General features: G+C 60.5%; 56 protein-coding genes and 1 pseudogene (2 of these 57 only partly in view). 32 read left to right on the top strand and 25 right to left on the bottom strand.

Translation table 11 applies throughout. The annotated features are described in order from the left end of the window. On the bottom strand, positions 1-1,094 hold the 5' portion of the coding sequence (locus ACA065_RS29980) for an ABC transporter substrate-binding protein (RefSeq protein ID WP_497692680.1). 499 nt of this gene lie to the left of the window's left edge; the window shows 1,094 of its 1,593 coding nt (coding positions 1-1,094); its start codon is at positions 1,092-1,094; its stop codon lies off the left edge, out of view. A 458-nt stretch (positions 1,095-1,552) separates the two neighbouring features. Here ACA065_RS29980 and rpmB point away from each other — a divergent pair, with 458 nt between their 5' ends. After that, the gene (gene rpmB / locus ACA065_RS29975) at positions 1,553-1,786 is read left to right on the top strand and encodes a 50S ribosomal protein L28 (RefSeq protein ID WP_003176907.1); all 234 of its coding nucleotides are present in this window, start codon (positions 1,553-1,555) and stop codon (positions 1,784-1,786) included. A gap of 11 nt (positions 1,787-1,797) precedes the next feature. Further along, positions 1,798-1,953 (top strand): 50S ribosomal protein L33, encoded by a 156-nt coding sequence (rpmG, locus tag ACA065_RS29970; RefSeq protein ID WP_003176906.1) that lies wholly within the window; start codon positions 1,798-1,800, stop codon positions 1,951-1,953. Positions 1,954-2,059: 106 nt separating this feature from the next. On the opposite strand, the gene ACA065_RS29965 is transcribed toward rpmG, so the two are convergent. Beyond that, positions 2,060-2,422 carry a cupin domain-containing protein gene (locus tag ACA065_RS29965; RefSeq protein WP_497692679.1) on the bottom strand — a complete coding sequence of 121 codons (363 nt, stop codon included), beginning with the start codon at positions 2,420-2,422 and terminating at the stop codon, positions 2,060-2,062. Between the two features lie 230 nt (positions 2,423-2,652). Here ACA065_RS29965 and ACA065_RS29960 point away from each other — a divergent pair, with 230 nt between their 5' ends. Together ACA065_RS29960 and ACA065_RS29955 are read left to right on the top strand one after the other, a co-directional pair. Beyond that, a complete protein-coding gene (locus ACA065_RS29960) occupies positions 2,653-4,146 on the top strand; it encodes an aldehyde dehydrogenase (RefSeq protein WP_497692678.1) in 1,494 nt (497 codons plus the stop codon). 187 nt (positions 4,147-4,333) lie between these two features. Next, positions 4,334-5,476, top strand: a complete 1,143-nt coding sequence (locus tag ACA065_RS29955; protein ID WP_497692677.1) for an MFS transporter — start codon at positions 4,334-4,336, stop codon at positions 5,474-5,476. Positions 5,477-5,600: 124 nt separating this feature from the next. Here ACA065_RS29955 and ACA065_RS29950 read toward each other — a convergent pair whose 3' ends face one another. Together ACA065_RS29950 and ACA065_RS29945 are read right to left on the bottom strand one after the other, a co-directional pair. Beyond that, positions 5,601-7,169, bottom strand: coding sequence for a phospholipase D family protein (locus ACA065_RS29950; protein WP_497692676.1), 1,569 nt, complete (start codon positions 7,167-7,169; stop codon positions 5,601-5,603). 62 nt (positions 7,170-7,231) lie between these two features. After that, complete coding sequence (locus tag ACA065_RS29945; RefSeq protein WP_497692675.1) at positions 7,232-8,656, bottom strand: aminotransferase-like domain-containing protein; 1,425 nt, start codon at positions 8,654-8,656, stop codon at positions 7,232-7,234. Positions 8,657-8,822: 166 nt separating this feature from the next. Between ACA065_RS29945 and ACA065_RS29940 the strand changes: the two genes are divergently transcribed. Then, positions 8,823-9,047 carry a DUF1127 domain-containing protein gene (locus ACA065_RS29940; protein ID WP_497692674.1) on the top strand — a complete coding sequence of 75 codons (225 nt, stop codon included), beginning with the start codon at positions 8,823-8,825 and terminating at the stop codon, positions 9,045-9,047. On the opposite strand, the gene ACA065_RS29935 is transcribed toward ACA065_RS29940, so the two are convergent. Beyond that, positions 9,048-10,340: an NAD(P)/FAD-dependent oxidoreductase gene (locus ACA065_RS29935; protein WP_497692673.1), complete on the bottom strand. Its 1,293-nt coding sequence runs from the start codon at positions 10,338-10,340 to the stop codon at positions 9,048-9,050. A 115-nt stretch (positions 10,341-10,455) separates the two neighbouring features. On the opposite strand from ACA065_RS29935, the gene ACA065_RS29930 reads away from it, so the two are divergent. Next, complete coding sequence (locus tag ACA065_RS29930; RefSeq protein ID WP_497692672.1) at positions 10,456-10,809, top strand: YkgJ family cysteine cluster protein; 354 nt, start codon at positions 10,456-10,458, stop codon at positions 10,807-10,809. Between the two features lie 109 nt (positions 10,810-10,918). Here ACA065_RS29930 and ACA065_RS29925 read toward each other — a convergent pair whose 3' ends face one another. Further along, complete coding sequence (locus tag ACA065_RS29925) at positions 10,919-11,407, bottom strand: Lrp/AsnC ligand binding domain-containing protein (protein ID WP_003176896.1); 489 nt, start codon at positions 11,405-11,407, stop codon at positions 10,919-10,921. Positions 11,408-11,563: 156 nt separating this feature from the next. Here ACA065_RS29925 and dadA point away from each other — a divergent pair, with 156 nt between their 5' ends. The 5 genes from dadA to ACA065_RS29900 all read left to right on the top strand — a co-directional run bounded on the left by dadA (position 11,564) and on the right by ACA065_RS29900 (position 15,603). Further along, on the top strand, positions 11,564-12,865 hold the full coding sequence (gene dadA, locus ACA065_RS29920; RefSeq protein WP_497692671.1) for a D-amino acid dehydrogenase: 1,302 nt from the start codon (positions 11,564-11,566) through the stop codon (positions 12,863-12,865). Beyond that, the gene (locus ACA065_RS29915) at positions 12,837-13,190 is read left to right on the top strand and encodes a RidA family protein (protein WP_145158111.1); all 354 of its coding nucleotides are present in this window, start codon (positions 12,837-12,839) and stop codon (positions 13,188-13,190) included. The genes dadA and ACA065_RS29915 overlap by 29 nt, the downstream gene beginning before the upstream one ends. 77 nt (positions 13,191-13,267) lie before the next feature. Then, entirely contained in the window at positions 13,268-14,341 is a 1,074-nt protein-coding gene (gene alr, locus ACA065_RS29910; RefSeq protein ID WP_497692670.1) for an alanine racemase, read from the top strand. A gap of 115 nt (positions 14,342-14,456) precedes the next feature. Further along, entirely contained in the window at positions 14,457-15,005 is a 549-nt protein-coding gene (locus ACA065_RS29905; protein ID WP_497692669.1) for a cupin domain-containing protein, read from the top strand. Positions 15,006-15,186: 181 nt separating this feature from the next. Then, entirely contained in the window at positions 15,187-15,603 is a 417-nt protein-coding gene (locus ACA065_RS29900) for a c-type cytochrome (protein WP_497692668.1), read from the top strand. A 75-nt stretch (positions 15,604-15,678) separates the two neighbouring features. Here the strand turns inward: ACA065_RS29900 and ACA065_RS29895 are convergent, their stop codons facing one another. Beyond that, entirely contained in the window at positions 15,679-16,035 is a 357-nt protein-coding gene (locus tag ACA065_RS29895) for a hypothetical protein (RefSeq protein WP_497692667.1), read from the bottom strand. Beyond that, on the bottom strand, positions 15,965-16,288 hold the full coding sequence (locus tag ACA065_RS29890; protein ID WP_497692666.1) for a saccharopine dehydrogenase NADP-binding domain-containing protein: 324 nt from the start codon (positions 16,286-16,288) through the stop codon (positions 15,965-15,967). The genes ACA065_RS29895 and ACA065_RS29890 overlap by 71 nt, the downstream gene beginning before the upstream one ends. A 327-nt stretch (positions 16,289-16,615) precedes the next feature. Between ACA065_RS29890 and ACA065_RS29885 the strand changes: the two genes are divergently transcribed. Continuing rightward, positions 16,616-18,538, top strand: a complete 1,923-nt coding sequence (locus ACA065_RS29885) for an acetyl-CoA hydrolase/transferase C-terminal domain-containing protein (protein ID WP_497692665.1) — start codon at positions 16,616-16,618, stop codon at positions 18,536-18,538. A 149-nt stretch (positions 18,539-18,687) separates the two neighbouring features. Here ACA065_RS29885 and ACA065_RS29880 read toward each other — a convergent pair whose 3' ends face one another. After that, on the bottom strand, positions 18,688-19,260 hold the full coding sequence (locus tag ACA065_RS29880) for a xanthine phosphoribosyltransferase (RefSeq protein ID WP_053258645.1): 573 nt from the start codon (positions 19,258-19,260) through the stop codon (positions 18,688-18,690). 58 nt (positions 19,261-19,318) lie between these two features. After that, positions 19,319-21,328: a DNA helicase Rep gene (rep, locus tag ACA065_RS29875; RefSeq protein ID WP_497692664.1), complete on the bottom strand. Its 2,010-nt coding sequence runs from the start codon at positions 21,326-21,328 to the stop codon at positions 19,319-19,321. A gap of 268 nt (positions 21,329-21,596) precedes the next feature. Here rep and ACA065_RS29870 point away from each other — a divergent pair, with 268 nt between their 5' ends. Next, positions 21,597-23,261, top strand: coding sequence for a putative bifunctional diguanylate cyclase/phosphodiesterase (locus tag ACA065_RS29870; RefSeq protein WP_497692663.1), 1,665 nt, complete (start codon positions 21,597-21,599; stop codon positions 23,259-23,261). A gap of 139 nt (positions 23,262-23,400) precedes the next feature. Here the strand turns inward: ACA065_RS29870 and ACA065_RS29865 are convergent, their stop codons facing one another. Continuing rightward, positions 23,401-24,804, bottom strand: a complete 1,404-nt coding sequence (locus tag ACA065_RS29865) for a NorM family multidrug efflux MATE transporter (protein ID WP_497692662.1) — start codon at positions 24,802-24,804, stop codon at positions 23,401-23,403. Between the two features lie 135 nt (positions 24,805-24,939). Between ACA065_RS29865 and ACA065_RS29860 the strand changes: the two genes are divergently transcribed. Next, positions 24,940-25,860: a LysR substrate-binding domain-containing protein gene (locus ACA065_RS29860; protein ID WP_497692661.1), complete on the top strand. Its 921-nt coding sequence runs from the start codon at positions 24,940-24,942 to the stop codon at positions 25,858-25,860. 177 nt (positions 25,861-26,037) lie between these two features. Beyond that, positions 26,038-28,014, top strand: a complete 1,977-nt coding sequence (locus tag ACA065_RS29855) for a methyl-accepting chemotaxis protein (RefSeq protein WP_497692660.1) — start codon at positions 26,038-26,040, stop codon at positions 28,012-28,014. 3 nt (positions 28,015-28,017) lie between these two features. Here the strand turns inward: ACA065_RS29855 and ACA065_RS29850 are convergent, their stop codons facing one another. Beyond that, positions 28,018-28,932: an ABC transporter six-transmembrane domain-containing protein gene (locus ACA065_RS29850; RefSeq protein WP_497692659.1), complete on the bottom strand. Its 915-nt coding sequence runs from the start codon at positions 28,930-28,932 to the stop codon at positions 28,018-28,020. A 136-nt stretch (positions 28,933-29,068) separates the two neighbouring features. Between ACA065_RS29850 and ACA065_RS29845 the strand changes: the two genes are divergently transcribed. Continuing rightward, positions 29,069-29,647 carry a TetR/AcrR family transcriptional regulator gene (locus ACA065_RS29845; RefSeq protein ID WP_497692658.1) on the top strand — a complete coding sequence of 193 codons (579 nt, stop codon included), beginning with the start codon at positions 29,069-29,071 and terminating at the stop codon, positions 29,645-29,647. A gap of 84 nt (positions 29,648-29,731) precedes the next feature. Here ACA065_RS29845 and ACA065_RS29840 read toward each other — a convergent pair whose 3' ends face one another. After that, a complete protein-coding gene (locus ACA065_RS29840; protein WP_497692657.1) occupies positions 29,732-31,228 on the bottom strand; it encodes a YifB family Mg chelatase-like AAA ATPase in 1,497 nt (498 codons plus the stop codon). A 225-nt stretch (positions 31,229-31,453) separates the two neighbouring features. Next, on the bottom strand, positions 31,454-31,714 hold the full coding sequence (locus tag ACA065_RS29835) for an accessory factor UbiK family protein (RefSeq protein WP_497692656.1): 261 nt from the start codon (positions 31,712-31,714) through the stop codon (positions 31,454-31,456). Positions 31,715-32,136: 422 nt separating this feature from the next. Between ACA065_RS29835 and glnK the strand changes: the two genes are divergently transcribed. From glnK to sutA, 4 genes are all read left to right on the top strand, one after another. Then, positions 32,137-32,475: a P-II family nitrogen regulator gene (gene glnK / locus ACA065_RS29830; protein ID WP_002555808.1), complete on the top strand. Its 339-nt coding sequence runs from the start codon at positions 32,137-32,139 to the stop codon at positions 32,473-32,475. A 35-nt stretch (positions 32,476-32,510) separates the two neighbouring features. Further along, positions 32,511-33,851: an ammonium transporter gene (locus ACA065_RS29825; protein WP_083356139.1), complete on the top strand. Its 1,341-nt coding sequence runs from the start codon at positions 32,511-32,513 to the stop codon at positions 33,849-33,851. Positions 33,852-34,062: 211 nt separating this feature from the next. Continuing rightward, the gene (locus tag ACA065_RS29820; protein WP_497692655.1) at positions 34,063-34,488 is read left to right on the top strand and encodes a secondary thiamine-phosphate synthase enzyme YjbQ; all 426 of its coding nucleotides are present in this window, start codon (positions 34,063-34,065) and stop codon (positions 34,486-34,488) included. Positions 34,489-34,589: 101 nt separating this feature from the next. Next, positions 34,590-34,922: a dormancy-specific transcriptional regulator SutA gene (gene sutA, locus ACA065_RS29815; RefSeq protein WP_448653723.1), complete on the top strand. Its 333-nt coding sequence runs from the start codon at positions 34,590-34,592 to the stop codon at positions 34,920-34,922. 205 nt (positions 34,923-35,127) lie between these two features. Here sutA and ACA065_RS29810 read toward each other — a convergent pair whose 3' ends face one another. From ACA065_RS29810 to lptM, 6 genes are read right to left on the bottom strand one after another with little or no spacing between them, the layout of a single operon-like run. Continuing rightward, complete coding sequence (locus ACA065_RS29810) at positions 35,128-35,823, bottom strand: HAD family hydrolase (RefSeq protein ID WP_497692654.1); 696 nt, start codon at positions 35,821-35,823, stop codon at positions 35,128-35,130. Next, positions 35,820-36,719, bottom strand: a complete 900-nt coding sequence (xerC, locus tag ACA065_RS29805; protein WP_497692653.1) for a tyrosine recombinase XerC — start codon at positions 36,717-36,719, stop codon at positions 35,820-35,822. Before xerC ends, ACA065_RS29810 begins: the two co-directional genes overlap by 4 nt. A gap of 2 nt (positions 36,720-36,721) precedes the next feature. Then, on the bottom strand, positions 36,722-37,438 hold the full coding sequence (locus ACA065_RS29800) for a DUF484 family protein (protein ID WP_497692652.1): 717 nt from the start codon (positions 37,436-37,438) through the stop codon (positions 36,722-36,724). A 13-nt stretch (positions 37,439-37,451) separates the two neighbouring features. Next, complete coding sequence (gene dapF / locus ACA065_RS29795; protein ID WP_497692651.1) at positions 37,452-38,282, bottom strand: diaminopimelate epimerase; 831 nt, start codon at positions 38,280-38,282, stop codon at positions 37,452-37,454. Between the two features lie 3 nt (positions 38,283-38,285). After that, entirely contained in the window at positions 38,286-39,533 is a 1,248-nt protein-coding gene (gene lysA / locus ACA065_RS29790) for a diaminopimelate decarboxylase (RefSeq protein ID WP_497692650.1), read from the bottom strand. A gap of 9 nt (positions 39,534-39,542) precedes the next feature. Continuing rightward, positions 39,543-39,704 (bottom strand): LPS translocon maturation chaperone LptM, encoded by a 162-nt coding sequence (gene lptM, locus ACA065_RS29785; protein ID WP_074851643.1) that lies wholly within the window; start codon positions 39,702-39,704, stop codon positions 39,543-39,545. 238 nt (positions 39,705-39,942) lie between these two features. Between lptM and cyaY the strand changes: the two genes are divergently transcribed. The 3 genes from cyaY to rnk all read left to right on the top strand — a co-directional run bounded on the left by cyaY (position 39,943) and on the right by rnk (position 41,041). Next, positions 39,943-40,275 (top strand): iron donor protein CyaY, encoded by a 333-nt coding sequence (cyaY, locus tag ACA065_RS29780; RefSeq protein ID WP_497692649.1) that lies wholly within the window; start codon positions 39,943-39,945, stop codon positions 40,273-40,275. 2 nt (positions 40,276-40,277) lie between these two features. After that, positions 40,278-40,496, top strand: coding sequence for a DUF1289 domain-containing protein (locus ACA065_RS29775; RefSeq protein ID WP_177016671.1), 219 nt, complete (start codon positions 40,278-40,280; stop codon positions 40,494-40,496). 131 nt (positions 40,497-40,627) lie between these two features. Further along, positions 40,628-41,041 (top strand): nucleoside diphosphate kinase regulator, encoded by a 414-nt coding sequence (gene rnk, locus ACA065_RS29770; RefSeq protein ID WP_497692648.1) that lies wholly within the window; start codon positions 40,628-40,630, stop codon positions 41,039-41,041. Between the two features lie 11 nt (positions 41,042-41,052). On the opposite strand, the gene ACA065_RS29765 is transcribed toward rnk, so the two are convergent. The 3 genes from ACA065_RS29765 to ACA065_RS29755 all read right to left on the bottom strand — a co-directional run bounded on the left by ACA065_RS29765 (position 41,053) and on the right by ACA065_RS29755 (position 44,755). Beyond that, a complete protein-coding gene (locus tag ACA065_RS29765) occupies positions 41,053-43,893 on the bottom strand; it encodes a class I adenylate cyclase (RefSeq protein WP_497692647.1) in 2,841 nt (946 codons plus the stop codon). Positions 43,894-44,062: 169 nt separating this feature from the next. Beyond that, a complete protein-coding gene (locus ACA065_RS29760; RefSeq protein ID WP_497692646.1) occupies positions 44,063-44,317 on the bottom strand; it encodes a TIGR02647 family protein in 255 nt (84 codons plus the stop codon). A 153-nt stretch (positions 44,318-44,470) separates the two neighbouring features. Beyond that, positions 44,471-44,755: a hypothetical protein gene (locus tag ACA065_RS29755; RefSeq protein ID WP_497692645.1), complete on the bottom strand. Its 285-nt coding sequence runs from the start codon at positions 44,753-44,755 to the stop codon at positions 44,471-44,473. 126 nt (positions 44,756-44,881) lie between these two features. Between ACA065_RS29755 and ACA065_RS29750 the strand changes: the two genes are divergently transcribed. After that, positions 44,882-45,541, top strand: coding sequence for a glutathione S-transferase family protein (locus ACA065_RS29750; RefSeq protein ID WP_497692644.1), 660 nt, complete (start codon positions 44,882-44,884; stop codon positions 45,539-45,541). A gap of 109 nt (positions 45,542-45,650) precedes the next feature. Here ACA065_RS29750 and argH read toward each other — a convergent pair whose 3' ends face one another. Continuing rightward, entirely contained in the window at positions 45,651-47,045 is a 1,395-nt protein-coding gene (gene argH, locus ACA065_RS29745) for an argininosuccinate lyase (protein WP_497692643.1), read from the bottom strand. A gap of 389 nt (positions 47,046-47,434) precedes the next feature. On the opposite strand from argH, the pseudogene ACA065_RS29740 reads away from it, so the two are divergent. From ACA065_RS29740 to rsd, 8 genes and pseudogenes are all read left to right on the top strand, one after another. Beyond that, positions 47,435-47,551: pseudogene (locus ACA065_RS29740) on the top strand (sensor histidine kinase); the annotation flags it as partial. Then, on the top strand, positions 47,548-48,294 hold the full coding sequence (locus ACA065_RS29735; protein ID WP_497692642.1) for a LytR/AlgR family response regulator transcription factor: 747 nt from the start codon (positions 47,548-47,550) through the stop codon (positions 48,292-48,294). The pseudogene ACA065_RS29740 and the gene ACA065_RS29735, both read left to right, overlap by 4 nt. A gap of 138 nt (positions 48,295-48,432) precedes the next feature. Continuing rightward, positions 48,433-49,374: a hydroxymethylbilane synthase gene (hemC, locus tag ACA065_RS29730; protein WP_497692641.1), complete on the top strand. Its 942-nt coding sequence runs from the start codon at positions 48,433-48,435 to the stop codon at positions 49,372-49,374. Continuing rightward, the gene (locus tag ACA065_RS29725; protein ID WP_497692640.1) at positions 49,371-50,120 is read left to right on the top strand and encodes a uroporphyrinogen-III synthase; all 750 of its coding nucleotides are present in this window, start codon (positions 49,371-49,373) and stop codon (positions 50,118-50,120) included. Before hemC ends, ACA065_RS29725 begins: the two co-directional genes overlap by 4 nt. Before the next feature lie 41 nt (positions 50,121-50,161). Beyond that, a complete protein-coding gene (locus ACA065_RS29720) occupies positions 50,162-51,277 on the top strand; it encodes a uroporphyrinogen-III C-methyltransferase (RefSeq protein ID WP_497692639.1) in 1,116 nt (371 codons plus the stop codon). A 5-nt stretch (positions 51,278-51,282) separates the two neighbouring features. Next, the gene (locus ACA065_RS29715) at positions 51,283-52,524 is read left to right on the top strand and encodes a heme biosynthesis protein HemY (RefSeq protein ID WP_497692638.1); all 1,242 of its coding nucleotides are present in this window, start codon (positions 51,283-51,285) and stop codon (positions 52,522-52,524) included. 236 nt (positions 52,525-52,760) lie between these two features. Next, on the top strand, positions 52,761-53,282 hold the full coding sequence (locus tag ACA065_RS29710) for a disulfide bond formation protein B (protein ID WP_497695440.1): 522 nt from the start codon (positions 52,761-52,763) through the stop codon (positions 53,280-53,282). Between the two features lie 210 nt (positions 53,283-53,492). Next, entirely contained in the window at positions 53,493-53,951 is a 459-nt protein-coding gene (rsd, locus tag ACA065_RS29705) for a sigma D regulator (protein ID WP_497692637.1), read from the top strand. A 52-nt stretch (positions 53,952-54,003) separates the two neighbouring features. On the opposite strand, the gene ACA065_RS29700 is transcribed toward rsd, so the two are convergent. After that, positions 54,004-54,668: the 3' portion of an FKBP-type peptidyl-prolyl cis-trans isomerase gene (locus ACA065_RS29700; RefSeq protein WP_497692636.1), read on the bottom strand. It continues 13 nt past the right edge of the window; 665 of the gene's 678 nt are visible here — the last part of the coding sequence; its start codon lies beyond the right edge, outside the window — the gene reads right to left on this strand; the stop codon is at positions 54,004-54,006.

Genomic DNA, 54,668 nt, shown 5'->3' with positions numbered 1-54,668 from the left:
CCGTCCTTTAGCCCGGCGCGGTCGAGCAGCGTCTTGGCCTTGGCGATGTCCTGTGGATAACCTGGCAAGTCCTTGGCATAGCTCCAGGTATTCGGTGGGTAAATACCATTGGCCGCTTCGGCAGTGCCTTCAAACACGGCCTTGAGGTAGCTGTTTTTGTCGAACGCCAGGTTGATCGCCTGGCGCACTTCCGGTTTGTCCAACGGCGGATGCTGGCTGTTGATGGCCACGAATGCGGTCATGAATGCGGCGGTTTTTTCCACTTTCAATGCCGGGTCTTTTTCGGCTTCGCCCACATCCAGCGGCTTGGGCGACAGGGCGATCTGGCATTCGTCGCGGTGCAGCTTCTGCAGGCGCACATTGGCGTCCGGGGTAATGGCGAAGAGCAAGTTATCCACAGCCGGTTTGCCGGCAAAGTAATCCGGGTTGGCTTTGTAGCGAACCACGGCATCCTTCTGGAAGCGCACAAAAACGAACGGCCCCGTGCCGATCGGTTGGCTGTTGAGTTTCTCTGGCGTGCCGGCCTTCAACAGCTTGTCGGCGTATTCGGCCGGGTAGATCGAGGCAAAACCCATGCTCAGTGCGGCGAGGAAGGTTGAGTCGGCGTGGTCCAGGGTAAAGCGCACGGTCAGCGGGTCGAGCGCATCGATCTTCTTGACCAGTGTCGGCAATTGCAGCGACTGCGCATGCGGGAAGCCGCTCTGGGCGATCTTGTGCCACGGGTTGGCCGGGTCGAGCATGCGTTCGAAGCTGAAGCGCACGTCTTCTGCGGTCAGGGTCCGGCTCGGGGTGAAGTATTCGGTACGGTGGAACTTCACACCGGGGTGCAGCTTGAAGGTGTATGTCAGGCCGTCCGGCGAAACGTCCCAGCTGTCTGCGAGGCTCGGTACCAATTTGCCGCTGTTCGCGTCGTAGTCCACCAGGCGGTTCATCAGCACGTCGGCCGAGGCATTGGTGGTGGTCAGCGAGTTGTATTGCACCACGTCGAACCCCTCGGGGCTGGCTTCGGTGCAAACGCTCAGGCTGGTGGCAGCGAGGGCCGCCGGCGCGATAAATAAAGGGGCTAGCAATAGCGGTAGGGCAGCGAGGCGCATATTCGGTTTCCTTTGCAGATCGAAGGCCCATCTGCGAGTGCAGTCTGGAAAAAGCCTACCGTAGAGGTCTGATTGATAAATGACTAGCCCATTTTTGCCTGTGCATTTGGGCAAAATGCTGTTTTGATGGCGCCTCAGCGCGTTTCGCCGTGCACTTCATCGTGCGTGCGGGCGCTGTAAATCATTCTGTGCGACGAGCGGTCGGCTGTTACAGCGGCCCCTCCTGGCAACGGTTCAGGCGTCTGTCGCCGAGATTTACGCCGGTAAAAACACACGGGCTGTTGTTGCACTGGGGTCTTTCTGGTATAAAGCAGCGCTCTTTTCTAGGGGCCCGGTTCCTTCACTGTAGGTGTAGCCGGTAAGACCCTTAAAGAAACGCGGCGCCTGGCGCCAAATGACTGAGAGATTAAGCGGCCAACCCATGCCGGGTTGGGCATGTGGTTTTAGAGGGCTGAGGCATGTCGAGAGTCTGTCAAGTTACCGGTAAGGGTCCGGTGACTGGGAATAACATTTCCCACGCAAATAACAAAACCCGTCGTCGTTTCCTGCCGAACCTGCAGCATCACCGCTTCTGGGTTGAAGAAGAGAAACGTTTTGTTCGCCTGCGTGTATCTGCCAAAGGCATGCGTATCATCGACAAGCGTGGCATCACTGTCGTGCTGGCCGAAATCCGCGCCGCTGGCAAGATTTAAGGAGCTTTATCATGCGTGAATTGATTCGAATGATCTCTAGCGCCGGTACTGGTCACTTCTACACTACCGACAAGAACAAGCGTACTACCCCGGACAAGCTCGAAAAGAAAATGTTCGACCCGCGCGTTCGCAAGCACGTGATCTACAAAGAAGGCAAAATCAAGTAATTGATTTTCTTCCTTGTGAAAAAAAGCCCGTCTCTCACGAGTCGGGCTTTTTTTTGCCTGCTCGTTCCCACGCTCTGCGTGGGAACGCCGCCTGTGACGCTGCGCGTCAGGCTTTTTGTTCGAACACCACGTAGATCTTGCGGCACGGTTCGAGCACTTCCCAGGTGCCGCTGAAGCCGGCGGGGATCACGAAGCGATCGCCGGCACGCAAGGTTTTGGCGTTGCCGTCAACATCGCGTAGCACCGAAACGCCCTGCACAATCTCGCAATACTCATGCTCGCTGTAGTTGACCTTCCACTGCCCGACTTCACCTTCCCAGACCCCGGCGCTCATCTGGCCGCACGGGCTGTTGTAGTGGTTGTAGAGGGTTTGTTCGGGGTCGCCCTTGAGGACTTTTTCGGCGGCAGGCCGGTAGCGTTCGGGGGCGGTGTTGGCTTGGCTGAAGTCGACGATGTCCTGGATGCTCATGTGCGTTTCCCGTCTGGCCTGCGGTTGGAGAGCCCAAAGTCTATGTTTATTAAAATGAACATCGCAAGGGCGTTTACTGCCGTTGTGTCAAATATATTGAAACACCCCCAGCCGCTGGTTTAGGGTGGCAGCTGCCTTGAGCCGAACAGCAGGCTGGCCGGGCAAGAATTCTTTGAGGCTGCCGGGGGACATCACCTGGCCCTTGTATTCAATAAGAGGAGGACGCTCGCATGACCACCCTGACCCGTGCCGACTGGGAACAACGCGCCAAGGATCTGAAGATCGAAGGCCGCGCCTATATCAATGGCGAATACACCGCTGCTGTTTCCGGTGACACGTTCGAATGCATCAGCCCGGTCGATGGCCGCCTGCTGGCAACCGTTGCCAGCTGTGACGCAGCCGATGCTCAGCGCGCCGTAGAAAATGCCCGCGCCACGTTCAATTCTGGTGTTTGGTCGCGCCTGGCGCCGGCCAAACGCAAATCTGCCATGATCCGTTTCGCAGCCTTGCTCAAGGCCAATGCCGAAGAGCTGGCGCTGCTCGAAACCCTGGACATGGGCAAGCCAATCAGTGATTCGCTTGGCATCGACGTCCCAGGCGCGGCCAATGCCCTGAGCTGGAGCGGCGAGGCGATCGACAAAATTTACGACGAAGTTGCCGCCACTCCACACGATCAATTGGGTCTGGTGACCCGCGAGCCGGTTGGCGTGGTCGGCGCAATCGTGCCGTGGAACTTCCCGTTGATGATGGCTTGCTGGAAACTCGGCCCGGCGCTGTCCACCGGTAACTCGGTGATCCTCAAGCCGTCCGAAAAATCCCCACTGACCGCCATCCGCATCGCGGCCCTGGCCGTTGAAGCCGGTATCCCAAAAGGCGTGTTCAACGTGCTGCCGGGCTACGGCCACACCGTGGGCAACGCGCTGGCGCTGCACATGGATGTCGACACGCTGGTGTTCACCGGCTCCACCAAGATTGCCAAGCAACTGTTGATTCGCTCCGGCGAGTCGAACATGAAGCGCGTGTGGCTGGAAGCCGGCGGCAAGAGCCCGAACATCGTGTTCGCCGATGCGCCGGACCTGCAAGCCGCCGCCGAGTCCGCCGCGGGTGCCATCGCCTTCAACCAGGGCGAAGTCTGCACCGCTGGTTCGCGCCTGCTGGTGGAGCGTTCCATCAAGGACAAATTCCTGCCGCTGGTGATCGAGGCCCTCAAGGGCTGGAAGCCAGGCAACCCGCTGGACCCGGCAACTACCGTCGGCGCGCTGGTGGACACCCAGCAGATGAACACCGTGCTGTCGTACATCGAAGCTGGCCATGCCGACGGCGCCAAGCTGGTCGCGGGCGGCAAGCGCACGCTGGAAGAAACCGGTGGTACTTACGTTGAGCCGACGATTTTTGACGGCGTGACTAACGCCATGAAAATCGCCCAGGAAGAGATCTTCGGCCCCGTTTTGTCGGTGATCACCTTCGACAGCGCCGAAGAGGCCATCGCCATCGCCAACGACACCCAATACGGCCTGGCCGCAGCGGTGTGGACGGCGGATATCTCCAAGGCGCACCTGACTGCCAAGGCCTTGCGCGCGGGTAGCGTGTGGGTCAACCAATACGATGGCGGTGACATGACTGCCCCGTTTGGTGGCTTCAAACAGTCGGGTAACGGTCGCGACAAGTCGCTGCACGCGTTCGACAAGTACACCGAGCTGAAGGCGACCTGGATCAAGCTGTAACCCTGTAGGAAACACCGCAGGCCAAATGTGGGAGCGGGCTTTTGTGGGAGCTGGCTTGCCTGCGATAGCATCACCGAAGTGTGGCTGACACACCGAGGTGCTTGCATCGCGGGCAAGCCCTGCTCCCACCTAAGCCCGCTCCCACACTGTTTTGTGTGTTCTCAAAATTATCCACAGGAGCGTGGAAATGCGTTGGGCGACTTATTTTGCCGTGCTGGCCTCGGTACTTAGCGTCGGCCTGGCGCTGGGCGTCAGCATGCCGCTGGTGTCCCTGCGCCTGGAAGGCTGGGGCTACGGCAGTTTCGCCATTGGCGTGATGGCAGCGATGCCTGCCTTCGGCGTCCTGCTGGGCGCCAAGGTTTCCAGCCGCATGGCCTCATGGCTGGGCACCGCCAACCTGATGCGTCTGTGCCTGTGGGCCGGTGCGGTGTCCATCGGTCTGCTGGCAATCTTGCCTAGCTACCCGGTCTGGCTGGTGCTGCGGCTGATGATCGGGGTGATCCTGACCATCGTGTTCATCCTTGGCGAAAGCTGGATCAACCAGTTGGTCATCGAGCAATGGCGCGGCCGCTTGGTGGCGCTGTATGGCTGCACGTATGCCTTGAGCCAATTGTCGGGGCCCTTGCTGCTGGGCGTGCTGGGCACCGACCATGATTACGGCTTCTGGGTGGGCGTGGGCCTGTTGATGGTCGCGCCGCTGCTGTTGCTGGGGCGTTCCGGTGCGCCGACCGCCGAATCCTTCAGCGTCACCTTCGGTGATTTGTGGCGCTTCTGCTTAAGCCTGCCGGCGATTGCCTGGGCGGTGGCGTTGTTCGCTGCGTTCGAAGCGATGATTCTGACGTTGCTGCCGGTGTATTGCCTGCAGCAAGGGTTCACGGCTGAGGTCGCCTTGGCCATGGTCAGCACGGTGGTGGTCGGCGACGCGTTGTTGCAGCTGCCCATCGGCGCATTGGCCGATTACCTGCCGCGCCGCACGCTGTTCTTGAGCTGTGCGGTGTTGCTGCTGGCCTCGAGCCTGGCAATTCCGCTGCTGCTGCTCACGCCGCTGATCTGGCCGGTGTGGGTGATCTTTGGCGCCAGTGCCGGTGGGTTGTTCACCTTGTCGCTGATCCTGATCGGCGAGCGTTACCGCGACGATGCGCTGGTACGCGCGAATGCCCACGTGGCGCAGCTGTGGGGCATTGGCTGCCTGATAGGGCCGCTGGTGGCGGGTGCGGGCAGCCAGTGGATCAGCGGGCATGCATTGCCGTTGCTGATGGCGGCCGGGGCGTTGGGGCTGGTGGTGCTGTTGCTGCGCCAAGGGGCGTTCGGCGCTGCACAGCCTGCCTGACTTGAAATGCAATCAAATGTGGGAGCGGGCTTGCTCGCGAATACGGTGTGTCAGTTGACGGACGTATTGACTGATCCACCGCCTTCGCGAGCAAGCCCGCTCCCACAGTTGATCTTCATTGTTCTTAGAGCATCCGTTCCAGGCCGACTGAGGTGGCGAACCAGGCATTAAAGCGGCGCCACCAGCTGCCAGGTTCGCGGGTCAGCGTGTGCAATTGGCCGTTGTCCTCGGTCACCCACACCACTTGGCCATCCTGCAATTTCGCCTCATAGCTCAACGCCGGCGCCATACCTTGCAACGCCAGGTTGCGCACGTGTTCCGCCAGCTCGGGGCTGTCTACCAGCACGCCGACTTCGGTGTTCCACAACACCGAACGCGGGTCGAAGTTGAACGAGCCGATAAACGACTTCTCCCGATCAAAAATCATCGCCTTGCTGTGCAGGCTGGAGTCCGAGCCACGGAACGAGCCCCGACGAAACAGGTGCGGGCCGCTGCCTGCGCTGGGGTCGCCGGGTTGGCGGCGCAGTTCGTAGAGTTTTACGCCGTGCTCCAGCAGCGCCTTGCGATACGGCGCATAGCCGCCGTGCACGGCCGGAACGTCGGTGGCCTCCAATGAGTTGGTCAGCAAGCTCACCGACACCCCCGCGTCGGCGCGGCCGGTCAGGTACACCAGCCCAGGCTGGCCGGGCACGAAGTACGCCGAAATCATGATCAGCTCATGGTTGACGCCTTCCAGCTCCGGCGCCAGTTGCGTGGTGAGCAGCAACCGCGGGTCCGGGTCGGCCTTGGCCAGCACCTTGCTCGGCGCATCCCACAACGCCTGGTTCCAGGCCCAGATCAGCTCGCGGCGCCAGATGTCCATGCGTGGCTGGGTCTGGTAGGTGCGCAAGCGGTTATACAGGGCATGGTTCTGTTGGCGAGATTCGGCCAGCGAGTCTTGCAGGCGCACGCGCGCGGCGGCCAGGTCGGCCTTGGACGGGGCGGTGGAGACGAAATCATCAATCGGCTTGCTCAGCGCGCTGTTCCAGTACTGGTCAAAGCTGTGCCCGAGCTGTTCGGCCACCGGGCCGACGCTGAGCATGTCGATGTCGGTGAAGTTCAGGTTGGGCTCGGCGTCAAAGTACTCGTCACCCAGGTTGCGCCCGCCGACGATGGCCGCGCTGTTGTCCGCCAGCCACAGTTTGTTGTGCATGCGCCGGTGTTGCAGCGACAGGTTGAACAATCGGCCCATGGCCCGCGTTGCGCCGGTGCTGCGGCCCAAGTGCAGCGGGTTGAACAGGCGGATTTCGATCTGCGGGTGGGCGGCGAGGGTGGCAATGACTTGGTCGAGGCCATCGCTGGTGGTGTCGTCCAGCAAGATGCGCACGCGCACACCACGGTCGGCGGCTTTGAGCAGTTCATCCACCAGCATGCGCGTGCTGATGCCATCGTGGACGATGTAGTACTGCAGGTCGAGGCTGCTTTGGGCGTTGCGGATCAGTTCGGCGCGGGCCATGAAGGCTTCGCTGCTGTTGGGCAGCAGGCGAAAGCCTGAGCGGCCCTGATACGGCGCGGCCTGGGCCTGGATCGAGCGGCCGAACGAGGATTGCGCGGCGGGCAGGGCGTCGCTGGGGACGCGCGCAGTATTGACCGTAGCGCAGCCGCCGAGGGCCAGGGTGCCCAACAGGAAAAACGGTAAAAGCCGTCGAATCATCAAGGGCGCTGCTTCCAGGTCAGGGCGGTTGTGGGTATATGACGGCTAATTTCGGCGAAAGGTCAGTCAGCCGCCTCGGCGAGCATCTTGATCGCTGCGGCTCCGACCTTGCGCACCGCTTCTTCGATCTGTGGGGTTGGCTTGGCAGCGTAGTTCATGCGCAGGCAATTACGGTATTTGCCGGAAGCGGAAAAGATGCTGCCCACCGCCACCTGTACGCCTTGTTCCACCAGCACGCGGTTGAGCTTGAGGGTGTCGAAGCCTTCCGGCAGTTCGACCCACAGCATAAAGCTGCCTTGAGGTCGGCTGGCGCGCGTGCCGGTCGGGAAGTAGCGGCTGACCCAGTCGAGCATCAAGTCGCGATTACGCTGGTATTGGGTGCGCATCCGCCGCAAATGCGGTTCGAAGTGGCCGTTCTTGAGAAATTCGGCGATGGCGATCTGCGGTTGGGTCGCGGTGGAGCCGGTGCTGATGTATTTCATGTGCAGCACCCGCTCCAGGTAGCGCCCCGGTGCCACCCAGCCAATACGCAGCCCTGGCGCCAGGGTTTTCGAGAACGAGCTGCACAGCACCACGCGGCCGTCTTCGTCGAAGGACTTGATGGTGCGCGGGCGTGGGTAGCTATAGGCCAATTCGCCGTACACATCGTCTTCGATGATCGCCACGTCAAAGCGCTGGGCCAGGGTCAGCAACGCGCGTTTGCGCGCTTCCGGCATGATGTAGCCCAAGGGGTTATTGCAGTTGGGGGTCAGCTGGATGACCTTGATCGGCCACTGCTCCAAGGCCAACTCAAGCGCTTCGAGGCTGATGCCGGTGAGCGGGTCTGTTGGGATTTCCAAGGCTTTCATGCCCAGGCCCTTGAGGGTCTGCATGGCGCCATGAAAGCTCGGCGAGTCCACGGCGACGATATCGCCCGGCTCGCAAATCGCGTGGATGCTGGCGGACAGCGCCTCATGGCAACCGGTGGTGATCACGATGTCTTCGGCCGTCAGCTGGCAGCCGGAATCCAATGACAGTCGTGCGATCTGCTCGCGCAGTTCCATACAGCCGAGAATGTTGTCGTAATACAGCCCCGGCAGATCCTGGCGGCGACTCACCCGTGCAAGGCTGCGTAGCAGGGGTTTCAAGGTGGGCGACAATACATCCGGCATGCCTCGGCCCATCTGTATGACGTCTTTGCGCGGCACCGCACGAATCAGTTCCAGTACCTGGTCCCACTGCGAAATTTCCACGGGTCGCTGGGCCGGGCGGCCCACCTCGGGCAGCGCCGGCAGCTCGCGCCCCACCGGCACAAAGTAGCCGGACTTGGGCTTGGGCATTGCCAGGCCGTTGTCTTCCAGCAACCGATAGGCTTGTTGCACGGTGCTCAGGCTGACCCCGTGTTCCACACTCAAGGCGCGTACGGAGGGCAAGCGGTCGCCGGGGCGATAGAAGCCCTGTTCGATGCGCGTGCCCAGCAATTCGGCGAGGTTGACGTAAAGGGTCATGGCGGTCGCTCCCGAGGGACCAGTACAGATAGGCGCAAAATACAGGATTCAGGCGTCCGTGGGCAGCATCTGTATGGATTTAATAAAAGTTGGTTGAATCTGTAATGGTTTGGCTCACGCGCTCACGCTAGTCACTCATGGCAACAAGCAAATGAGGGGCAGCAAAATGAGCGGCATAAGCGATGTGCGTCTGATGCTACACAGTCAGGAATTGCAGGCTGGGCAAGAACGGGCAACGGCGCCAAGGAATATCAGCCGCTGGAGCCTGTTCTGGCACCGCCGCCACACGCGCAAAGCCTTGCTGCACTTGACCCGCGAGCAACTGCGCGACGTTGGGCTAACCGCCGAACAAGCGCGCCAGGAAGGCCTCAAGCCATTTTGGCGCGATTGATCAGACCAGCTCTTTGAGCCGATGCCAGAGCATCCCCAACGCCAACAGCGGTGAACGCAGATGTTTGCCACCGGGGAAGGTGATGTGCGGCACTTGGGCGAACAGATCGAAACGACCCTGCTGCTGGCCGCTGATCGCCTCGGCCAGCAGCTTACCCGCCAAGTGCGTGGCGTTGAGGCCATGGCCGGCGTAGGCCTGTGCGTAATACGCGTTGGGTTGATCGACCAAGCGGCCAATCTGCGGCAGGCGGTTGGCGCCGATGCCGATCATGCCGCCCCACTGGTAGTCGATCTTCACGTCGGCCAGTTGCGGGAACACCTTGAGCATTTTCGGGCGCATGTAGGCGCCGATGTCCTGGGGATCACGTCCCGAATAGTGGCAGGCGCCGCCGAATAACAGGCGGCGGTCGGCGGATAATCGGAAGTAGTCCACCGTCACTCGTTGATCACACACGGCCATGTTCTGCGGCAGCAGGTTGGCGGCTTGTGCTTCGCTCAACGGCTCGGTGGCGATGATGTAGCTGCCGGCGGGCAGCACCTTGCCGCCCAGGTGCGGGTTCAGGCCATTGAGGTAAGCGTTACAGGCCAGCACCAGAGTCTTGGCGCGCACATTGCCCCGGGCTGTGTGCACATTGACCTGGGGGCCGTAGTCGATGCGCGTCACTTCGGACTGCTCGAACAGCTGCACGCCCAATTGCTGCGCGGCGGTGGCTTCGCCGAGGGCCAGGTTCAGCGGGTGCAGGTGCCCGGAGCCCATGTCGATCATGCCGCCCACATAGCGCTCGGAGCCGACTACGCTGCTCATCTCATTGGCTTGCAGCAGGCGTACTTCATGGCGATAGCCGAGGCTGCGCAATGCTTCGGCGTCCTCGGCCAGGTCTTGCAGATGCTGAGGTTTGTTTGCCAGGTCGCAGTAACCCCAGGTCAGGTCGCAGGGGATTTGATAGCGCTCGACGCGTTCGCGCACGATCTCTACGGCCTCCAGGCCCATCAGCTTCATCTGGTGTACACCGTCGGCACCGATCACGTTGGCGAACTGGTCCAGGCCATGACCGACGCCGCGAATCAGCTGGCCGCCATTGCGACCGCTGGCACCCCAACCAATCTTGCGCGCTTCCAGCAGCACCACGCTGAAACCGCGCTCAGCCAGTTCCAGCGCGGTGTTAAGCCCTGAATAACCACCGCCAATCACGCACACATCGGCGCTGACTTCGCCCGCCAACGCCGGGTAATCGGGTTGCGGCACGCTGCTGGCGGCGTAGTAGGAAGCGGTGTGCCGGGCGCTGGCGGTCATGGGGAGCATCCCTGTTTGGAAAATTTGACGCAGGATACAGCGGTCGGACGACGCTGTCTGCGCAGGGCGTTTTGCGTCAGAATCCACGTCTATTCGCCGTTCGGTACGTGTTTCGATGAGTTGCAACAGTCAGAAAATCAGCGCGCTGCGCCGCGAGATTCCTTCGTTCGAATGCGTTCCCGGCTGCCACGACTGCTGTGGGCCGGTAACCACCTCACCCGAGGAAATGTCACGCCTGCCGCGTAAGACCGCCGCCGAGCAGGACGCGGCGATGGACGAACTGAACTGTGTGCACCTCGGGCCGAATGGCTGTACGGTGTATGACGAGCGGCCGCTGATTTGCCGTTTGTTCGGCACCACCAAAACCTTGCCGTGCCCCAATGGGCGGGGGCCGGTGGAGTTGATTCATCCTCGGGTTGAGAAACAGATCCACGAATACATGGCCAGCACCCGGCAAGTTCTGGTCTAGCGACTGTACTCGGTCAAAAGGTGGGAGCTGGCTTGCCTGCGATAGCGGTGTATCAATCACACCGCTATCGCAGGCAAGCCAGCTCCCACCTTTTAGCACGTTGAATCAGTTAATCCGGGATCGGCAGGTTCAGGCTCTCCTTCACCTCTTCCATCACGATATAGCTCTTGGATTCGCGCACATGGGGCAACTTGAGCAGGATATCGCCGAGCAATTTTCGGTACGAGGCCATCTCTGAAATCCGCGCTTTCACCAAGTAGTCGAAATCGCCCGACACCAAGTGGCACTCCAATACATGCGGCAGTTTCAGCACCGCGCGGCGGAATTCTTCAAAGGTGTCGCCAGACTTGTAATCGAGGCTGATCTCGACAAATACCAGCAAACTGCCCTTCAAGTGCTGCGGGTTGAGCCGCGCGTTGTAGCCCATGATGATGCCTTCGCGTTCCAGGCGGCGCACACGCTCGGTGCACGGCGTGGTCGACAGCCCGACTTTTTCCCCTAGCTCCGTGAACGAAATTCGCCCATCGGTTTGCAGGATGCGCAGGATATTGCGGTCGATCTTGTCCAGCTCCCGCTTGGTCTGGGTGTTGGTACGCATAGGGGATACGCCTCTGTGAAAAGGGTTTTTGCCGAGAATTGTCGCCAAATATAGGTGGTTATATAGTGAAATGCACTGGCAATAGTTTTTTACACTGCGCTCATCATTGCTCGAATAACACACGTCAGCGGCCATGCCCGCGATGAGGATATAAAAATGCGCGTTCTGGTCTTGGGTAGCGGCGTCATTGGGGTGACCAGTGCCTACTATTTGGCGCGGGCCGGCTTTGAAGTCGTTGTGGTCGACCGTCAACCAGCCGCTGCCATGGAAACCAGTTTCGCCAACGCCGGCCAGGTGTCGCCTGGTTATGCTTCGCCCTGGGCCGCACCGGGCGTGCCGCTCAAGGCCATCAAGTGGCTGCTGCAGCGCCACGCGCCGCTGGCGATCAAGGCCACCGCCGATATCGATCAATACCTGTGGATGGCGCAGATGCTGCGCAACTGCACGGCCAGCCGCTATGCGGTGAACAAAGAGCGCATGGTGCGTCTGTCCGAGTACAGCCGCGACTGCCTCGACGAATTGCGCGCTGAAACCGGCATTGCCTATGAAGGCCGCAGCCTCGGTACGACTCAACTGTTCCGCACCCAGGCTCAGCTGGATGGCGCCGCCAAAGATATCGCCGTGCTCAAAGAGTCCGGTGTGCCGTTCGAGTTGCTCGACCGCGCCGGTATCGCCCGCGTTGAGCCGGCCCTGGCCAGCGTCACCGATATCCTCGCCGGCGCGCTGCGCCTGCCGAACGACCAGACCGGCGACTGTCAGATGTTCACCACGCGCCTGGTCGACATGTGTAAACAGCTGGGCGTTGAGTTCCGCTTCGAGCAAGACATCCAGCGCCTCGACTACGCGGGCGATCGCATCAATGGCGTGTGGATCGACGGCAAGCTGGAAACCGCCGACCGCTACGTGCTGGCCCTCGGCAGTTACTCGCCGAAATTGCTCAAGCCGCTGGGGATCAAGGCGCCGGTGTACCCGCTCAAGGGTTACTCGCTGACCGTGCCGATCACCAACCCCGCGATGGCGCCGACCTCGACCATTCTGGATGAGACCTACAAGGTCGCGATCACCCGTTTCGACAACCGCATTCGTGTTGGCGGCATGGCTGAAATAGCCGGTTTTGACCTGTCGCTTAACCCGCGTCGGCGTGAAACCCTGGAGATGATCGTCAACGACCTTTATCCTCAGGGCGGCGATTTGACCGAAGCCAGCTTCTGGACCGGCCTGCGCCCGACCACACCCGACGGCACGCCGATTGTCGGTGCCACGCCATTCAAGAACCTGTTCCTGAATACCGGCCACGGCACGCTCGGCTGGACCATGGCCTGTGGCTCTGGTCGTTTGCTGGCCGACCTGATGGCGAAGAAAACGCCGCAGATCAGCGCCGAAGGCCTTGATATTTCCCGTTACGGCAACCACCAGGAGTCCGCACAACATGTCAATCCAGCGCCAGCTCACCAATGAGCGCATGAGCCAGATCGTTGTTCACAGCGGCACCGTCTATCTGGCCGGGCAAGTCGGCGACGACATGAGTGCCGGCATTGAACAGCAGACCCGTGAAACCCTGGCCAATATCGAGCGTTTGCTGGACTTGGCCGGCACCGACAAAAGCAAACTGCTGTCGGTGACGATCTACTTGAAAGACATCGACGCCGATTTCGCCGGCATGAACGCGGTGTGGGACAAGTGGCTGCCCAAAGGCGTTGCCCCGGCCCGTGCCACCGTTGAAGCCAAGCTGTGCGAACCGGAAATCCTGGTAGAGCTGTCCGTCGTGGCCGCACTGCCTTAAACCCAGATCCTCTCCCGGCGCCGACGTTGTCTGTCGGTGCCGGTTTTTTTCACTCTGCCGCCTAGAAGCCTGCCGCCATGCGTCCTGCCCGTGCCCTGATCGACCTCCAAGCCCTGCGCCATAACTACCAATTGGCCCGTGAAGTCACGGGAGCCAAGGCGCTCGCCGTGGTCAAGGCGGATGCCTATGGCCATGGCGCCGTACGCGTGGCTCAGGCGCTGGAAGCCGAGGCGGATGGGTTTGCTGTGGCGTGTATCGAAGAGGCGTTGGAACTGCGCGCCGCGGGGATTCGCGCGCCGGTGCTGCTGCTGGAAGGGTTCTTCGAAGCCGACGAGCTGGCACTGATCACCGAGCATGATTTGTGGTGCGTGGTGCACTCGCTGTGGCAGTTGGACGCGATTGAGCAAGCCCGGCTGAGCAAGCCGCTGACCATCTGGCTCAAGCTGGATTCGGGGATGCACCGTGTCGGCCTGCATCCCAAGGATTACCACGAGGCTTATCAGCGTCTGCTGGCCAGCGGTAAAGTGGCAAAAATCGTGTTGATGAGCCACTTCGCCCGCGCCGATGAGCTCGACTGTGTACGCAGCAATGAACAAGTGGCGGTGTTCGAGGCGGCGCGCCAAGGTTTGTCGGCTGAAGTCAGCCTGCGCAACTCGCCGTCGGTGATGGGCTGGCCGAGCATGTCCAGCGACTGGGTACGCCCGGGCATCATGCTCTACGGCGCCACGCCGTTTGGCGAGGACCAAGCCATCGCCGCGCGTTTGCAGCCGGTGATGACCCTCGAATCCAAAGTCATTTGCGTGCGCGAACTGCCGGCCGGCGAGCCGGTGGGTTACGGCGCCAAGTTCATCACACCAAAACCGATGCGCATCGGCGTGGTTGCCATGGGTTATGCCGACGGCTATCCACGTCATGCGCCGACCGGCACGCCGGTGCTGGTGGCGGGGCAGCGCAGCCAGTTGCTGGGCCGCGTGTCCATGGACATGCTGTGTGTCGACCTCACTGACGTGCCCCAGGCTGGGCTCGGCTCCACGGTGGAGCTGTGGGGCAAAAATGTCCTCGCCAGTGACGTCGCGGCCGCCGCCGAGACCATTCCCTACCAGATTTTCTGCAACCTGCGCCGTGTGCCAAGGCTCTATTCCGGGGCTTGACCGTCGCCTACGAGTGGAGCTGGCCAGGATTTAGGCCCAAGTGTTGTAAATACTGAACGCTGTCGCCATGATAACGCTCAATTACAACAAAGCTGAATCCTAGGAGGCTCCTGCATTGGACGTCGGCGAACGACTGCAATCCATCCGTAAACTGAAGGGTCTTTCCCAGCGCGAGCTCGCCAAGCGTGCGGGTGTCACCAACAGCACCATTTCGATGATCGAAAAAAACAGTGTCAGCCCCTCGATCAGCTCCTTGCGCAAGGTGCTGGGCGGCATCCCCATGTCCATGGTCGAGTTCTTTTCCGAGGAGATCCTCCAGGAAAAACCGACCCAGATCGTCTATAAAGCCAATGAGCTGATCGACATCTCGGACGGCGCCGTCACCATGAAACTGGTCGGCCGCGCGCACCCGAGCCGGGCGATTGCGTTTCTCAACGAAATCTACCCGCCGGGCGCCGACACAGGCGAAGAAATGCTCACCCACGAAGGCGAGGAAACCGGAATTCTGGTGGAGGGCCGCTTGGAGTTGGTGGTCGGTCTTGAAACTTTTGTGCTCGAAGCTGGCGATAGCTACTACTTTGAAAGCACCAAGCCGCATCGTTTTCGCAACCCGTTCGGCGTGCCGGCGCGACTAATCAGCGCAGCCACACCCGCGAACTTTTGACAGAAGAGGCGTGCTGCCAGCGTTGCAGACACTCCCGTAGCTGTATCCGCATGGCTGAATCTCCCTTTATTTAATAGGGTTGTTTCGGCCAGACGGGCTAACCGTTATACTTTCGCCGCCTGCGAAACCGTGGCCGCAGGCGTGAATAGCCACCATTGAGGGTGAACGCGTGAACCTAATTATGAAAATGCTGGCTGCACCAGCAACCGTACTGGCCCTTTGGGCTGTCAGCGCTCAAGCTGCGACCAATGATGAAATTGCCAAGCGCCTGGAGCCTGCCGGCCAAGTCTGTGTTCAGGGCCAGGAGTGCAAAGGGATGGAAGTTGCAGTAGCGGCGGGCGGCGGTGGCGGAGCAAAAACGCCCGATGACGTGATCGCCAAGCATTGCAACGCATGCCACGGCACCGGCCTGCTGAATGCTCCGAAGATCGGTGATACCGCTGCCTGGAAAGAGCGCGCCGACCACCAGGGCGGCCTCGACGGATTGCTGGCAAAGGCGATCACCGGGTTGAACGCCATGCCGCCAAAAGGCACCTGCGCCGATTGCTCGGATGATGAGCTTAAAGGTGCGATCGAGAAGATGTCGGGATTAAAATAAAGGGATAAGCGCTTAAAAAGGTTAGCCCATAAAGTGAGCTAACCTTTTTGAACAGCAACAGTGCGTTCGCATAGTTTAAAGTACCAGCGTCGCCATTAATCCCACTGCGCCAAGAATGAATCCGACCAGCGCCCCGCGCCCTGGGAGCTCCTTTAGCATCGCATAAATGACGAGGGGTTCTAATATAAGCAGCAGTGTCAGTGACGCTACGGTAACGATCCATATATTGCCTGTGGCCTGGTAACCTAGCCAATAAGCAAAGACTAGGCTTATACCAGCAATACATATCAATAACATGGGTTTTAAAAATAACTCGGGATTTTCTATCACTCGCGCAGAAAGCTTTGATGCATACACTTCACTATAGATCGTTAGTATTTCGCCAAATACCATAAGCACCATGGATAATATTAAGTAGTGGCTGCTTTTCATTTTTTGTCTCGGGCGAGTAGGGTGAGTATTTTCCGTTTAGGTGCGGTGATAGTAGGCGTTTGAAGTTTTTAGCTGTTATAAGCGTTTCGTCTAGCGTGGCTGAAAATTCAGTGGCGATATTGGTAAGTTTTTCGCTGATATGTTTCTCAAAAATAGTTATTTTTACTCCGTTGTAATGATTTGATAACAACGGGAGCAGGCCTTGGGCGATGCTTCCGAAGCCAATAATTATTATATTTTTTATGTGCTTCATTGTGGCTCCTTGAGTATCTAAATGTTCGACAGAGGTAGCGCGGTTTGAAGTTTTTTTATGCTGAGATTGATAGTAATGCGCGGGTATGATTTGTGTTTTAATCGTGTCCTAAATGAACGTAGGTTTTTATTCAATAATTTGTAAGGTTTTTCTTTGGCTGAGAATGTCGGTTGAACCTTTAGGGTATGTTTCTGTTTTTATTGGGTTTTTATTTATCAGATTCTTCTCCCTCGCAGGGACAGCTTGTCAAATTGATGGCTGTTCATTGCAGCAAAGACCCGGCAAGCTCGGTCCAACCCCTAATCATGGAATGTTCAGGAGGGTCGGATGGTGCAGTTGTGTTCAATCGAGCAAGCAGTTGACGACGTACTGGCGCGTTTGCCCGCGCATATACACATGGGCATGCCCCTGGGCTTAGGCAAGCCCAACCTGTTCGTCAACGCGCTGTACCGGCGCATCGCCAAGTTGCCGGAGCGGGCGCTGACGATCTACACCGCGCTGGCCCTGGGGCGCCCAACCATGGGCGATGGTTTGCAAAAGCGCTTTCTCGAGCCCTTTATCGAACGGGTGTTCGGCGATTACCCCGAGCTGGATTTTCTCGCCGACCTGCACAAAGACAGCCTGCCCGCCAATATCCGCGTGCAGCAGTTCTTCATGCAGCCCGGCAGCTTGCTCCACAGTGCGTCGGCGCAGCAGGATTACGTCAGCAGCAATTACAGCCATGCCGCGCGCGACATCAACGCCGCCGGCCTGAATCTGGTGGCGCAACTGGTTGCCAGCAGCACTGAGCATCCTGATCGCCTGAGCTTGAGCTGCAACCCCGATATCACGCTCGACCTGCTGCCCATGATCGAGAAGCGCCGCAATGCCGGTGAAACCATCCTGATTGTTGGCCAAGTTCACAGCGACTTGCCCTACATGCCGGGCGATGCGGAACTGGGCATGGATGCGTTCGACTACCTGATCGACGAAAAGGACAGCACCACGCTGTTCTCCACACCGAACATGCCCGTGGGTTTCCAGGACCACTTTATCGGTTTGCATGCCAGCACCTTGGTGCGCGATGGCGGCACCTTGCAGATCGGCATCGGCTCTATGGGGGATGCGCTGACCGCCGCCTTGCTGGCGCGCCAGGCGGATAACGAAGCCTATCGACTGTTGCTCACCGACCTCGATGTGTACCAATGGGCGCCCTTGATCAGCCACGAAGGCGGCGTCGCGCCTTTTGCGCGCGGGCTTTATGGCTGCAGCGAGATGTTCGTCAACGGCCTGCTGGTATTGGCCGATGCCGGGATTATCCGCCGCAAGGTCTACCCGGATGTGGCGACCCAGGAGCAGGCCAACGCCGGCACCCTGGACGATGCGGCGCAGCCCGATGGTGTGTCGATCCATGGCGGCTTCTTCCTCGGGCCGCGTAGTTTTTACCAGCGCTTGCAGGAAATGACTCACGCCAAGCGTCTGGAATTCAACATGACGCGCATCAGCTATATCAACGAGCTCTATGGCCAGGAAGCACTCAAGCGCCTGCAGCGCCTGGACGCGCGGTTTATCAACAGCGCAATCATGGTGACGCTGCTTGGCGGGGGCGTAGCGGATCAGTTGGAAGACGGCCGCGTACTCAGCGGCGTGGGTGGTCAATACAACTTCGTTGCCCAGGGCCATGCATTGGAAGGTGCGCGTTCGATCCTGATCCTGCGCAGCTGGCGCGAGTCGGCGGGTGAGGTCAGCTCCAATATCGTCTGGGAGTACGGCCACTGCACGATTCCACGGCACCTGCGCGATATCGTCATCACCGAGTACGGGATTGCCGATTTGCGTGGGCAGACGGATGCCAAGGTGATCGAGGCGTTGCTGAATATCACCGACTCACGCTTCCAGGACGACTTGATCGAGCAGGCGCAAAAGGCCGGCAAGCTGCCCAAGGATTTCCAGCTGGACCCACGCTTTACCGACAATACGCCGCAGCGGCTCAAGGACATTCAGGCACGGCATCGCCGGTTGTTCCCGGAATACCCGCTGGGCACCGACTTCACGGATGAGGAGAAGGATCTGTTGCGCGCGCTGAACTGGCTCAAGAGCAAATTCAAGCTGACGGAGATTCTGGAGTTGGGCAAGGCGGCGCTGGATGCACCGGAGCCGCAGGTGTTTCCCAAGCATCTGGAGCGGATGCGGTTGGATAAGCCGGAGGGGTTGAAAGAGGATTTATACCAGCGCTTGCTGCTCGCCGGCCTACAAGCCACCGCGTATTAACGACCACCACAAATCAAATGTGGGAGCTGGCTTGCCTGCGAAGAGGGCCTGACAGTCGACATCTCTGTCGCCTGACACTCCGCTATCGCAGGCAAGCCAGCTCCCACATTTTGAATTGTGCCCACCCCAAATATTTGGGGTGTTATCGATTACTCGATGAAGGTGACTACACCACCTGCCAGCGACTTCACCCGCGCCAGCGACTCAACCCGATAACCCTGCGCATCCAGCTCCGCACGGCCACCCTGGAACGACTTCTCGATCACAATCCCCAGGCCCGCAACGGTCGCGCCGGCTTGCTTGATGATCGAGATCAGCGCCTGGGACGCCTTGCCGTTGGCCAGGAAGTCATCGATGACCAGCACGCGGTCGCTGCTGGTCAGGTGGCGCGGGGAGATGGCCACGGTGCTTTCGACCTTCTTGGTGAAGGAATACACGGTCGCCGACAGCAGGTTTTCGGTCAGCGTCAGGGACTGCTGTTTGCGGGCGAAAATCACCGGCACGCCGAGGTTCAAGCCGGTCATGATCGCCGGTGCGATGCCCGAGGCTTCGATGGTGACGATCTTGGTGATGCCCGAGTCCTTGAACCGCGCGGCGAATTCGTCGCCGATCAGTTTCATCAGCGCCGGGTCGATCTGGTGGTTCAGAAAGGCGTCGACCTTGAGTACCTGATCGGAAAGCACGATGCCTTCTTCGCGAATTTTCTTGTGCAGTGCTTCCACGGAAAGCTTCCTCTAATGGCGCGGTCTGCGCCGAAAGTAGATTAAAAAGTAGTCGATTCTAGCGCTTTAACATCGCGCGTATATCCGCCAAGGCGGTGTTGCCGCGAACGGCCTTCACCTCGGTCGGGGTGTCGTCATTGCCTTCCCAGGCCAGGTCGTCCGGCGGCAGCTCATCCAGGAACCGGCTGGGCGCACAATCGATGATTTCGCCGTATTGTTTGCGCTTGGCGGCAAAGGTGAAGGCCAGCGTCTGACGCGCACGGGTAATGCCCACGTAGGCCAGGCGCCGCTCTTCTTCGATGGTGTCGGCTTCGATGCTGGAGCGGTGCGGGAGGATTTCCTCTTCCATGCCCATGATGAACACGTAGGGGAATTCCAGGCCCTTGGAGGCATGCAAGGTCATCATTTGCACGCCTTCGGCACCGTCTTCCTCTTCTTGCTGGCGTTCGAGCATGTCGCGCAGTACCAGCTTGCCGATGGCGTCTTCGACGGTCATCTCGCCTTCTTCGTCCTTCTCCAGCGTGTTTTTCAACGCTTCGATCAGGAACCAGACGTTGCCCATGCGGTAATCCGCGGCCTTGTCACTGGAGCTGTTGGTGCGTAGCCAGTTTTCATAGTCGATGTCCATGACCATGCTGCGCAGGGCGCTGATCGGGTCTTCGCCGGCGCACTGCTCACGCACCTTGTCCATGAAGCGCTTGAAGCGCGACAGGCGGTCGGTGAAGCGTGTGTCCAGATGCTCGCCCAGGCCGATTTCGTCGGTGGCGGCGTACATTGAGATCTTGCGTTCGGTGGCGTAGTTACCGAGCTTTTCCAGGGTGGTCGAACCGATTTCCCGGCGTGGAACGTTGATCACCCGCAGGAAGGCGTTGTCGTCGTCCGGGTTCACGATCAGCCGGAAGTAGGCCATCAGGTCTTTCACTTCCTGGCGTCCGAAAAAGCTGTTGCCACCCGACAGACGATAAGGAATCTGGTGGTGCTGCAGCTTCAGCTCGATCAGCTTGGCCTGGTAGTTGCCGCGATACAGGATCGCAAAGTCGCTGTAGGGCCGGTCGGTGCGCAGGTGCAGCGTCAGCAGTTCGACGGCCACGCGTTCGGCTTCGGCGTCTTCGTTGCGGCAGCGGATCACGCGGATCTCGTCGCCGTGGCCCATCTCGCTCCACAGTTGTTTTTCAAACTCGTGGGGGTTGTTGGAGATCAGCACGTTGGCGCAGCGCAGGATGCGGCTGGTGGAGCGGTAGTTCTGCTCCAGCATCACCACTTTCAGGGACGGGTAGTCGTCCTTGAGCAGCATCAGGTTTTCCGGGCGGGCGCCGCGCCAGGCGTAGATCGACTGGTCGTCGTCGCCGACCACGGTGAACTGGTTGCGCTTGCCGATCAGCATTTTTACCAGCAGGTATTGGCTGGCGTTGGTGTCCTGGTATTCGTCCACCAGCAAGTAGCGGACTTTGTTCTGCCATTTTTCGAGGATGTCGGCGTGTTCTTCGAACAGCTTCACCGGCAGCAGGATCAGGTCGTCGAAGTCCACCGCGTTGAACGCCTTGAGCGTGCGCTGGTAGTGGGTGTAAACGATGGCGGCGGTCTGTTCCTTGGGGTTGCGTGCGTTTTCCAAGGCCTGGGGCGGCAGGATCAGGTCGTTTTTCCAGGCGCCGATCATGTTCTTGATCTCATCCACGCCGTCGTCGCCTGCGTATTCCTTTTGCATGATGTCGGTCATCAGCGACTTGACATCGGTTTCGTCGAAGATCGAGAAACCCGGCTTGTAGCCCAGCCGCACATGCTCCTTGCGGATGATGTTCAGGCCCAGGTTGTGGAAAGTACACACGGTGAGGCCACGGCCTTCGCCACCCTTGAGCAGCGTGCCGACACGCTCTTTCATTTCGCGCGCCGCCTTGTTGGTAAAGGTCATGGCGACGATGTACTGGGCGCGGATGCCGCAGCTCTGGATCAGGTGCGCGATCTTGCGGGTGATCACGCTGGTCTTGCCGGAGCCAGCACCGGCGAGCACCAATAGAGGGCCGCCGACGTAGTTCACGGCTTCTTGCTGCCGGGGATTGAGTCGGGACATACAGAATTTCAGGAGTCGTTGTTCAAAAGGGCGGGCATTTTAACAGGCTCGCAGGATTCTGCTCTCACAGAACGACAGTGTGACGTACCACTCGATCTAAATTTGCCGGTTTTGATACTTTGCCGCAGGATGTGGGAGGCTTTAACGGCTAAGGTTGCGGCTAATCCTTACAGTTAGCGTATTTGATAACCCCTATCATTGGTGATTATCAGGCCGCGCGTCATAATGCCCGCCGCCAACACACTTTTGCAGAGTCTAGGGAGCTAGCTTGTCTACGCCTGTCGAACCCTTGCGTTTGCTGCTACTGGCCGATGAGCCAGCGTGGGCAGCGTTGTTGCGCGAGTGCCTGGCGCCGATGGGCGAAGGGGCTGTGCTGATCAGCGCGCCCAACTGGGACTCGGTGAGTCGTCTGTTCGATGATGACCACAGTGCCGTGTTATTGACCACGCCCAGCCTGCAACCCGGCCCTGGCCGCTGCAACCTGCCGTGCGTATTGCTGTTGGAGCAGGAGCCGCTGGTTTCGCCGCTCGGTGTGAGCGATTGGTTGATCCTTGATGTACTCGATGCCGACACATTGCGCCGCTGCTTGCGCCATGTCCGCGAGCGCGGCGTGCTGGAGACCACCTTGCAGCGCCTGGCCGAACAGGACCCGCTCACCGGTATCGCCAACCGCCAGGGGTTCCAGACCTTGCTGACGGCGCGACTGGCCGAGAACGAGGGCCGCGGCCTGGCCCTCGGCCATCTTGACCTCGACAACTTCCGACATGCCAACGACGCGTTAGGCCACCAGGCCGGCGACCGGTTGATCCTGCAAGTGGTCTCGCGCCTCAAGAACCAGCTCGAAGCCGGGGACCAGCTGGCGCGCTTGGGCAGCGACGAGTTCGCCCTGCTGATCGATACCCGCCGTGCGCCCCAGCGCGCAGAATGGATGGCCGAACGCATCACCGAAGCCATGGCCGAACCCTATTGGGTGGACGGTGAAAGCCTGCTGATCGGCTGCAGCCTGGGCGTGGCGCATGCCCGCGCGCGCGCCGGCGCCGACCCGTTGATGTGGCACGCGCACATCGCCATGCAGCAAGCCAAAAGTACGCAAGGCTGCACCTTTCACATCTTCAACGAACGCATCAACCGCAACGCGCGCAGCCTGGCCGACCTGGAAAGTGAACTGCGCCGCGCATTGCGCCGTGACGAATTGGAACTGCATTACCAACCGCGCCTGGACCTGGACGACGGGCATATCGTCGGCCTGGAAGCCCTGGTGCGCTGGCGCCACGGTGAGCGCGGGCTGTTGCCGCCCAGCGAATTTGTGCCGTTGGCCGAACAGAGCGGCCTGATTGTGCCGCTGGGCTACTGGGTTATTTCCCGCGCCCTGCGTGACATGCAAGACCTGCGCGAACGCGGCCTGCCGCCGTTGCACATGGCGGTCAACCTGTCGTTTCGCCAGTTCCAGGACAGCCAGTTACTCTCGACCCTCAGCCGGCTGATTGCCGAGCGTGGCGTGGAGGCACAGTGGCTTGAGTTCGAACTGACCGAAACCGCCGTGATGCGCCGCAGTGACCTGGTCAAGCAGACCATGGATGCCCTCGGCCGCCTGGGTGTGCGGTTTTCGCTGGATGACTTTGGCACCGGTTTTTCATCGTTCGTGCACCTCAACAGCCTGCCGATTGCCTTGTTGAAGATCGACAAGAGCTTTGTCGGCGGCATGGAAGAGCGCGAAGAAAATCGCAAATTGGTGCACGCCATGATCAACCTGGCCCACAACCTCAACCTGGAGGTGGTGGCCGAAGGTGTAGAAACGCCTGAGCAGCTGGCGCTGTTGCGCTTGTTCGGCTGCGATCAGGCGCAGGGCTATCTGATCAGCAAGCCATTGCCGTTGCCGGAGTTGGTGGAATACCTGACATTCGGCAAGAGCCAGCAGGCGCTGCTGGGCTGAATTGCAAACCCAATCAACTGTAGGAGCTGGCTTGTGTGGGAGCTGGCTTGCCTGCGATGCAGACACCTCGGTGTGTCTGGCATAACCAGGTGATGCCATCGCAGGCAAGCCAGCTCCCACATTGACCGAGCACATCCTATTAGTCTGGTTGCATGCCTTGGAATGCAGGATGTATTTCCGGTTCCCGCCGAATCATCCGCTTCATCTTCGCTTCAAACGCCCAGGTCAAACTGACCGCCGCGCAGGCCAGACCCAGCGCCAAGCCCCACCACACACCGGTCGGCCCCCAGCCCAAGGTGAACGCCATCAACCATGCCGACGGCGCGCCAATCAGCCAGTAACATCCCAGGCCCACTAGAAAAGTGGTCTTGGCATCCTTCAGCCCACGAATGCAGCCCATGGCGATGGTTTGCACGCCGTCGAACAACTCAAACCAGGCGGCTACGGCCAGCAAGCTGACGGCCAGGACGATAACGTCATGGAAGGCCGGGTCGTTATGGTCGAGGAACAGCCCGATAAACGCATCGGAAAACAGCCACAGCGCTGCGGCAAACCCCAGCATCACCGCCCCACCAAAGCCGATGCCGACGCGCCCGGCCATGCGCGCCTGCAGCAACTGCCCGGCGCCGTAATGCTGGCCGATACGCATGGTGATCGCGTACGACATCCCCGCTGGCACCATGAACGCCACCGAGACAATCTGCAGGGCAATCTGATGCGCCGCCAATTGCGTGCTGCCCATGGTGCCCATGCACAGCGCCGCGAACGCAAACAAACCGACTTCCACCGCATAGGTGCCGCCAATCGGCAGGCCCAGGCGCCACAACTCGCGTAAATACTGGGTGTTGAGACGCAGCAGGCCTGCACTCAGCGGGTAGGCCGCGTAAGCACGGTGACTGCGGATGTACCACATCAGTGCCAAGGCCATGCTGTTGGCGACGATTGCGGTGACCAGGCCGATGCCCATCAAGCCCATTTTGGGCAGGCCAAACATGCCCTCGATCAGCGCGTGGTTGAGGAAGTAGTTGAGCACCGTGCCGCACAGGCTGATCACCATCACCGGGGTTGCCTTGCCAATGGCGCTGGTAAAACCGCGCAAGGCCATGAAGCTCAGGTAGCCGGGCAGGGCGAACGGCAAGATGGTCAGGAATTGCCCCGCTGCGTGCACGTTGGTTTCGGTCTGGCCAAACATCAGCAGCACGGGCTTGAGGTTCCACAGCAACAACCCGGCGACCAAGGCCATCAGCCAGGCAAGCCAAAGCCCGGCCTGGGTCAGGCGGGTGGCGCCTTCAATGTCGCCTGCGCCATGACGAATGGCCACGAGGGTGCCGACGGCGGCAATCACGCCGATGCAGAAAATCGCCACGAACGAATAGCTCGCTGCACCCAAACCACCACCGGCGAGGGCTTCGGGGCTCAGGCGGGCCATCATCAGGGTGTCGGTCAGCACCATCAACATGTGCGCCAACTGTGAGGCAATCAACGGCCCCGACAGCCGCAGAATGGCCCAGAGTTCAGTACGCACCGGATGCTGCATGATCATCACGCTCAAAAGTCAGAGGGTTGGGGAAGGTTGGATTCTCGGCGCTCCTGAGGCATTGCACAAAAGGATAAAAGCGATCGTTCGCATGATTAAAACTCATGGTAGGGTTTGGCATTGCTCTGTAGGAGGTTATCTATGCCACGTCGTCTCCCGCCGCTTTATGCCTTGCGCGCATTTGAGGCGGCTTCGCGGCACAACTCTTTCACCCGGGCTGCCGAGGAGCTGTCGATCACGCAAAGTGCCGTCAGCCGGCATATCCGCACGCTTGAAGAACATTTTGCCTGCCGCCTGTTCCAGCGCAGCGGCCGCAACCTGCAACTCACCGAGGCGGCGCGGCTGCTACTGCCCGGCGTGCGCGAGGGTTTCGCTGCGCTTGAGCGCGCCTGCCATACCCTGAATGCCGAAGACGACATCCTGCGCATGAAAGCACCGTCCACCTTGACCATGCGCTGGTTGCTGGCGCGGCTTAGTCGCTTCCGGGCCTTGCAGCCGGGTAATGAGGTGCAACTGACCAGCGCGTGGATGAGCGTGGATGAAGTGGACTTCAACCAGGAGCCGTTCGATTGCGCGGTGTTGTTGAGTTATGGGCATTTTCCGGCGGACTGGGAAGCCTGCTACCTGTTCCCCGAACTGCTGATCCCGGTGGGCGCACCGAACCTGCTGGAGGATGGCCCTTGGGACGTAACGCGCCTGGCGTGCGCTGAACTGCTGCACCCCACGCCCGACCGCCGCGACTGGCGCAATTGGCTGGAGCGCATGGGGCTGTCGAATCAGGTCTCGCTCAAGGGCGGACAGGTGTTCGACACTTTGGAGCTGGGCATGATCGCCGCCGCGCGGGGTTACGGCGTGTCCATGGGCGACCTGCTGATGGTGGCCGAAGACGTGGCGCAGGGGCGATTGAGCTTGCCGTGGCCGACTGCGGTGGCGAGTAGGGAAAATTACTACTTGGTGTGGCCGAAAACCCGCCCCGGTGGTGAGCGTTTGCGGCGGTTGGCGGAGTTTCTTCAAGGTGAAGTCAAGGCCATGGAATTGCCTCAGGTCGAGCGTCTCGACTGAAGTGTTACAGACCTTTTGTGCAATCGTTTGCGAGATACCCCTGTGAAGCGCTCAAGTATTGCTCGCGCCCGCCGAAGAAGGTGTGTTGGAACTTTCGTGCCCCAACGTTTCCCACTAGATAATTTGCCGAGCAGCGCTATGAGATCAGGATGATCCTGGCCTCGGCCAGGAGCTGTCATGTCTCAACCTCGCGCTCGGATAGCCTCACAGTTAGGCCTCGCACTCGCTGTGATTCTGGCTGTTGTCATCAGCGGCAGTACGGTTTTCGCCTTGCGTTCCCTCGACTCCGCCAACCTCGAGACCCGCGAGGAACACTTGGCCAGTGAGGCGCGCTTGCTCGCCGACCAACTCAACACCTTCCACAGCACCTTGCGCGAAAGTACCCAGCGTTTGAGCGGGCTGTTTGAAAAACGCTTCGGCGCCGGCTTGAGTGTGCGTGGTGAGCAGCAGGTCACGGTGGCGGGCGTACAGACGCCGAGCCTGTTCCTGGGCAGCAACCTGTTGAACAACAATTTCGCTGAGGTCGATGAATTCAAGGACACCTCCGGCGGTGTGGCCACCGTATTCGTGCGCAGTGGCGAAGACTTCATTCGCGTCAGTACTTCGCTTACCAAACAAGACGGCAGCCGCGCTATTGGTACGGCTCTGGACCACCAGCATCCGGCTTATCAACGGCTGCTCGGTGGGCAAAGTTATGTTGGCCGTGCTGTGCTGTTCGACCGCTCTTACATGACCCAGTACACACCCGTGCGCGATGCTGCCGGCAAGGTGATTGCGGTGCTGTTTGTCGGTTTTGACTACACCGACGCGCAGAAGGCCCAATTCGACAACCTCAAGCGCTTCCGTATCGGCCAGACCGGTTCCCTGGCCTTGTTGGACGAACAGAAACACTGGCTGGTGCCACCGGCTGGCGTGCAAGCGCTGGACCAGGCGATTGCGGTGATGCTCGACCTGGCCAAGAACCCAGGCAAAGGCCGCTTCTGGAGCGACAAGAACGAAGATTTCTACAGCGTTTCGGTACCGTTCGAAGGCGGCCCGTGGGCGGTGGTGGCGAGCATGCCGAAGTCCGAAATCCGCGCGGTCACCTGGGCGGTGGGCATTCGCCTGGTGATCGGCAGCGTGCTGGCGATGTTGCTGGCGGTAGGCGCGGCCGTTTGGCTGCTGCGCAGCAAGTTGCAGCCGCTCAGTGATTTGGTGCGCCAAGCCCAAGCGCTCGGCGCGGGCGATTTGAGCGCGCGCCTCAACGTGTCCAGCCATGACGAAATCGGTCAACTGGCGGGCAGCTTCAACCAGATGGGTGAAGCGCTGTCGACCATGGTCTCGCATATCCGCAAGGCCGCCGAAGAGGTCAACAGCCGTGCCCAGGCGTTGTCAGGTTTGTCGGGCGGTGCCTATGAAGGCATGGAACAGCAGTCCGGCGAGATCACCAGCATGGCCGGCGCGGTGGAAGAATTCAGCGCCACCTCGCTGAACATCGCCGACAACATGGGCAACACCGAGCGCCTCGCCCAGGAAAACGCCCAGCAGACCCGTATCGGTCGCACCTCGATGCAAGAGGCGTCGTCGTCGCTGGAGCATATCGCGGCGGCACTGAACAGCACGGCCACCGTGATCAACACCTTGGGGCAGCGCTCCCAGGAAATCGGCGGGATCGTCGGCGTGATCACCTCGATTGCCGAGCAGACCAATTTGCTGGCGCTCAACGCTGCCATCGAAGCCGCCCGCGCCGGTGAACAGGGCCGCGGTTTTGCCGTGGTCGCCGATGAAGTGCGCAACCTGGCCTCGCGCACGCGCCAGGCTACTGACGAAATCTCCGGAATGATCCAGAGCATCCAGCAGGAAACCGGCAACGCCATCAGCACCATGGAACAGGGCAGCGTGTTGATGCAGGAAGGCCTGTCGCGCAATGCCGACGTGGCTTCGGCCCTGGCGCGGATCGACGAGCAGAGCCGCTCGGCGGGTCAGCAATTTGCGGCGATCACCACCGCTACCCAAGAGCAGAGCAGCACCGCGACCTTGCTCAGCAGTAACCTGCAGAGCATTGCGCTGGCCAACAGCGAGCAGCGTGAAGTGGTGTCGAACCTGGCAATTACCGCCAAGGAACTGGAAACCCTGGCGGCCGGTTTGCGGCATGAGGTGGACCGGTTTCGTTGAGGCTTAGCGCTCGCCCAGGCCAGGGTCTACGCGCTTGCCGATATCCTTCAGGCGCGCCAACTGATCAACCATGCCTGGCGCCTCGTCCATGCTGGTGACGAAGGTCCACAGGTAGGTCATTACCGCGTACACGTGGCCGGCCTTGACCGCCGGCGACAAGGCCAACTGACTGATCGCGACCACAAACAGCAAGGCTGCCAGCGTGCCAAGAAACAGGTACGCAGCGGCCTCGCGATCTGACAACCAGATCCGCAGGCGTGACAGCACGTGGTAGTGGCGGTGCAACGTTGGCGCGCCGACTTTTTCTACCAGGCCGATTTCTTTCTCGATGCGGTCATTCAGGCGCTCATGCAGCTCCTGATTGCGTTGGGCAAAGCGTGGCAACAACGTGACACACAACAGCAGCGCTGCCAGGCACGCCAGGCCTACCCAGGGCTCAATCACGATCAACATCACTGCCGCGCCGATAATCGACACCAGCGCCGTGGCAATGATCGGCACGTGCTTTTCAAAGAAGTCGACGAATTCGCGCGCAAGCACCACCCGTGCTGCGGATTTCGAGGTGCTGTGATTTTGCTGGCGCTGGTTGAGAATCACCGGCACCGCAAGGTCGGCGTAGATCCGTGTGAACGTGCGCGTGTCCAGCGCCCGACGCGCAGCCCCAACCACCCAGAACGCCATGACCACGACCGCGTAGAACAGCGCGCTGCTGGCATCACCACGGATAATTGAATCCACCGCGAACCCGGCAAACAGCGGGTAGGCCAGCAGCAGCGCATTCTCCAACGCGACCAGCGACAGTGTGCAGAACAGCTTGCCGGGATAAGCCCGAGCGATGGCTTTTAACGTCTGCCCGGCGGACTGTTGGCCGATTTTCTTACTTTCTTCAATCAGAATGTGCGGAGTGACGGATGACATGGGGGTGCACCAAAGGAGTGATAGACGCTATTATTGAGCGACTGCTCAAGTATCCTTGAGCGACTGCTCAAGTATCCTTGAGCGATCGCTCAAAAAGCAAGCGCCGCTCATCTACCTGCGCCTGAAGGAATTGCCCATGTCGCGTATCGACCGTAAAGACCAGATCATCGCCGCCGCCCTGGAGCTGTTTCGCAGCAAAGGGTTTGCCGATGTGTCCACCCGCGACCTGGCCGAACACGCAGGCTTGTCGCGCAGCCACGTCTATCACTACTTCAGCGACTGGAATGAACTGCGCCGCGAAGCCTTTGTGCGCTTTGCCAATGAACAGCTGGATGAAGTGCGCGCGCCCTTGGCGGATGCTCCGCCGCTTGAGGCACTGCTGGGTTTTTTGAGCGATTGCCTGCCGAGCACCGCCGATGCGGGCTGGGCGTTGTGGTTGGATGCCTGGGACGAAGCGATGCACGACCCGCAAATGGCCCAGGCTTATCTGGTGATCAACGCGCAGTGGCAAGGCATGCTTGCCGAGGTGATCGAGCGGGGCGTCGCTGCTGGCGTGTTTCGTTGTGATTCGCCCCGGCGCGCTGCCCGGCAGATCTTCGCTATGGCGATGGGTTATGCCGATGACCTGATGCTGAATCCATCCACCGAGTCGGCAGAAGCGGTGCTGGATGAGGTGATGGAAGTGGCGAGGCTGTTGCTGGATTTCCCCGCCTAGGCAACTGTCGACTGCCGCCACATTCCTCTATGTCGAGCCCGCTCGCCACAACAACCGGCTTGCCACAGATTTTGGGCTTTCAGGCTAGCCCACCGCCGCAGGCCGGTACTGCAATGCTTCGGCCAAATGATGCCGAGCGATATGCTCAACCCGCTCAAGGTCTGCCAGGGTACGCGCGACCTTGAGCAACCGGTGGGCCGCGCGCAGCGACAAGGTCAGCCGCTCGCAGGCGCTTTCCAGCCAGCCTTCATCGGCCTTCGCCAATTTGCAGTGTTTGCGTAACCCCGGCAGATCAAGGAAGGCATTGGCGCAGCCCTGGCGTTTTTGCTGGCGCTCGCGAGCCTCGGCAACCTCTGCGGATGCCTTGGCCGTGTTATCGCCGTCCTGTTGTATTGGGTTCAGTGCGGTCGTTTCCCGGGCGACGGTTACGTGCAGGTCAATCCGGTCCAGCAACGGCCCCGAGAGTTTATTGCGGTAGCGCTGAATTTGCTCCGGCGTACACCGACAGCGCCCGCTGGGCTCGCCCAAATAGCCGCAAGGGCAGGGGTTCATGGCGGCGACCAGTTGAAAGCGCGCGGGGAAACTCACCCGGTCACGCGCGCGGGAAATCACGATGTGTCCGGATTCGAGCGGTTCACGCAGCACCTCCAGCACCTTGCGATCGAACTCCGGCAACTCATCCAGAAACAGCACGCCATGGTGGGCGAGGGTGATTTCCCCCGGTTGCGGCTTTGACCCGCCGCCCACCAGCGCCGGCCCCGATGCCGAATGGTGCGGCTGGCGAAACGGGCGGTGCGGCCAATGGCTCAGCGGTGCCAGGCTGACCACCGATTGAATCGCCGCCACTTCCAAGGCTTCCTGTTCACTCAGCGGCGGCAACAAACCGGGCAAACGGCTGGCGAGCAAGGTCTTGCCGGTGCCAGGCGGCCCGCTGAACAGCAGGTTATGCGCGCCTGCTGCCGCAATCAGCAGCGCGCGCTTGGCTGCCAGTTGGCCCTGCACCTCACTCAAGTCCGGATAAGGTTTGTTCAAGTACAGCAGGCCGTCGGATTTGTAGGGCTCAATCGGCACATGCCCGTTCAAGTGCGCCACCACCTGCAGCAAGTGGTCCACCGCAATTACCTTCAAGCCTGAGGCCAGGCACGCTTCTTCGGCATTCGCCCGCGGCACTATCACGGTGCGTCCTGCCTTGCGCGCTGCCAGCGCTGCCGGCAACACGCCCTTCACTGCGCGCACCTCGCCGGACAGCGCCAACTCGCCCAGGCATTCCACATCATCAAGCATCAACGACGGCACCTGCACACTCGCCGCGAGAATGCCCAAGGCAATCGCCAAATCAAAACGCCCGCCGTCCTTGGGCAGGTCGGCGGGCGCTAGATTGAGGGTGATGCGCCGGGAAGGGTATTGCAGCGCCGAGTTGAGGATGGCGCTGCGCACGCGGTCCTTGCTTTCCTTGACCGCAGTTTCGGGCAGGCCCACCAGTGTCAGGGACGGCAGACCATTGGCCATATGCACTTCAACAGTGACGGCAGGGGCTTCGACGCCAATTTGGGCGCGGCTGTGGACGATGGCGAGAGACATGCTCGTTCCTTGAAAAAGAGGGCCGCTTCCTGCGGGTTTTTCAAGGGTAGACGAGGTGGGGAAGAGCGAGGCGGGGGAGGTTTTACAGAACGTATCCAAGGTGCAGCGCAAAACAACTGTGGGAGCGGGCTTGCTCGCGAATACGGTGGGTCAGTCAGCTTCTCTATATCTGACAGACCGCATTCGCGAGCAAGCCCGCTCCCACAGTTGACTGAGTTGTGGCAGTTACTCAGTAGTGGGGGCCAACCGCGCTTCCAACTCCGCCACCTTCGCCTCCAGGCTCTCCAACCGTGCACGCGTGCGGGCCAGCACCACCATTTGGCTATCAAACTCTTCCCGGCTCACCAGGTCGAGTTTGCTGAAGCCGCTTTGCAGCAGCGCCTTGAACTGGCTTTCGATTTCGTTGCGGGGCAGCGGGGTGTCGCCGCTGAACAGGCGAGAGGCGTGGCCGCTCAGGGCGTCGAGGAGGTCTTTGGGCGCGAGCATGGGAAATATTCCGGAAAACTGTTGGCGGGCAGTGTATCACGCAGCGTCTATAGTCTTTTTCACGGCAGCGGGCGCACGCTTTTCGCGCAGGGCACCGGGCGGGTGCGCACTGTTTTTGTGCGCATTGCCGCCGCCAATACGCCCTTCAGGTGGGCATAAGTGGGCAAAGGACTGATTTCAGTGATTTTTACGGAGCTGGCAAGGTTTCTGCTTAGACGATCATGACCCATGCACTGATGCAGTCGCTGTGACGAATGCAGTGCGCCGACGGATCAGGGGTACAGGTTTCGTCACCAGTGGTTCGCTGGCGTCGTAACGGCAAATGCCGAGGCGACGACGCGTTACAAAGCCAGGCACTGCGCTTAGACTTGAGACGGGTTTGTTTTCCTGGGGCAAGTCCACCAATTCGGGAGAGAGTTTTCATGAAGCTAGTCACTGCCATCATCAAGCCGTTCAAGTTGGACGATGTACGCGAGTCGTTGTCCGAGATCGGCGTGCAGGGCATTACCGTTACTGAGGTCAAAGGCTTCGGTCGGCAGAAGGGTCACACCGAGCTGTATCGCGGCGCGGAATACGTGGTCGATTTTCTGCCAAAGGTGAAGATTGATGTCGCCATTGACGACAAGGATCTTGACCGGGTTATCGAGGCGATAACCAAGGCGGCCAACACCGGCAAGATCGGTGACGGCAAGATCTTCGTGGTCAATCTGGAACAGGCTATTCGCATCCGTACCGGCGAAACCGATACCGACGCAATCTAAGCCGCCAAACCCCCAACGCCCCAGGAGAAAACAATATGACTCTGCGTAAATTCGCAGGGCTAGGAGCCCTGTTGTCCCTCGTAATGCCGGCCTTGGCATTGGCGGCGGACCCAGCCCCAGCTCCAGTCCTCAATTCCGGCGACACTGCGTGGATGCTCACATCCACCGCGCTGGTGCTGTTCATGACCATTCCGGGCCTGGCGCTGTTCTACGGCGGCATGGTTCGCTCCAAAAACATTCTTTCCGTGATGATGCAGTGCTTCGCCATCACCGGTCTGATCACCATCTTGTGGTTCGTTTACGGCTACAGCATGGCGTTCGACACCACCGGTATGGAAGCAGGCGTCGTCAACCTCAACTCGTTCGTGGGCGGCCTGTCCAAACTGTTCCTGTCGGGTGTGACCCCGGCGAGCATTACCGGCCCTGCGGCGCTGTTCCCTGAGGCGGTGTTCGTCACCTTCCAGATGACGTTTGCCATCATTACTCCTGCGCTGATCGTCGGTGCCTTCGCCGAGCGTATGAAGTTCTCCGCGATGCTGATCTTCATGGGCGTCTGGTTCACCCTGGTCTACGCACCGATTGCCCACATGGTGTGGGGCGGTCCGGGTTCGTTGCTGGGCGACTGGGGCGTGCTGGATTTCGCAGGCGGCACCGTGGTGCACATCAACGCCGGTGTGGCTGGCCTGGTGGCGTGCCTGGTACTTGGCAAGCGTAAAGGCTTCCCGACCACCCCGATGGCGCCTCACAACCTGGGTTACACCCTGGTCGGTGCGGCCATGCTGTGGGTCGGCTGGTTTGGCTTCAACGCTGGCTCCGCTGCTGCGGCCAACGGCACCGCCGGTATGGCGATGCTGGTGACTCAGATCGCTACCGCTGCTGCGGCGCTGGGCTGGATGTTTGCCGAGTGGGTCACCCACGGTAAGCCAAGCGCACTGGGCATCGCTTCGGGTGTGGTGGCAGGTTTGGTTGCAATCACCCCGGCTGCCGGCACCGTGGGCCCAATGGGCGCCCTGGTGATCGGCCTGGCGGCGGGCGTAGTGTGCTTCTTCTGCGCCACTACCCTGAAACGCAAACTGGGCTACGACGACTCCCTGGACGCCTTCGGCGTGCACGGTATCGGCGGTATCCTCGGCGCAATCCTGACCGGCGTGTTCGCTGCCCCTTCGCTGGGCGGCTTCAACGCGGCGACCACTGACATCGCGGCGCAAGTCTGGATCCAGTGCAAAGGCGTCGGCTTCACCGTGATCTACACGGCCATCGTGACCTTCATCATCCTCAAGGTGCTGGATGCGGTCATGGGTCTGCGGGTTACCGAAGAAGAAGAGGCCGTGGGCCTCGACCTGGCGCAACACAACGAGCGCGGTTACAACTTGTAAGTACGCGAAAAAAAGATGCCCGGCTTGCCGGGCATTTTTTTGCCTGGCGTTTGTCAGTGATAGGACGCTGTACCGGTTTTTGCGCAGAGTTTGTGATGGAGCGCACACGGTACTTTTCAGTGTGCAAAAGTCTTACATGCATGTAGGCGTATTCGGCACTTTGTTTTTTCCCTGAGCGCGCTAGAATGCGCGCCGATGGGCGGAGAACTGTATGTGGCAACAGACCCTGATAACCCTGCGGGCCAAGCCCCGGGGCTTTCACCTGGTAACGGATGAGTTGCTCGCCGGCTTGCCTGAATTGAAGGCTTGTCGCGTGGGCCTGTTGCATTTGTGGCTGCAGCATACTTCGGCATCGTTGACCGTCAACGAGAATGCCGACCCGGCGGTTCGTCGTGACTTCGAGCGTTTTTTCAATGCGCTGGTGCCGCAAGGCATGGCGGGATATGAACACAACGACGAAGGTCCGGATGATCTGCCGGCGCACTTCAAGGCCAGTCTCCTGGGCTGCCAGCTGAGTTTGCCGGTCAAGGCCGGCCGCTTGGCGATAGGAACTTGGCAAGGTGTTTATCTGGGCGAGCACCGTGATCATGGCGGTGCTCGTAAAGTCCTCGCCACCTTGCACGGTGATGGGGCATAAGCCACTGGTTATCCAGTGGATGTGAATTTTTTCCGGCAACCTCGACAGAGGGTGAAGCTGGGCTATAACTAATCTGCTTTTCGCAAGTCATGAGGTAGAACATGAGCGACGATGATCTGGAAAACGACGAACTTGAAGTAGGCGACGACGACGAGACCGAAGAGGGTCTTGAAGCGGCCGTTGAGGACGTTGCTGACGAGGGCGATGACGGTGGCGATGACGCACCTGCCAAAGTTGCCAAAGGCAAAGCCAAGGCCGCTGTTTCGGTAGATGAACTGCCGAGCGTTGAAGCCAAGAACAAAGAGCGCGATGCGCTGGCCCGTGCGATGGAAGAGTTCCTCGCTAAAGGCGGCAAAGTGCAGGAAGTCGAGGCCAATGTGGTCGCAGACCCACCGAAGAAGCCGGATAACAAGTACGGCAGCCGTCCTATCTGAGGTCAGCTCTCGCTTGTAAGAAAAAGCCCGCCGTCGCTGCGGGCTTTTTCATGCCTGTAATAAATCCTACGGGTTACCACCAATCAAATGTGGGAGCGGGCTTGCTCGCGAAAGCGGTCTGAAGTTACTGATAGGCTGACTGATACACCGCATTCGCGAGCAAGCCCGCTCCCACATTTTGATTTTCAGTGTTGCGGCTATAGCGTTACTGCCAACTGCGAAGCAACGGCGGCAACTCGTTCAAGCTACGAATTTGCGCATCCGGGCGCTTATCTGCTTCCCAGGCCTTACCCGTCGGGTTAAACCACACCGCACGCAGCCCTGCCTGCTGCGCCCCGGCGATGTCATCGCCTGGGTGATCGCCGATATGCACCGCCTGGCTGGCGTCCACACCGCCGCGTTGCAGCGCCTCTTGAAACAAGCGCGCATCAGGCTTGGCGATGCCGATGTCTTCGGCGCGCAGGGCAAAGTGAAAGTAGTCCGCCAGGCCAACACGCTGCACGTCGGCATTACCGTTGGTGATAACCCCCAGCAAGAAGTGCTGGCGCAGCGCCTGCAGCATCGGCTCGGCTTCAGGGAATGGCGTGAGCTGGTGTCGAGCATGAATGAACGCTTCGTAGCACACGTCCGCCATTTCCGTGGCCTCAGGCTGTGGATAACCCGCTTCTTCAAACGCATGCATCAACACCCGGTGGCGCAGGAGGCTGATGCGGTATTTGAGCTCGGGATGGCGCTCCAGCACCTGCTGGCGAAGGCTGGCGAAATGCTCCAGGGGCAAGTCGCCTACTTTGGTGGCGTTGAGCGCCAACCACTCGCGCATCGACGCTTCGGCGCCGATGATGACGGGTACGTTGTCCCAGAGTGTGTCGTCCAGGTCGAAGGTGATCAGCTTGATACTCATGAGTCGCCGCCCTTGATGCGTTTGGCCCGTGGATGGGCGCTGTCATACACCGTAGCCAGATGTTGGAAGTCGAGGTGGGTGTAGATCTGCGTGGTCTTGATGTCGGCGTGGCCGAGCAGCTCCTGCACGGCGCGCAGGTCCTGGGAGGACTCCAGCAGATGGCTGGCAAAAGAGTGTCGCAGCATATGTGGGTGCAAGTTCTGCCCCAGCTCGCGCTCACCTGCGGCCTTGACCCGCACCTGGATCGCCCGTGGCCCGAGGCGTCGGCCTTGCTGGCTGACAAACACCGCATCGTCCACGGGGTTGGTCAGCAGGCGCAGCGGTAACCAGAGTTGCAAGGCTTCCCGAGCCTTTCTGCCTACCGGCAGCACGCGGGTTTTGCTGCCTTTGCCGAGCACTTGCACCAGGCCGTCCGCCAGGTCCAATTGATCGAGGTTCAGGCCCGTCAGCTCCGACAGGCGCAGGCCCGAGGAGTAGAACAGCTCAAGGATCGCCTGGTCGCGATGGGCGAGGAAGTCATCTTCAACGGCGCCGTCGAGCAATTGCAGGGCGCGGTCAGTGTCGAGGGTTTTGGGCAGGCGCCGCTCGCCCTTTGGCGGGGCCAGGCCATTGGCCGGGTCGTGGTCGCACAGGCCTTCGCGGTTGAGGTAGTGATAAAGGCCGCGCACCGCTGAGAGCAGGCGGGACAGGCTGCGCGAAGACTGGCCTTGCTGGTGCAGCCGCGCGATCAGGCTGCGCAGGCTTTGGATATCCAGGGCCTTCCAGCTGCCGATCTGTTGTTTTTCGCAGTACGCCAGAACCTTGTTCAAGTCCCGTCGATAGGCTTCCAGGGTATGGGGCGACACCTGGCGCTCGTTGCGCAGGTGAGCGCAATAAGCGTCCAGTTGCCGTTCCATGGCTAGCGCACCGCGCGCAGGGCGGTGGTAAAGCGCGGCAGAACCCGGCCGAGCACTTCGGCGATGTAAGTCAGGAACAGCGTGCCCACCGAGCTTTTGTAGTGTTGCGGGTCGCGGCTGGCGATGGCCAGTACGCCGTGCAGGCCTTGATGGCTGAGGGCGACCACGGCGGTCGAGCCGATCTGCTTGCGCTGTTCGGCACCAAACAGGAAGTCCAGCTCATGCTCGCGCAGGGTGCCGCTGATGGTCTTGCCTTCCGAGAGCAAGCCGCCAATCGCAGTTTGCGCTTCGCCACCGCTGACCCAGCGCCCTACCGGCATCGGGTTGTCGCTGAACAGGATCAGGCTCACAAACGGCACCTGGAAGTCCTGGCGCAGGCTGTCTTCCACGGCGATCACCGTTTCTTCCAGGCTGGTAGCGTCCATCAGGGTAAGAATCAGACGGCGGGTCTTGTCGAAAAGGCGGTCGTTGTCGCGGGCCACGTCCATCAGGTGCGAGAGCTTGTGGCGCATTTCGATATTGCGCTCGCGCAGGATTTTCATCTGCCGCTCCACCAGCGACACGGTATCGCCGCGTTGGTGGGGGATACGCAGGGCGGGCAACAGTTCTTCGTGCTGGGTGAAGAAGTCCGGGTTAGCCTCAAGGTACGCCGCGACAGCAGCGGCCTCCAGACTTTCGCTCGGGGACGCTGCGGCGGGTACTTGAGGCTTATCGGTCATTAGCTTTGCTCACTCATAGACGGACCTGTCCTTCGTATACACGCGAGGCCGGCCCGGTCATCATCACCGGGTGGCCAGGGCCTGCCCATTCGATGGACAAACGCCCACCAGGCAGGTCGATCAACAGCGGCGAATCCATCCACCCCTGGCTGATCGCGGCCACGGCTGCAGCGCAAGCGCCGGTGCCGCAGGCCTGGGTTTCGCCGGCGCCGCGCTCCCACACGCGCAATTGCGCGCGGGAACGGTCGATCACCTGCAGGAAGCCCACATTGACCCGAGCCGGAAAGCGCGGGTGATGTTCGATTTTCGGCCCCAGTTCATGCACGGGGGCGTTATTGATGTCGTTGACCCGCAGCACGGCATGGGGGTTGCCCATGGAAACGGCGGCGATATCGACTGTTTTGCCATCAACGTCCAGCGCGTAACTCGTGGCTTGCTCGGTGGCCTGGAACGGAATATCCGCTGGCACCAGGCGTGGCGCGCCCATGTTGACGCTGATCTGGCCGTCGCTGCGGATATCCAGCTCGATCACGCCGCTCTTGGTCTCGACCCGAATCTGGCGTTTGGCGGTCAGGCGTTTGTCCAGCACAAAGCGCGCGAAGCAGCGCGCACCGTTGCCGCACTGTTCCACTTCGGAACCGTCGGAGTTGAAGATCCGGTAACGGAAATCCACCTCCGGGTTGCTCGGCGCCTCGACGATCAGCAATTGGTCGAAGCCGATGCCGGTGTGGCGGTCGCCCCACTGTTTGGCGTGCTTGGGCAGGATGTGCGCGTGCTGGCTGACCAGGTCCAGGACCATGAAATCGTTGCCCAGCCCGTGCATCTTGGTAAAACGCAGCAGCATGGCTTACTCCGGCAGCAGGCTTTCGCCAGCATACAACTCGGCTACCGTCTCGCGGCGACGCACTTCAAACGCTTGATCACCGTCCACCAGCACCTCGGCGGCACGGCCGCGGGTGTTGTAGTTGGAGCTCATGACAAACCCATAGGCACCGGCCGAATGCACGGCCAGCAGGTCGCCTTCTTCCAGGGCCAACTGACGATCCTTGGCCAGGAAGTCACCGGTCTCGCAGATCGGGCCGACGATGTCGTAGCTGCGGCCTTCGCCAGCACGTGGCTTGACGGCAGTCACATCCATCCAGGCCTGGTAGAGCGCCGGGCGGATCAGGTCGTTCATCGCCGCGTCGACGATGGCGAAGTCCTTGTACTCGGTGTGCTTGAGGTACTCGACCTGGGTCAGCAGTACGCTGGCGTTGGCGACGATATAACGGCCCGGCTCGAACATCAGGGTCAGGCCGCGGCCTTCGGTGCGCTCGCGTACGGCCCGGATGTAGTCGGCGATCAGCGGCGGCTCTTCATCGCGGTAGCGCACGCCCACACCGCCACCGAGGTCGATGTGCTGCAGGTAGATGCCGCACTCGCCCAAACGGTCGGTCAACGCCAGCAGGCGGTCGAGCGCATCCAGGAACGGTGGCAGGGTGGTCAGTTGCGAGCCGATATGGCAGTCGACACCCAATACTTCCAGGTTCGGCAACTGCGCGGCGCGGATGTACACGTCCTCGGCGTCGGCAATGGCAATGCCGAACTTGTTCTCTTTGAGACCGGTGGAAATGTACGGGTGGGTGCCGGCGTCGACGTCCGGGTTGACGCGCAGCGAGATCGGTGCACGCACACCCATCTCGGCGGCGACCACCTGCAGGCGCTCCAGCTCGTCGGTGGATTCGATGTTGAAGCAGTGCACGCCCACTTCGAGGGCGCGGCGCATGTCTTCGCGGCTCTTGCCGACACCGGAAAACACGATCTTGTCCGGCGTGCCGCCGGCAGCCAGCACACGTTCCAGCTCACCACGGGAGACGATGTCGAAACCAGCGCCCAAGCGCGCCAGGACATTCAGTACACCCAGGTTGGAGTTGGCCTTGACCGCGTAGCACACCAGGTGTGGAACGCCGTTCAGCGGGTCGGTGAAAGAGCGGTATTGGGCTTCGATGTGCGCACGGGAGTACACATAGGTCGGGGTGCCAAAGCGCTCGGCAATCGCGGACAGCGCCACGCCTTCCGCGAACAGCTCGCCGTCCCGGTAGTTAAAAGCGTCCATGGGTTTCCCTTAGTAGGTGTCGTGCTTGTGCGCTTTGGATTGCGACGTTTGCGCCTGGTCATTCGGATCTTTGCTGTCATCGGGCAGGTACAGCGGGCCTTTTTGACCACAGGCACTAACGAGGCAAGCGACCGCGACGAGCGCAGCAAGGGAAGAGATCAGGCGCTTCATGGCGAAATCCTTGAATATGCATTAATTGCGCCCGAGTATACCGACCACCCGCCAGCTTGCCTATGCGCCGCAATACCCGTCCGGCGGGGGTTCGCCGAGATAGTTGGGAAGCAGGCTACGCTGGCCGGGGATATTTCGTACCCCCATCGGTAATGAACTCGGTATCCTTTGCAATCAGCGGGGCTCGCCCGTATCGTGCGGCGCTTGAGCAAAACCAGACACTTTTGAGGTTGCCACAATGAGTTTGACCGAAGCCCGTTTTCACGACCTGGTGGATGCGACCCAGCAGGCGCTGGAAGATATTTTCGACGAGAGCGGCCTGGACGTTGACCTGGAAAACTCGGCCGGCGTGCTGACTGTTAAATTTGAAAACGGCTCCCAACTGATCTTCAGTCGCCAGGAGCCGCTGCGTCAGCTATGGCTGGCGGCACGTTCGGGTGGTTTTCACTTTGAATATGACGAAGAAGAAAATCGTTGGGCGCACGACACCACTGACGAGCTGCTGAGCGAAATGCTCGCGCGTCTGGTTCAAGAACAAGCCGGCGCCGAGCTGGACTTCGACGAGATTTGATCGTGACCCAGCCTGCACCTGTACGCCCGCCCAAGCCGCTGTTCAGCAATGTCAGCCCGGCGGTGCCGTCACCTTGTATCAGTTTGTGTCGCCTGGACGAGCAAAAAGTCTGCCTCGGCTGCTTCCGCCACGTGGAAGACATCCGTGAATGGCGCTCCGCCGACGATGCCCGGCGCCGGGTGATCTGTGCCGAGGCCGAGCAGCGCCGGAGCCTCGCCTGAGGCCGTCTTGTTTATTTGTGACGCTGTGGTAGTGTCCGGGTACACCTCAACTCATCGAGGTCCGTGAGAACCCCGCCTTTTCCTGGCGGGGTTTTGCTTTTTTGTGCAGAAAAAAGGAGTCTGCCTGAATCATGACCACCGCACCTTCCATCATCCTCACCCGTCTTGACGTGCAGCGTCTGGAGCAACTGATCGACCGCTTGGGCGACGAGTTTCCCGGCGTCGAAGCGTTGCAAGCCGAACTCGACCGCGCCGACGATGTGGTTGGTCACGATGAAGTGCCTGCGGGTGTCGTGACCATGAACTCCAGCGTGCATTGCCGTGAGCAAGGCAGTGGCAAGGACTACCACTTGACCCTGGTTTACCCCAAGGACGCGAATGCCGACGAAGGCAAGATCTCGATCCTGGCCCCGGTGGGCAGCGCGTTGCTCGGCTTGCAAGTAGGCCAGCACATCGACTGGCCAGCGCCCGGCGGCAAAACCCTCAAGCTTGAGCTGCTCAGTGTTGATGGCCAGCCCAAAGATGGCGGTGCATTTTCCCTGTAACAAGAGCCTCTCTAAATCTGGCTCAGCGCCGCATTCAGCGACAGCTCCAGCTCAGCTTTGTAGCGCAGATACAAGTTGCTTGGGCTTTGCACATCACCGAGTAGTCCGGACAAGTCCAGGTCGGTGATGTAGCAGCGGTAGCGTTCGGGTTCCCGGCGCTGCCCGACGATTTCCTGGGCGACCACTGCAAACAGTTGGTCGCCAAACTCCAATTCGCAAAACTCCCGCTGATTGCAGTACAAGGTGATGCCCACTTGGCCGGGCGCCGCCTTGCCGATAATCGCCTGCACGTCATAAAACGGCTTATTGGCCGGGTTCTGCGGTGCGGGGCGAGGTTCTATGCCGCGTGCGCGATTGCTGCCGGACGGCAACAATTGGTAGTACAAGGTTTGCACCTCGCCTAACGGCTGGTGCGTGTCCAGCGGCGAGAGCGCTTCGCGGCGATAGATGACCGACTGCAGAAAACGCTGCAACGGCGCCAACAGGCTCTGCTCGTCATGAAACGGCAGGCGTTGCTGCCAGAGTGCGTTGAACTCATCCAGCACATACAGCTCGGCGAAGCCTTCATTGACCCGATAGAACACCTGCACACAATCGGCCAGACCCATCGGTAGCAGCAGTGCCAGGTCATGGTCTTCCAGGGCCATGGCGTCCAGGTGCAGCGGGCTGTAACTGGCCAGTTCTTCGCTGAGGTAGGCGATCAAGGCATCCTGGGTCGGCAGTGACACATGGGTGGCCTGGCCTGGCATCAGTTCCATCACGTGATAGTGCTGCTGCACTTGAAGCAGGTAGCGGTGATTGCCCTGGCCCAGCAGCAGGTTCTGCGCGGTGTCGAAGATTTCCTCTACGCGCTGGGCAATGAACTGCGCACGGTTGTGACAGAAGCAGCGCACCCGCAGGCGTGGCAAGTGGTCCGACGGCAGTTGGTTAAGGTAGTCGCGCAGGCAGTCGAGCAGCGCGTGGGGGCCGTCGTAGCGGCTGACCAGCACCTCATTCCAGCTGTTGAGCGTCACCTGGTCCAGGGTCAATACCAGGTTGTCGCGCACACCGGCATAGCTCAAGGAGTCGGTGCGCTCGGTGGTCATCAGGATATTCAAGTCGCGGTGATGCTTGAGCGGGTCGACGCCGACGTTGATCAGTAGCAATACTTCTTCCGGCACCGCCGAGCGCAACAGGCGCTCCTCATCGACGCTGGCCAAGGGCAGGGCGATGGTCTGTTGCAGGCTGCCCAGCAGGTTGAACAGCTCGAATTCGGTCATGTCACTGACGCCCGGGTGCAGCGCCAGGCGGGTGCTGCTGTCGATCACGCCGTTGCGGTGGCACCAGGTGAGCATTTCCAGCAGGTCGCGGCTGCGCTTGATTGGCGCGAAGTGCTCCCACTCCAGCGCCGTGAGGTTGCCGTTGTACAGGCCCCAATGGTGCTGGCCGGGCTCTTTGCGGTTGGGCGATTGCACCAGGGTCAGGGTGTCTTCGGCCAAATCAGGCGCGATGCCGGGGTTGATGAACTCGACCTTGCCCGCCTTGCGTTCAAACGCCGCGTACAGGCGCCGGCCCAGCACGTTAAGGTCGCGCTTGTTGATCAGGCTGGCGGTCTGCTCGGTGCGGGCGAACTGAGTGAGGAAGCGATAGCTGTAATTGAGCTCACTGACCAGCGCACGGCGTTCGGAGGCGACCTGGCGCACTTTCCACTGGCTACGGCTGTCCAGCAGGGCCAGCTGGCGTTGGTCCCAACCCCATTCATGAGCCAGGCGTTCCAGCAACAACCGCTGCCAGCTGGTGCCGCGTTGGCCGGCGCTGAGCTTGCGGTTGACCTTCAGGTACAGCGCGCGCCTTACCAGTTCCAGGCGTTCCGGCTCGTTGCGCGCCTTAAGGTATTCCTCGATGCGGCGGTAAACCACGATGTAGGGGTCCAGCTCATCCAGGTCCACTTGGTTGGCAAACACCGCGCGCTTGAAGCGCAGGCTCAGGCAATGCACGTTCGGGTGTTCGCTGGCGTAGACCTCGGTCAACAGCAGCTTGAGCACCGACTTGTAGGGTGACTCGATGCCCTTGAACAGTTGCCACAGCCCCGCGCCAATGAATTCGCCGGGGGGGATGTGGGCCAGGTGACCCAGGTCCAGGGTTTCGTCGGCCCGGATAAAACGCTTGGAAATCAGTGTATGGGTGAACTCGGCGTAGCGGGTTTCTTCGTACACCGGCACCAGCCACCAGATCGGTGTGCGCCCGGCCAGCCAGATGGCGGTGCGGTAGAACTCATCCAGCAGCAGGTAATGCTGGGTGGTGCCGCAGTCGTCGGAGCTCAGTTGGGTGTCGCGCTCACCCAATACAAAGCGCGTTGGCTCGATCAGGAAAAAATGCGCCTCCGCGCCCATGGTCAGGGCCCAGGCTTCCAGCAACTGGCACTTTTTGCGCAGTTCGGCCAGTTCGGTGTCACCGAGGTCTGGCGCGTGGCACACCCACACGTCCATGTCGCTCTGATCCGCCTGGGCCAGGGTGCCGAGGCTGCCCATCAGGAACAGGCCGTGGATCGGCCGGGGTGGGTTGCCATGACGTGGCTTATAGGAAAACGAACGGGTCAGGCGCTGCGCTTCGGTGAGGGCCTGGGCATCGGGCTCGAAACTCGACAGCCCAGCCGGCGTACTGCCCGAGACATAACCCGGCAGCAGCGGGTGATTGACGTGGAAAAACAGCGGCAACAGGGTCAGCACGCTTTGTTGGCGTGGCGTCAGCCCTTCGATGGCCCGGGCCATGCGGCCTTCATTGAGCGCCATGAACCGCGCGCGCAGCTGGGCCAGCACCTTGCGGTCGATGCCTTCGTCCAGGTCGGGGCGGATTTCATGGGTGCGGGTCATTTCTAAGTCGTTGGCTCGCAGAGCCCGACGTGGGCGGCCGTGTAGGAGTTTACAGCCAGAAGCGTAGGAGGTTTAGAGGGAAAAGGTTTCTGACGTCAGAATTTTGCGTCTTCCACGGCAACGCCCTCGGAATCCGCAGAGAGCGGACTCCATGGGCGGGTATCAGGTATCAGGCAGCTTGTTTGGTGGTGGCGGTGGTCAGAATGGTCAACAGGGTTTGGGCTTGCTCTGCGGCGTCCCGGCCAAGGCTGGTCAGGTAGCCTCCGTCCGGCTGGTCGATCAATTTTTTCTCGAACAGGCGTTTGGCGGCGGCGATGGCAGTGGGAGCGGCGGTCTGGTGGACTTTCAGACCTTCCTGGGAGCTGCTTAGGTTGAAGAGTGCAAGGATTTCCAGTTCGGCAACCAACTCAGGGGTATACGACATAAGGACTCCAGACTTTCTAAGAATTTATTAGAGGCTAGCAGGGCATAAGGTGAACGCACTTTGCCGGGCTGTCCAGTGAGAAAGTCGTGGGTCTTGATATGGCGCAGGTTTGTGGCGAGGAAGCAGGCTTCCAGGCCACAAAAGGTGCTCGATTCAGTTGTTTTCGGGCGGCAGTTCAGGCAGTGCTCGCAGCGCGGTTTCGTACCATTCGGTATTGAAAGCGCGGTCTTCGTCCAACATCTTGTCGATTTCCACGGCCAACACGTGAGCCATCAGATTCAGAATCTCTTCGCGCTCGTAACCCACCAGCGTCAGTTTATTCAAAGTGGCTTTGGCGGCTGGCGGGTTGTCGCTTTCGATCTGGTTTTCGATGGCTTGGATCAGGGTGTTTTCGGTGAACTCTTCTTCGTCGTTGTCGATATCGGTCGGCTCGCTCATGGCAGGCTCCTCAAGGAAAGGGCGCCAGTCTACGCCCATTCAGGTGGGTGATGCTGCTGGTCAGGGCGGGTTCGAGGCTCTATAACTTCTGCAGCCAACCCCACACCCGGCCTGGAGGCATTCGCGATGCTCAAGCTTTACGGATTTTCGGTCAGCAACTACTACAACATGGTCAAACTGGCGCTGCTGGAGAAAGGCCTGCCGTTTGAAGAGGTGCCGTTTTATGCCGGCCAGACGCCGCAAGCCCTGGCCGTCAGCCCGCGCGGCAAAGTGCCGGTGCTGGGCGTCAAGCAAGGCTTTATCAATGAAACCAGCGTGATCCTCGAGTACCTCGAACACACCCAGGAAGGCCCTTCGCTATTGCCCGCCGAGCCTTTCCAGCGGGCCCAGGTGCTGGCGCTGTGCAGGGAAATCGAGCTGTACATCGAATTGCCCGCCCGCGCGTGTTTCGCCGAGGCGTTCTTCGGGATGCCGGTGCCGGAGGCGATCAAGGAAAAATCCAAGGCCGAGTTGCTATTGGGGATCGGCTCTTTAGGCAGGCACGGCAAGTTCGCGCCGTATGTGGCGGGGGAGAGTTTTACGATTGCCGATCTGTATTTCATGTACAGCGTTAACCTCGCCTGTGCGGTGGGCGAGAAGCTGTTTGGCCTGGATTTTCTGGCTGAGTTGCCGAAGGCTAAAGCGTTGCTGGAGCGACTGCATGGCATGCCCAACGCGCAGAAGGTGGCGGCGGACAGGGAAGCGGCGATGCCGGCGTTTATGGCGATGATTGCTGCCAAGAAATGAGCACTGCTTATGTGGCGAGGGAGCTTGCTCCCGCTGGGCTGCGCAGCAGCCCCAAAATCTTGGGAGCGCTTCGCACTCCAGCGGGAGCAAGCTCCCTCGCCACAATGTTTTAGCGGCTGGCGAGCAGTTCCTGGCCACGCACAACGGCAGCCTTGACCTGCGCTGGCGCAGTGCCGCCCACGTGGTTGCGGGCATTCACCGAGCCTTCCAGGGTCAGCACGGCGAATACATCCTGCTCGATCTGGTCGCTGAACCGACGCAGTTCTTCCAGGCTCATTTCCGCCAGGTCCTTGCCGGTGTCCACGCCGTATTTCACAGCGTGGCCGACGATTTCGTGGCAGTCACGGAACGGCAGGCCACGGCGCACCAGGTAGTCCGCCAGGTCGGTCGCCGTGGAGAACCCGCGCAAGGCCGCTTCACGCATGATCGCGTGCTTGGGCTTGATCGCCGGGATCATGTCGGCAAACGCACGCAACGAATCGCGCAACGTGTCGGCGGCGTCGAACAGCGGCTCTTTGTCTTCCTGGTTGTCTTTGTTGTAAGCCAACGGCTGGCCTTTCATCAAGGTCAGCAGGCCCATCAGCGCACCGAATACACGGCCGCTTTTGCCACGTACCAATTCCGGCACGTCGGGGTTTTTCTTTTGCGGCATGATCGAGCTGCCGGTGCAGAAGCGGTCCGGCAGGTCGATGAACTGGAATTGCGCGCTGGTCCACAGCACCAGTTCTTCGGAGAAACGCGACAAGTGCATCATCGCAATGCTGGCGGCGGCGCAGAATTCGATGGCGAAGTCGCGGTCGGATACGCCGTCCAGGGAGTTGCCGCCTACAGCGTCAAAGCCCAGCAGTTGTGCGGTGTACTCGCGGTCGATCGGGTAAGTGGTGCCAGCCAGCGCGGCGCTGCCCAACGGCATGCGGTTGGCGCGCTTGCGGCAATCCACCAGGCGCTCGTAGTCACGGCTGAGCATTTCGAACCAGGCCAGCAGGTGGTGGCCGAAGGTCACAGGCTGTGCGGTTTGCAAGTGGGTGAAGCCGGGCATGATGGTGCCGGACTCACGCTCGGCCTGCTCCAGCAGACCTTTTTGCAGGCGGGTGATTTCGGCCAGGATCAGGTCGATTTCGTCACGCAGCCACAGGCGGATATCGGTGGCTACCTGGTCGTTACGGCTGCGGCCGGTGTGCAGTTTTTTGCCGGTCACACCGATGCGATCGGTGAGGCGGGCCTCGATATTCATGTGCACGTCTTCCAGGTCGACGCGCCAGTCGAACGTGCCGGCCTCGATCTCACCGCGAATGGTGGTCAGGCCATCGATGATGCTGTCGCGCTCGGCGTCGGTCAGCACGCCGACCTTGGCCAGCATTGTGGCGTGGGCGATCGAGCCCATGATGTCGTGGCGGTACAGGCGCTGGTCGAAAGTGACGGAGGCGGTGAAGCGCGCGACGAAGGCGTCGACGGGTTCACTGAAGCGGCCGCCCCAGGACTGGTTGGTCTTGTCGGTGCTCATGGATTCGCTCGTGATCTGCTTAAAAGAGGCGTGGAGGTGTGCCGCCGATAATAACAGGGTTGCCCGTGGAGGCGGTGCTGCGGGTGGTCGGCATTTTTATTTGTGCGAAGGATGGCTAAGTGCCTTGCCGCCGAACGCGTCCGGGAAGAGACTGGAGACAGGCCTTAATTGAAACGATATTTGACGATTGAGCAATATCGTCTCAGCGAGCGTCTACAGTTGCACTGATAGAGGGTGAATGCACCAAAGTCGGGTGATGCGGTCATAGCCTGACTATCCATTTAAAAAGGGGGGTATTCGGATTGTGTATCAGCAAACCCTACGACGATGCCCGAAGGCAGCAGGTCTTGGGCGCAATTGAACAGGTCCGGGTAAATATGGGTGCCGCTGCCGGGGCACTTTTTGCCGCTCGCGCTAGTCTTAGCGTGGATCGCTGTGACGCAAGTCACCGCACCTGTCTACGCTATCCTTGTGCGAGACTCACGCAGGAATCCAGCGCAATATGAATGTCCTGATCGTTGATGACGAACCCCAAGCCCGCGAGCGACTGAGCCGTTTGGTCAGTGAACTCGAGGGTTATACAGTCCTTGAACCGAGCGCCACCAACGGCGAGGAGGCGTTGACGCTGATCGACAGCCTCAAGCCAGATGTGGTGTTGCTCGATATTCGCCTGCCGGGCCTTGATGGCTTGCAAGTGGCCGCCCGCCTTAGCGAGCGAGAGTCGCCACCTGCCGTGGTGTTATGCGCAGCTCAAGAAGAGTTTTCTGCGCAAACACTCGAAGACAGCGGTGTCAGCTTTGTCGCCAAGCCAGTAACCGCCGAGGCGCTGCTCAAGGCCCTGAAAAAGGCCGAGCGCCCCAACCGCGTCCAACTCGCCGCGCTGACCCAGCCAGCGGCGCAGAGTGGCAACGGGCCGCGTAGCCATATCAGCGCACGGACCCGTAAAGGTATCGAGCTGATCCCCCTGAATCAGGTGGTCTACTTTATCGCCGACCACAAGTACGTGACCCTGCGTCACGAGACTGGCGAAGTCCTGCTCGATGAGCCGCTCAAGGCCCTTGAGGATGAATTCGGCGACCGCTTTGTGCGTATCCACCGCAACGCGCTGGTAGCCCGCGAGCGAATAGAGCGCCTGCAGCGCACCCCCCTTGGGCACTTTCAGTTGTTCCTGAAAGGGCTTAACGGCGACGCCTTGATCGTCAGCCGACGCCATGTCGCCGGTGTACGCAAGATGATGCAGCAGCTTTAGCCCAAGGGCTTTGGCGAGGCCTGCATGCTTTATCCCGGTGCGATGCGGCCAGGGAGGCCCCGCACTTGCTGATTCAAATCAAAGCGTATTTGCCTGAGCTGTTATTATCTGCCGTATCTATTCAGTACGGATTGATCCATGTCCTCTCGCGAAATCCGCATCGCCACCCGTAAAAGCGCCCTGGCCTTGTGGCAGGCCGAATACGTCAAAGCACGCCTTGAGCAGGCCCATCCGGGTCTCAAAGTCTCTCTTGTGCCCATGGTCAGTCGCGGCGACAAGCTGCTGGACTCGCCATTGTCGAAGATTGGCGGCAAGGGTTTGTTCGTCAAGGAACTGGAAACCGCGCTGCTGGAAAACGAAGCCGACATCGCCGTGCATTCGATGAAAGACGTGCCGATGGACTTCCCCGAAGGCCTGGGCCTGTATTGCATCTGCGAGCGCGAAGACCCGCGCGATGCCTTCGTTTCCAACACTTACGCATCGCTGGATGAGCTGCCCCTGGGCAGTATCGTCGGCACCTCAAGCCTGCGTCGCCAGGCGCAGTTGCTGACCCGTCGCCCTGACTTGCAGATTCGCTTTCTGCGCGGCAACGTCAACACGCGCCTGGCCAAGCTGGATGCCGGCGAGTATGACGCGATTATCCTCGCGGCGGCCGGTCTGATTCGCCTGGGGTTCGAAGACCGAATCACCTCGGCCATCAGCGTCGAAGACAGCTTGCCCGCAGGTGGGCAGGGCGCTGTGGGCATTGAATGCCGCACCGCCGACAGCGAGATTCACGCCCTGCTCAAACCCCTTGATCATCAAGACACCGAGATCCGTGTGACGGCCGAACGTGCCCTGAACAAACACCTCAACGGTGGTTGCCAGGTGCCGATCGCCTGCTACGCCGTGCTCGAAGGCGAAAACCTTTGGCTGCGTGGCCTGGTCGGCGACCCGGCAGGTGGCACGCTGCTCACCGCCGAGGTGCGCGGGCCACAGCGGGATGCCACTGCGCTGGGTATTCAGGTGGCAGAGGAACTGCTGGAAAAAGGCGCTGGCGCCATTTTGCAGAAAGTCTACGGCGAGGCTGGCCCGCAGTGACCGACTGGCGTGTGCTGCTGACGCGGCCTGCCGAGGAATCACTGGCCCTGGCCGCGACGTTGTCCGAGGCTGGCATTTTCAGCAGTAGCCTGCCGCTGCTGGACATCGAAGCCTTGCCGGTGACGGCCAAGCAACAGGCGGTCTTTCGTGACCTGGGCTGTTACAGCGCGGTCATTGTGGTCAGCAAACCTGCTGCGCGACTTGCCTTGCACCACTTGGGGAAGCCGTGGACGCAGTTGCCTTGGTTCAGCGTCGGCGCCGGCACTGCGCAGGTACTGGCCGACCACGGCCTCAACGTTCACTGTCCACCAACCGGCGACGACAGCGAGGCCTTGCTTGCATTGCCGGCCTTGCGCGAGGCTATCGCACGCCCCGGTGCTCGGGTGCTGATCCTGCGTGGCGAGGGTGGAAGGGAGCTGCTGGCTGAGCGTTTACGCGAGCAAGGTGCTAGTGTCGACTACCTGGAGTTGTATCGTCGTTTTCTACCGGTTTACGACGCCGGGGTGCTGATGCAACGCATCCAGTTGGAACGCTTGAATGGCGTAGTGGTCAGCAGTGGGCAGGGTTTTTTGCACCTGCAAGCCTTGGCCGGCGCAGATTGGCCAGAGGTGGCGCAGCTGCCGTTGTTCGTGCCCAGCCCGCGGGTTTGTGAAATGGCGCGGGCCGCTGGCGCAGGAAAAGTTGTGGATTGTCGCGGCGCGAGTGCCGCGGCTTTGTTAGTGGCGTTACGCAGGGGTGCCTTATGAGGCATGCCGCGCCCACTCTCTGATACGCAAAGGACGGATACGTGAGCGAAACAGCCTTGCCTAAAGATGAAGCCCAGCCCGTACTTGATGCGCCGGCTGAGTCACCTGTCACCGCGCCACGCCGTGGCAATGGCCTGGCAATCGTAGCCTTGTTGCTCGGTGCCGCCGGTGTTGCCGCCGGTGGTTGGGGCATCTGGCAGGTCCGCGCCCTGCAAGCCAGCAGCCAGCAACAGCTGGGCCAGGTGCAGACCCTCGATGATCAAGCCCAGTCACTCAAGCAGAGCCAGCAACAGCTGAGCGCTCGCCTGGCGCAGTTGCCTGCAGCCGATGAGCTGGAGGAGCGTCGCCGTCTGGTCGCGCAGTTGCAGGGGGATCAGCAGCGCCTCAGCCAGCGTCTGGAGACCGTGCTGGGTGCCAGCCGCCAGGACTGGCGCCTGGCCGAAGCCGAGCACTTGATCCGCCTGGCCAGCTTGCGCTTGTCGGCCCTGCAGGACATCAACAGTGCTCAAGCGCTGGTCCAGGGCGCCGACGAAATTCTGCGCGAGCAGAGCGATCCGGGTTCCTATGCCGCGCGTGAGCAGCTGGCCAAGAGCCTCGCCGCGCTGCGCAGTACCGAGCAGCCGGACCGCACCGGGCTGTACCTGCAACTGGCGGCCTTGCGTGATCAGGTCGTGCAATTGGCGGCTATCGCGCCGGAATACCAGCTCACCGAGCCGGCTGCCCAAGGGCGTCCGAGCACTGATACAGACAGCCGCTGGCGCCAATGGTGGGAGCAGATTTCCCGCTACTTCCGCATCGACTTCAACCCAGACGACAACATTCGCCCGCTGCTCGCCGGCCAAGGCTTGAACCAGGTGCGCCTGGCCCTGAGCCTGGCTTTGGAGCAGGCACAATGGGCAGCGCTCAATGGTGAAACGGCGGTGTACAGCCGGTCGTTGGGTGAAGCGCGCAGCGTGCTGCAGGACAACTTCAACCAGGACAACCCGCAGAGCAAGGCGATGCTGGCGCGTATTGCCGAGCTTGAGCCCAAGGCCGTTTCGGTGGTCACGCCGGACCTGGCTACCAGTTTGGCGGCCGTGCAGGCCTACCTTGAACGCCGTCATCTGTCTGCCGATGAAGCCAAGGCGTCGGCGGGTTCGCCGGCGACCAAGGAGTAGAGCTGATGAAGCGTTTCTATGTGATCCTGGTGCTGGCAATTGCCATCGCCCTGGCACTGGCCGTGGGCATTTCCAAGCACACCGGCTACGTGCTGGTGACCTATCCGCATGTGCTGCATTACGAGTCGAGCCTGTGGGCCACACTGGTGGCGGTGTTTGCCGTCGGCTTGGCGATCTACCTGATCCGTGTGCTGATTAGCCTGGTCACCACCTCCGGTGGCGTGGTCAACCCGTGGTCGCGGCGTAACCGTAGCCGTCGGGTACAAATTGCAATCGAGCAGGGCCAGATGGACCTCGCCGAAGGCCGCTGGGCCAGCGCCGAACGCCACCTGCACCGCGCGGCCGAAGCCGAGCGCCAGCCATTGTTGTACTACCTCGGCGCAGCACGTGCGGCCAATGAGCAGGGCCGTTATGAAGAGTCTGATGGCTTGCTGGAGCGCGCCCTGGAGCGCCAACCCCAGGCTGAACTGGCTGTCGCCCTGAGTCATGCGCAATTGCAGATGGACCGTGGCGATACTGACGGTGCCTTGGTCACCCTGCAGGCGATGCACGAGCGTCACCCCCATAACCCACAAGTCTTGCGCCAGTTGCAGCGCCTGCATCAACAGCGCGGCGACTGGTCGTCAGTGATTCGCTTGCTGCCGGAGCTGCGTAAGGACAAGGTCTTGCCCGCCAGCGAGCTGGCCGAGCTGGAACGCCGTGCCTGGGGTGAAAACCTGGGTTTGGCTGCCCTGCGTGAAGAGCAAGGCGAAGCCGGTTTGCAATCTCTGGACCGGGCTTGGGAGCAACTGACGTCCGCCCAGCGCCAGGAGCCGCAACTGGTGCTGGCGTACGCTGAGCAACTGCGTCGATTGGGTGCCGATGCCAAGGCCGAAGAAGCACTGCGTAGCGCGATCAAGCGCGGTTATGACAGCCATCTGATCCGGCTTTACGGTTTGCTGCGTGGCGCAGACCCAGCCCGGCAATTGAAATTTGCCGAGGGCTGGCTGAAGGATCATCCGGGTGATGCCAGCTTGCTGCTGACCCTGGGTCGCCTGTGTCTGCAAAACAGTTTGTGGGGCAAGGCGCGGGACTACTTGGAAAGCAGCCTGCAGGCGCAGCGCAATCCTGAGGCCTGTGCTGAGCTGGCGCGTCTACTGGCTCAATTGGGCGACACCGAGCGCAGCAACCAATTGTTCCAGGAAGGCCTGGGCCTGTTGGACAGCCGTTTGCTGGCCTCACCGTTACCCGTTCCTGCACGAGTTTGAAGTAGGAAAAAGTGCGAGGGTTGGCTCAGACGCATCTGAGGACCAACCCTCCGTTACTGTGTAAACGCTGGGTCTAGAGCGCTACGTAATAAATTCCTACTGTTGGCTGCTCGAAGTCATCCAGGTTCTGACGGCATATCCCTGTGTTCTCGCGGAATAGTCTGCTCTGGCGCGTATTGAAAGGAGCCAGGCCTTTCCTCTACCGTAACGGCCTATCTCTTGCGGTACGGATAACAATGTCTTTGGCCCCTTCACGCTCCTTGTTTCTCCTGGCGTTCATGGCAGGTGCGCTGACGTTGGGTGCGTCTTTTTATCTTGAGTATGGCGCGCTGCTCCGTCCGTGTTTCCTTTGCCAGGTGCAACGCATCTTTCTGGCAGCCTTTACGCTGATCAATCTGATTGCTGCGTTTCACAGCCCAAAACGCTCTGCGGCCTACCTTTATGGGCTGGCCAGCATGGGTTGTGCGTTGCTCGGCGCCATCACTGCCGTGCGTCAGGTACTGCTACAAAATGCCGCGCCCGAGCAGGCCACCGATTGCTGGCCGAGCCTGCAATACATGATCGAAAATCTGTCGCTCTGGCAGGCGCTGCAATTGACCGTCAAAGGCACTGTCGATTGCGTGGAGCTCAACTGGACACTGTTTGACCTGAGCCTTCCGGAGTGGAGCTTGTTGTTCTTCATGGCGATGCTGATCCTGGGCATCGTGCAGTTTTCACCGCTGTTATTGAGCCGCCGCTTGGGCCTTGCAAGGCACTAAAAGCGCGTCGCAGTTTGTAGGAGGGGATTAAACACTTGTATGAACTTTCTCTCCTGCGTACCTTGAAGCCATAGTCATGCGGGCATAATCTGGCCCGCACGCATTATCGAAACCGTTTGTCAGATGCGGCCTTGTCCGGCTGCCGCTTTATCCTTGAAGTGTTGCGCGGGCACAGAGCGGCAGCGCCCCCTATAGGGAAGAGAGATCATCATGCTGGAAAGTTGTCAGAATGCTCAGGAACGCTGGGGTGGGGTGCACAAGCTGATCGACAGCTGGTTGAAGGCACGTCACGAACTGGTTCGGGCCTTTGATGCTCTCGGCGCCAAGCCTGAGGCATTGGCTGAGAATCGCGAGTCATTGCAGGATTTCTGTGGTGTGCTGGTGGACTACGTGTCTGCCGGCCATTTCGGTGTCTACGAGCAACTGACCAAGGAGGCGCAAGCTTTTGATGATCAGCGGGGTCTGGACCTGGCCGAGACCATTTACCCGCGCATTGATGTGATCACCGAGAATTTATTGGCCTTCACCGACCTGTGTGATGCCGGCAAATGTGTTGCTGAAAAATTCAAAGAGCTGGGTGGATTGCTACACGAGCGTTTCGAACTGGAAGACTGCCTGATCGAAGTGCTGCACAACGCCCATAAGGAAGAGGCGGCCACCCAGGCCTGACCTTTTACGGCGAGATAAAAACGGTGCGCATTGCGCACCGTTTTTTATTGGGTCAATGGCGGGTGCCGAGCAATTCGATCTCGAACACCAGCGGCGTATACGGCGGGATCAACTCGCCCGCACCGTCGGCGCCGTAGGCTTGGGCCGAGGGAATCACCAGCCGCCATTTGGCGCCTACCGGCATTTGTTGCAGGGCGCTGCTCCAGCCACTGATCACGCTGTCCAGGCGAAACCATTGTGGTTGCGCGCTCTTATCGAAGACGGTCCCGTCGGGTAACCGCCCCACGTAGATCACTTGCACTTCATCACTGGCCAGCGGCTTGCTGCCGCTGCCAGGCTTCAACTCCGTGAGCAGGATGCCATCCGCGAGTTCACGCACGCCGCTTGCGGCTTTTTCCTTGGCTAAAAATCGTTGCTCGGCAGCCAGTGCTTTTTCGCTTTGCGGTGCCTGCGCGTCGGCTGCGTTTTGTGCTTCGTGCTCGGCGAGGATTTGTTCGATGCGTGCGTTATCCAGCGCCAGTGGCTTGCCCTGATAGGCTTGTTTGAGGCCGTCGATCAGGGCCAGGATCTGCAGGTCGGGAACCTCTTGGCGCAAGCGTTCGCCGAGGCTCGCACCCAGGCTGTAGGCAAGGTCGTGTGGGTCTTGGGTAATGGTTTTTGGCGGCGATTGTTCACCCGCATTGGCCGCGCAAACTGCCAAGCCAAGCACTAGAAAAA

The organism is Pseudomonas sp. LBUM1640 (assembly GCF_059716225.1).
This window is presented reverse-complemented; position numbering and strand designations above follow the sequence as displayed.

Excerpts from the sequence above, each read along its gene's own strand:
- rnk (WP_497692648.1), top strand. The coding sequence starts at position 40,628 with ATGACCACCGCACCTTCCATCATCCTCACCCGTCTTGACGTGCAGCGT.
- rsd (WP_497692637.1), top strand. The coding sequence starts at position 53,493 with ATGCTGGAAAGTTGTCAGAATGCTCAGGAACGCTGGGGTGGGGTGCAC.
- ACA065_RS29800 (WP_497692652.1), bottom strand. The coding sequence starts at position 37,438 with ATGACCGATAAGCCTCAAGTACCCGCCGCAGCGTCCCCGAGCGAAAGT.
- ACA065_RS29915 (WP_145158111.1), top strand. The coding sequence starts at position 12,837 with ATGTCAATCCAGCGCCAGCTCACCAATGAGCGCATGAGCCAGATCGTT.
- ACA065_RS29810 (WP_497692654.1), bottom strand. The coding sequence starts at position 35,823 with ATGAGTATCAAGCTGATCACCTTCGACCTGGACGACACACTCTGGGAC.
- ACA065_RS29855 (WP_497692660.1), top strand. The coding sequence starts at position 26,038 with ATGTCTCAACCTCGCGCTCGGATAGCCTCACAGTTAGGCCTCGCACTC.
- ACA065_RS29735 (WP_497692642.1), top strand. The coding sequence starts at position 47,548 with ATGAATGTCCTGATCGTTGATGACGAACCCCAAGCCCGCGAGCGACTG.
- ACA065_RS29895 (WP_497692667.1), bottom strand. The coding sequence starts at position 16,035 with ATGAAAAGCAGCCACTACTTAATATTATCCATGGTGCTTATGGTATTT.
- ACA065_RS29850 (WP_497692659.1), bottom strand. The coding sequence starts at position 28,932 with ATGTCATCCGTCACTCCGCACATTCTGATTGAAGAAAGTAAGAAAATC.
- rpmG (WP_003176906.1), top strand. The coding sequence starts at position 1,798 with ATGCGTGAATTGATTCGAATGATCTCTAGCGCCGGTACTGGTCACTTC.
- ACA065_RS29925 (WP_003176896.1), bottom strand. The coding sequence starts at position 11,407 with ATGCGTACCAACACCCAGACCAAGCGGGAGCTGGACAAGATCGACCGC.
- ACA065_RS29825 (WP_083356139.1), top strand. The coding sequence starts at position 32,511 with ATGACTCTGCGTAAATTCGCAGGGCTAGGAGCCCTGTTGTCCCTCGTA.
- ACA065_RS29765 (WP_497692647.1), bottom strand. The coding sequence starts at position 43,893 with ATGACCCGCACCCATGAAATCCGCCCCGACCTGGACGAAGGCATCGAC.
- ACA065_RS29950 (WP_497692676.1), bottom strand. The coding sequence starts at position 7,169 with ATGATTCGACGGCTTTTACCGTTTTTCCTGTTGGGCACCCTGGCCCTC.
- ACA065_RS29890 (WP_497692666.1), bottom strand. The coding sequence starts at position 16,288 with ATGAAGCACATAAAAAATATAATAATTATTGGCTTCGGAAGCATCGCC.
- ACA065_RS29865 (WP_497692662.1), bottom strand. The coding sequence starts at position 24,804 with ATGATCATGCAGCATCCGGTGCGTACTGAACTCTGGGCCATTCTGCGG.
- ACA065_RS29835 (WP_497692656.1), bottom strand. The coding sequence starts at position 31,714 with ATGCTCGCGCCCAAAGACCTCCTCGACGCCCTGAGCGGCCACGCCTCT.
- cyaY (WP_497692649.1), top strand. The coding sequence starts at position 39,943 with ATGAGTTTGACCGAAGCCCGTTTTCACGACCTGGTGGATGCGACCCAG.
- ACA065_RS29930 (WP_497692672.1), top strand. The coding sequence starts at position 10,456 with ATGAGTTGCAACAGTCAGAAAATCAGCGCGCTGCGCCGCGAGATTCCT.
- ACA065_RS29965 (WP_497692679.1), bottom strand. The coding sequence starts at position 2,422 with ATGAGCATCCAGGACATCGTCGACTTCAGCCAAGCCAACACCGCCCCC.
- lysA (WP_497692650.1), bottom strand. The coding sequence starts at position 39,533 with ATGGACGCTTTTAACTACCGGGACGGCGAGCTGTTCGCGGAAGGCGTG.
- dapF (WP_497692651.1), bottom strand. The coding sequence starts at position 38,282 with ATGCTGCTGCGTTTTACCAAGATGCACGGGCTGGGCAACGATTTCATG.
- ACA065_RS29840 (WP_497692657.1), bottom strand. The coding sequence starts at position 31,228 with ATGTCTCTCGCCATCGTCCACAGCCGCGCCCAAATTGGCGTCGAAGCC.
- ACA065_RS29820 (WP_497692655.1), top strand. The coding sequence starts at position 34,063 with ATGTGGCAACAGACCCTGATAACCCTGCGGGCCAAGCCCCGGGGCTTT.
- sutA (WP_448653723.1), top strand. The coding sequence starts at position 34,590 with ATGAGCGACGATGATCTGGAAAACGACGAACTTGAAGTAGGCGACGAC.
- rep (WP_497692664.1), bottom strand. The coding sequence starts at position 21,328 with ATGTCCCGACTCAATCCCCGGCAGCAAGAAGCCGTGAACTACGTCGGC.
- lptM (WP_074851643.1), bottom strand. The coding sequence starts at position 39,704 with ATGAAGCGCCTGATCTCTTCCCTTGCTGCGCTCGTCGCGGTCGCTTGC.
- rpmB (WP_003176907.1), top strand. The coding sequence starts at position 1,553 with ATGTCGAGAGTCTGTCAAGTTACCGGTAAGGGTCCGGTGACTGGGAAT.
- glnK (WP_002555808.1), top strand. The coding sequence starts at position 32,137 with ATGAAGCTAGTCACTGCCATCATCAAGCCGTTCAAGTTGGACGATGTA.
- ACA065_RS29955 (WP_497692677.1), top strand. The coding sequence starts at position 4,334 with ATGCGTTGGGCGACTTATTTTGCCGTGCTGGCCTCGGTACTTAGCGTC.
- ACA065_RS29935 (WP_497692673.1), bottom strand. The coding sequence starts at position 10,340 with ATGACCGCCAGCGCCCGGCACACCGCTTCCTACTACGCCGCCAGCAGC.
- ACA065_RS29860 (WP_497692661.1), top strand. The coding sequence starts at position 24,940 with ATGCCACGTCGTCTCCCGCCGCTTTATGCCTTGCGCGCATTTGAGGCG.
- alr (WP_497692670.1), top strand. The coding sequence starts at position 13,268 with ATGCGTCCTGCCCGTGCCCTGATCGACCTCCAAGCCCTGCGCCATAAC.
- ACA065_RS29845 (WP_497692658.1), top strand. The coding sequence starts at position 29,069 with ATGTCGCGTATCGACCGTAAAGACCAGATCATCGCCGCCGCCCTGGAG.
- dadA (WP_497692671.1), top strand. The coding sequence starts at position 11,564 with ATGCGCGTTCTGGTCTTGGGTAGCGGCGTCATTGGGGTGACCAGTGCC.
- ACA065_RS29900 (WP_497692668.1), top strand. The coding sequence starts at position 15,187 with ATGAAAATGCTGGCTGCACCAGCAACCGTACTGGCCCTTTGGGCTGTC.
- ACA065_RS29940 (WP_497692674.1), top strand. The coding sequence starts at position 8,823 with ATGAGCGGCATAAGCGATGTGCGTCTGATGCTACACAGTCAGGAATTG.
- argH (WP_497692643.1), bottom strand. The coding sequence starts at position 47,045 with ATGAGCACCGACAAGACCAACCAGTCCTGGGGCGGCCGCTTCAGTGAA.
- ACA065_RS29750 (WP_497692644.1), top strand. The coding sequence starts at position 44,882 with ATGCTCAAGCTTTACGGATTTTCGGTCAGCAACTACTACAACATGGTC.
- ACA065_RS29885 (WP_497692665.1), top strand. The coding sequence starts at position 16,616 with ATGGTGCAGTTGTGTTCAATCGAGCAAGCAGTTGACGACGTACTGGCG.
- ACA065_RS29710 (WP_497695440.1), top strand. The coding sequence starts at position 52,761 with ATGTCTTTGGCCCCTTCACGCTCCTTGTTTCTCCTGGCGTTCATGGCA.
- hemC (WP_497692641.1), top strand. The coding sequence starts at position 48,433 with ATGTCCTCTCGCGAAATCCGCATCGCCACCCGTAAAAGCGCCCTGGCC.
- ACA065_RS29960 (WP_497692678.1), top strand. The coding sequence starts at position 2,653 with ATGACCACCCTGACCCGTGCCGACTGGGAACAACGCGCCAAGGATCTG.
- ACA065_RS29945 (WP_497692675.1), bottom strand. The coding sequence starts at position 8,656 with ATGACCCTTTACGTCAACCTCGCCGAATTGCTGGGCACGCGCATCGAA.
- ACA065_RS29760 (WP_497692646.1), bottom strand. The coding sequence starts at position 44,317 with ATGTCGTATACCCCTGAGTTGGTTGCCGAACTGGAAATCCTTGCACTC.
- ACA065_RS29715 (WP_497692638.1), top strand. The coding sequence starts at position 51,283 with ATGAAGCGTTTCTATGTGATCCTGGTGCTGGCAATTGCCATCGCCCTG.
- xerC (WP_497692653.1), bottom strand. The coding sequence starts at position 36,719 with ATGGAACGGCAACTGGACGCTTATTGCGCTCACCTGCGCAACGAGCGC.
- ACA065_RS29755 (WP_497692645.1), bottom strand. The coding sequence starts at position 44,755 with ATGAGCGAGCCGACCGATATCGACAACGACGAAGAAGAGTTCACCGAA.